Origin of the sequence: Agromyces seonyuensis, assembly GCF_009789225.1 — a bacterium.
Taxonomy (GTDB): Bacteria; Actinomycetota; Actinomycetes; order Actinomycetales; family Microbacteriaceae; genus Agromyces; species Agromyces seonyuensis.
In genome coordinates this window covers 1-51,968 of sequence record NZ_WSTA01000020.1, presented here as the reverse complement: position 1 = coordinate 51,968, position 51,968 = coordinate 1, and the positions used below count along the sequence as shown (strand labels likewise).

The window sequence follows — 51,968 nt, the reverse complement described above, 5'->3', positions numbered from 1 at the left end:
CCGCGGCGTCCGTCGCCGCGGCCCTCGCGCTCGTCGGCACGGCCGGGTACGGCGTCGGCGCCGCGTCCGGCGGCGGCTCCTCGACCGGCCAACTGGCGGCCGACTCGGGCCGGTCGACCGAGGAACTGGCCATCGAGCCGGGCATCGCGGCCGACGCCGGCGCCGGCGCGAACGGCGCGGCCCTGGACTCCCGGAGCAGCCTCGTCTACCCCGGCGGCAGCGGCCGCAACGCCTTCCACGCGAGCGGGCTCTCGACCGAGACCGGCAGCGCGGTCGCGTACGGGTACGACGCCCGCTCGGCCGCGACGGCCGAGAACGTCGCCGCGCTCGCCGCGGCGCTCGGCATGTCGGGCACGCCGACGCTCGAGAACGGCTCGTGGATGCTCGGCTCCTACGACGGCACGGCGCCCGTGCTGAGCGTGAGCCTCGACGGCACGACCTCGTTCTCGTACACCGACCCGGCCCTCAACCCGTGGTGCGCGACCGTCGACGCCTCGGGCGTCTGCACGCAGGAGGCCGCGGGTGACTTGCCCGCCGAGGACACGGCGATCGCCGCGATGCGCGACGTGATCGCGGCGAGCGGGCAGGACGCCGACGCCTTCGAGTACACCTCGACGGTCTACGACGGCGCCGTCTCTCGCTCCGTGCAGGCGTGGCCGCTCCTCGACGGCGAGCGGCTCCAGCAGGCCTGGTACCTCGAGTACGCGACGGGCGGCGTCTACAGCGTCAACGGCTCGCTCGCCCCGCTCGTCGGCCTCGGCGACTACCCGATCGTCAGCGAGCAGGCGGCGTTCGAACGGCTCTCCGACCCCCGCTTCGGCGCCTCGATGTCGATCATGCCCGCCGACGGCCCGGTCGCCCTCGACATGGGCGTCGCCGAGCGGGAGGCCGCCTCCTCCGAGATCTGGACGCCCCCGACCGAGGCGCCTGCGACCCCCGAGGCGGGCAGCGCCCTCTCGTGGGCGGTGAACGACGTCGAGATCGTGTCGGCGCGGCTCGGTCTCGGTTCCCAGTGGCAGAGCGACGGCTCGGTGCTCGTCGTGCCGACCTATTACTTCACCGACGCGGCGGGCGCCGAGTGGTCGATGATCGCGGTCGCCGACTCCCAGCTCGACTTCGCGGGCTGAGCCGACGGACGCACGAGGGCCGGGGTGCAGTGCGCCCCGGCCCTCGTCGTCGCGGCGTCAGGCCGCCAGGTCGCTCGACGGCGAGAAGGATGCCTCGTCGCGCAGGCGCGGCTCGGTGCGGGCCTCGGGGCGCAAGCCCGACTTGTCGGCGTAGAACGCGCGAATGCGGTCCATGTCGGCCGGCACGTCGCCCGAGAGCTCGAACGTCGGGCCGAGGCCGGTCGTCATCGTGGTGCGGTCGACGAAGCCGAGGGTGACGGGCAGGCCGGTCTCCTGCGCGATGCGGTAGAAACCAGACTTCCAGAACGTCGAGTTGCGGGTGCCGTCGGGGGTGACGACGAGGCCGAAGACCTCGCCCGCCCTGATGCGGTCGACGACCTCGTCGACGACGCGGGCGGCGTCGGAGCGGTCGACCGGGATGCCTCCGAGCTTGCGCATGATCGGGCCGCGCCAGCCCGCGAAGAGCGAGGCTTTGCCGAGCCAGCGGACGTCGATGCCGTAGTGCCAGGCGATGCCGAGCATGAGCACGAAGTCCCAGTTGGAGGTGTGCGGGGCGCCGATGAGCACCGATGGGCGACCGGGGGCGCCCTCGCCGGCAAGCTTCCATCGGCTGCCGGCCCAGAAAACCCGGGCGAACATTCGTCTGAGCATCCGCCAACCATATGCAGGGGGGTATGGCGTTGCCTGCATACGTGCCGGGGGATGCCCGTGAGCGCGGATGCGGCGAGTCGTCCGCGGGTTCCCCGTCGGAGGGAGCCCGGCTCGCTACGGTGCCGGAATGGATGCCGTGCTCGGGGCCAACCTGTGGTGGTTGGCCGGATTCCTCCTGGACCTCGCGATCAAGATCACCGCGCTCATCGTGATCCCGAAGGGTCGCAAGCCGACCGCCGCGATGGCGTGGCTGCTCGCGATCTACATCATCCCGTTCGCGGGCATCCTGTTCTTCCTGCTGATCGGCAGCTACCACCTGCCGAAGAAGCGGCGCGACGAGCAGGCGCGCATCGACCAGGTCATCGCGACGCAGGCGGCGGGCTACGACGAGCCGGCGTCGGCGGGGGAGTGGCCGCGCTGGTTCGAGCGCGTCGTCGTGCAGAACCGCGAGCTCACCGCATTGCCCGCCGTCGACGGCAACGCCGCGACGCTCATCGGCGATTACCAGGGCTCGATCGACGCCATGGCCGCCGACATCGACCGGGCGACCTCGTTCGTGCACGTCGAGTTCTACATCGTCTCCTGGGATGACACGACGCGCGGATTCTTCGCGGCGATGGAGGGCGCCGTCGCCCGCGGCGTCGACGTGCGCCTGCTCGCGGACTACATCTCCTCGCGCCGGGTGGCGAACTGGAAGGAGACGTTCGCGGAGCTCGACCGCATCGGCGTGCGCTGGGAGTGGATGCTCCCCGTCAAGCCGCTCGAGGGCAAGTACCAGCGCCCCGACCTGCGCAACCACCGCAAGATCGTGGTCGTCGACGGCCGGGTCGCGTTCCTCGGCTCGCAGAACCTCATCGACCGCTCCTACAACTCCCCGAAGAACCTCAAGCGCGGCTTGCAGTGGCAGGAACTCGTGACCCGGCTGACCGGCCCGGCCGTCACCGAGGCCGACGCGGTGTTCTGCTCCGACTGGCTCATCGAGACCGGCGAGGCGCTCGAGCCCGTGCCGGCCCGGGCGATCGCGCCGACGGGCGATCTCACATGCCAGGTGGTGCCGAGCGGCCCCGGGTACGACACCGAGAACAACCTGCGGCTCTTCCTCTCGCTCATCTACGGCGCGACCGAGAAGGTCATCCTGACGAGCCCGTACTTCGTGCCCGACGAGGCGATGGTCTACGCGATCACCACGGCCTGCCAGCGCGGCCTCGAGGTGCAGCTCTTCGTCTCGGAGCTCGGCGATCAGGGGCTGGTCTATCACGCGCAGCGCTCGTACTACGAGACGCTGCTGCGCGCGGGCGTGCGGATCTTCCTCTACCCGGGGCCGTACATCCTGCACGCGAAGCACTTCACGATCGACGACGAGTACGCGGTCATCGGCTCGAGCAACATGGACATCCGCTCGTTCAGCCTGAACATGGAGGTCTCGCTGCTCGTGCGCGGCGCTTCGTTCGTCGCGGACATGCGCGAGGTCGAGCAGGGCTATCGGGATGCCGGCCGCGAACTGACGCTCGAGGAGTGGCTCGACGAGCCGGCCGGATCGACGTTCCTCGACGGGCTCGCGCGTCTCACGTCGGCGCTGAACTGACGCGCAGCGAGGTCGACGCCGCCGTTGAGGCGTCGGGCGCCCGCCCGCCGGGCATCCAGCCTCGGTTCACACAAACGAAACGGAACGTACCGTAATGTAACCGGCATGACCCGCCCCGCGAACGAACCGCTCGGCCGCCCGACCGACGCCGAGCTCACCGCGCGCATCCTCGCCGCGACCGGCGAACTGCTCATCGAGCGCGGCTACGCGGGGCTGAAGATCGAGCAGATCGCGAAGCGGGTCGGCTGCGGCAAGACCGCCATCTACCGGCGCTGGCCCGACAAGGCCGCGCTCACTGCGGCGTCCGTGCTCGAGCACACCGAGGTCGGCGAGGAGCCCGACACGGGCGACGTCGTGATCGACCTCGTGCTCCACGCGACCCAGAACCAGACCAACCAGGCCCGCGGCACCGCCGCCGCGGCCCAGGTGGAGGGCTACTCGCCGTGGCGGGTGGTCTTCGAACCCGAGGTGTTCCCGCTCATCTGGTCGGCGCTCTTCGAGCAGCGCCGCGACCAGGGCGTCCACCTCATCGAGCGCGGCATCGAGCGCGGCCAACTCCCGGCCGACACCGACGCCGAACTCATCCTCGACACGATCGCCGGGCTCACCCTGTACCGGCAATCCGTCAAGGGCACGGTCATCACCCCCGACCAGTACCGCGTCATCGCCGCTTCCCTCGTCGCCGACCCGCCCCGGGCGGGAAGCGCGGCACGGGGCTGAAGCCCGCCCGACCCCGCCCGAACCGCGGCGACCCCGCACCGCTCCGCTCCGACGTCCGTCCCGTCCGCCGTCCCCGGCCGACCGTCCCCGAAAGCCCGCACATGTCTGCATCCACCCCCGCGCCCGCCGCGGCGGCCCCGCCCATCGCCAAGGCCGGCGCGATCGTCGGCTTCCTGATCTTCTGCGAACTGGCCAGCGGGTTCGTGCAGGGCTACTACACGCCCCTGCTCCCGCGCATCGCCGACCACCTCGCGGTGAGCGACGCCGACATCACCTGGTTCATGACCGTGCAGACCCTCGCGGCCGCGGTCTCGGTGCCGTTGCTCTCGAAGCTCGGCGACATCTTCGGCCACCGACGGATGCTCCGCATCGCGGTCGTCGCCGTGCTCATCGGCACGCTGCTCGTCGCCCTCGCGCCGAACCTCGCGCTCGTGCTCGTCGGCCGCGCCCTCATCGGCCCCCTGGCCGTGTGGCTGCCGCTCGAGATCGCCCTCGTGCACAACCGCATCTCGGGCGAGACCGCCCGGCGCTCGATCGGCCTGCTCGTCTCCACCCTCACCTTCGGCGCCGTGCTCGGCACGGTCGCGGCGGGCATCGTCGGCGAGTTCCCCATCCCGCTCGCGGTCGTGCTGCTCGTGCCTGCGCTGTTCGTCGTGGTCTCGGCCTTCGCCGTGTATTTCAAGGTGCCCGAGTCGACGACCCGTACCGGCGCGAAGATCGACGTGCTCGGCTTCGTGCTGCTCGGCGTCGCCATGATCGCTCTGCTCTGGGGCCTGCGCATGGCCGCGGAGGTCGGCTTCGCCGACCCGGGCGCGTTCCTCCCGCTCGCGGCGGCCGTCGTCGTCTTCGCCGTGTTCGTGTGGTGGGAGCTGCGCGTCGACGCCCCCGCGATCGACATCCGCCTCGTCACGAGCCGTTCGCTCGGCCCGGTCTACATCGCCGGCTTCAGCTTCGGCCTCGTCATGTTCGGCGCGACCGCCCCGCTCACGACCTTCCTCGGCTCCGACCCCGCCGAGGTCGGCTACGGCTTCGCGGTGTCCTCCGGCGGGCTCTCCGCGATCACGGCCGCCGTGACGCTGCTCGCGACGCTCGGCGCGGCGTTCTTCGCCCCGATCGCCAAGCGCATCGGCATCCGCACGGTGCTGCTCATCGGCGCGGGCGCGGCCGGCCTCGGCTCGCTCGTGCAGGTCTGCTTCCATGACGAGCTCTGGCAGATCTGGGTCGGCGCCGTCATCTGCGGCATCGGCTACGGCCTCCTGCTCGGCGCACTGCCGGCACTCGTGGCCGAGCTCGCGCCGTCGAACTCGACGGGCATCGCCGCGGGCGTCTACAACTCGCTCCGCACCCTCGGCGGCGCGGTCGCCGGCGCGGTCTTCGCGCTGCTGCTCACCGCGACGGCCGACGCGGCGGGCATCCCCGCCGTCGGCGGCTACGTGCTCGTGTGGGCGACCTGCACGCTCGCCTTCGTCGTCGCGTTCATCGCGATCTGCTGCATCCGCATCCCCGCGCGGGTCGAGACCGGCGAGCCGGCCCCGACCGCCGTCGCCGCCTGACCCGAACGATCGAGGATGCCGCCCGGTGCGGCATCCGGAACAGGAACACGCTCATGACCATCGAACTCCAGCCCGCTTCCGAGACCGACGCCGTCGTCGGCACCCCCGACTTCGTCGCCGCCGGCGCCGCGATCCTGGACGAGCTCGTCGCCCTGCGCCGCGACATCCACGCCGAGCCGGAGATCGGGCTCGACCTGCCGAACACGCAGGCCAAGGTGCTCGCCGCGCTCCAGGGGCTCGACCTCGAGATCACGACCGGCGAGGCGCTCACCTCCGTCGTCGCGGTCCTCCGCGGCGGCAAGCCCGGCCCGAGCGTGCTGCTGCGCGGCGACATGGATGCCCTGCCCGTCGTCGAGCAGACCGGCCTCGAGTACGCGTCGACGAACGGCGCCATGCACGCGTGCGGCCACGACCTGCACACGTCGAGCCTCGTCGGCGCCGCCAAGCTGCTCGCCGCGCACCAGGGCGACCTGCCCGGCGACGTGATCTTCATGTTCCAGCCCGGCGAGGAGGGCCAGGGCGGCGCGAAGATCATGCTCGACGAGGGACTGCTCGACGTCGCCGGCGAGCGGCCCGTCGCCGCGTTCGCCGCGCACGTCGCCCCGGCGCCGCACGGCTTCATGGGCACCCGCCCCGGCCCCGTGATGGCGGGCTCGAACCACCTCACCGTCACGGTGCACGGCCGCGGCGGCCACGGCTCGCAGCCGCATCAGACGATCGACCCGGTGCCCGTCGCCGCCGAGATCGTGCTCGCGCTGCAGACGTTCGTGACGCGCCGCTTCGACGCCTTCGACCCGATCGTGCTCTCGGTCACCGGGCTCCAGGCCGGCGGCACCGCGTTCAACGTGATCCCCGAGCACGCCGAGCTCCACGCGACGGTGCGCACGATGTCGGCCGCCTCGCTCGAGCGCCTGCAGGCCGAGCTGCCCCGCCTCGCCGAAGGCATCGCGTCGGCCCACGGCTGCACCGCCGACGTGCTGTTCGAGGTCATGTACCCGGTGACGGTCAACGACCCGGCCGAGACCGCCGCCGCTGTCGCGACGCTCGAGGAGACCTTCGGCCCGCACCGCTTGATGCCGCTGCCGACCCCGCAGATGGGCTCGGAGGACTTCTCGTTCGTGCTCGACGAGGTGCCCGGCACGTTCGTCATGTTCGGTGCCGCGCCGGTCGGCCAGGACCTCCGCACGGCCGAGTTCAACCACTCGCCGCGCGTGATCTTCGACGACGCCGTGCTCGGCGACGAGGCGGCGGCCCTCGCCGCGCTCGCCTGGGCGCGCCTCGCGCGCGGCTGAGCACCGGCTGCAGCGCGCGGCACTCTCGCTGCGCGCGGCACTCTCGCTGCGCGCGGCACTCTCGCTGCGCACGGCACCCCCGCTGCGCGCGGCACCCTCGCTGCGCGCGGTCATCCTGTTCGTCGAACGGTCGCGAATCGTCGCTTCGGGCCTCCGAAGACGACGATGTGCGACCGTTCGATGCTGTGGGGTGGGGAGGCGTGGGTGCGCGGGCGGGCGGGGCGAGCGGGCGGGATGCTGGCGGCGCCCGCGGCGCGCTGGCAGGATCGCGGCATGCTCCACGGCGATCCGGCGCTCGCGCTCGTCTTCCGCGACGACGACGGGCGCTGGCGCGTGCAGCTCGAGGATGCCGACGGCGACCCGCTCTGGAGCGAGGACCTGCCGCGCGAGGTGCAGGACGACGAGACCGCCGTCGCCGCGGCTGCCGCGCTCCTCGCCGAGCAGGGCCACGCGCTCGTGTTCGAGCCGCACCCGCACCTGCCCGCCGCCTGGGCGGCCGTGGTCACCGACGTCGACGCGGACGGGCGCTGAGGCGACCGGCCCAGACCAGGCCCGCCCCCTAGGCTGCGATCCATGCGGGCGGAGCGGATGATCGAGTACGTGCGGGCGCAGGGCTGGGGCGTGCTGTCCACGGTCGGTCCGGAGGGGTCGCCGCACTCCGCGTTCCTCGAACTGACGGCGACCGACGCCGGGGAGCTCGTGTGCAACGCGCGGAGCGGTTCGCGCAAGATCGCCGACCTCGGGCGCGACGACCGCGTCTCGGTCGTGATCGGCGGCCTCGACGGCACGACGCTCCAGGTCGAGGGCGTCGCGGACTCGCCGGCGGGCGGGGACCAGGAGCGCTGCACCGCGGCCTACCTCGCCGCGTTCCCGCAGTACGCGGCGTCCTTCGACGACCCGGGCGTCGTGCTCGTCCGCGTCATCCCGAACTGGGCGCGCCACGGCGACTACCGCGAGCGGCCTGCGGCGATCGAGTCGGTCGACCTCGGCTGAGCCGATCAGACTCGCGGAGCCCTGCCGGCGTCGTCGAGCGCGTCGGCGATGAGGCGGACGCCCTCCGGGATCCGGTCGCGGCTCACGTTGCCGAACCCGAGCACGAGGGCGGGCGGACTCGGCACGGACGCGTCTCCCCGCTCGGCGGTCGGCGCCGTCGACGGGACCCGGTAGTCGCCGACCCCGTTGACGCGGACGCCTCGGGCGGCCGCCCCCGCGACGACGGCGTCCTCGTCGGCGCCGTCCGGCAGCCGGAGGAGTGCGTGGCACCCCGCCGCCAGCCCCTGCAGACGACCCGGGCCGAACGCCCGCTCGACCTCGACGGCGAGGACGTCGCGGCGCACCCGGTAGCGGTCCCGCATGCGACGCAGGTGCCGGTCGAACCGACCGGACTCGATCAGCAGGGCCAACGCCTCCTGATCGAGGCCGGGCACCCCGCGGCTGCTGAGCCGTCGTTCCTCCATGATCTCCGGCACGAACCGCGGCGGCGCCAGCACCCAGCCCAGTCGGATGGCCGGCGCGAGGGTCTTGCTGACCGATCCCAGCGCGATCACGCGGTGCGGGGCGAGCCCCTGGAGCGACCCGACCGGCTGGCGGTCGTAGCGGAATTCGGCGTCGTAGTCGTCCTCGAGGATGACGCCGTCGACCTCGTCCGCCCACGCGACGAGCGCGCGGCGTCGTGCCGGGGCGAGCGCGACGCCGGTCGGGCACTGGTGGGCGGGCGTCACGACGACGGCGCGCGCGCCGCTCGCGCGCAGCCGCTCGACGTCGATCCCGTCGTCGTCGACCGGCACCGCCACCGCGTCCAGGCCGGCACGCCGGGCGATGCGGTCGTGGTCGCGCGGGCCGGGATCTTCGAGGGCGACCCGGCGGATGCCGTGACGGGCCAGCACCGCCAGCGAGAACGCCAGCCCCTGACGGAAGCCGGAGACGATGACGGCGTCGTCGGCGACCGCGACGCCGGAGCGGACCCGTCGGTGGTAGGCCGTGACGACCTCGCGGAGGTGCCGCGAGCCGCCCGCGGTCTCGTCGCCGAGTTCCGCGGTCGGGAGGGTGCGCGTCGCTTCGGCGACCGCGCGGCTCCAGTCGAGCAGCGGCACCGAGCGGAGGTCGGGGACGCCGTACTCGAAGTCGATCCCGACCGGCCGGGGGAGCGGGGCGGCGGATGCCGCGGCGACGCGGTGCGGGGGACCGGCCGGTCCGTCGGCCGCTGCGGCCACCCGGGTGCCCGCGCCCACGGTCGCCTCGAGGTAGCCCTCGGACACCAGTTGCTCGTACGCGTCGACCACCGTGCCCCGCGAGACGCCGAGCAGCGCCGCGAGGCGCCGGCTGGCCGGCAGCGGGTCGCTCGCGGTGAGCCGTCGCTCCCGGATCGCCGCACGCAGCTGGTCCTGGATCTGCACGCCGAGGGGGCCGGCCTCCCGGTCCAGGCTCAGCGGGAGATCGGGACCGCCTCGCGCCCACTCCATCGCCGCACCCCCACCCTCGCGAATGGTCCACCGGCGAGGTCGCCGATTGGCTCTCCAGGCTAGACCGCATCGCCCGTATCTTCGAGGCCGTGAACCTCGGAATCCTGCTGGGCCTCGCGTCGGCCGTCGCCTACGGCGCCTCGGACTTCGTCGGCGGCGTCGGTGCGCGACGCGCGTCCTCGTTGCAGATCGCGCTCGTGGGGCAGACCGCCGGCGCCCTCGCGCTGCTCGCGTACGCGGCGGTGCTGCCCGGCAGTCCGATCCCGTCGGATTTCGGCTGGGCCGCGTTGGCCGGTGTCGGCTCCGCGAGCGGCAGCATCTTCCTGCTGCGCGGGTTCGCGCGCGGTCGGATGGGCGTCGTCGCGCCGGTCTCCGCCGTCGGCGCGGCCGCGCTGCCGGTGCTGGCGGGCACCGCCCTTGGCGACCGGCCCGGGTGGATCTCCTGGACCGGCATGCTCGTGGCGCTGCCGGGGATCTGGCTGGTGTCCCGCGAGACGAGCAGCCCGGCGACGTCGGGCTCGCGCGGAGCGTTCGTCGACGGAGCCCTCGCCGGTGCGGGCTTCGGGCTGCTCTTCATCGCGCTCGCCCAGCTCTCGGACGACGCGGGACCGCTGCCGCTCGCCGCCGACCAGGCGATCGGCGCGCTGCTGACCGCGGCGACCGGCCTGGCGCTCCGGCAGCCGTGGCGCCCGGGGCGGCGCGCGATCGGCTGGGGCAGCGCCTCCGGGGTGCTCGGAGCCGGCGGTACCCTCGCATTCGCCCTCGCCGCGGGTGCGTCCGAACTCGGGATCGTCGCCGTCCTGGCATCCCTCTACCCGGCGGTGACGGTGCTGCTCGCCGCGGCGCTGCTCGGCGAGCGGATCCGCCTCGCGCAGCGCATCGGCATCGGCATCTGCACGCTCGCCGTGGCGACGCTCGCGCTCGGCTGAGCAGACGGGCGAGCCGGGCACGACGGCACGGGCTCGGCTCGTTTCGCGCTCGGCTCGTTCGCGCTCGGCTCGACTGCGGTCGACCGGATGCCCGCGCGGACGTCGCTCAGCGCACGACGGCCGCGATCGCCGAGACCTCGACGAGCGCGCCCGGCACGGCGAGCCCCGCGACGAACGCCGCGACGACGAGCGGCGGCTCCTCGGCCGCGAGCTTGCCCGCGATCGCGCCGTACCCCGCGGCGACGTCGGCGCCCGCGGCGAAGAGCACCGTCCACTGCACGACGTCGGCGAGGCCCGCCCCCGCCGCCGCGAGCGCGACCTCGGCGTTCTCGACCGCACGGATCGACTGGGCGGCCACGTCGTCGCCGCCGACGAGCGCGCCGTCGGCGTCGATCGCGTCCTGGCCGCCGACGTAGATCGTCGTCGCGCCGGGCGGCACCACCGCGACGTGGCTGAAGGCGGGGCTGCGGACGAGCCCCTCGGGGCGCAGCAACTGGATACCGGACATTCCCTCACGTTCGCACGCACCCCGGACAGCGCGGCCCGGGCGCGGACGAGCGGGTCGGTTCAGTCCTCGAGCACCACGGCGTCGCCGACGCGGGCGATGCCGCCGCCGGCGACGAAGCACAGCACCATGAGCCGGTTGTCGCGCTGCTTCGCGATGGTGCGCAGCACGAGGTTCGACTCCGGCAGGTCCTCGTGGGCGGCGTTCACCATGATGCAGCGCTCGCACGCGTGGTCGACGGCGATGCGCACGCCCTGCTCGCCGATCCGCAACGTCCGGCCCGCCCACGTCTCCTCGACGAACGGCGGCGTGCCCGGGGGCGTGCGCACCAGGAAGTTCGGGCGGAACCGGCGCTCGTCGGTGGCGACCTCGGGCAGCGCCTCGCGCATCCACTCGAGCGTCGCCGTCGAGAGGATGCTCACGGGCGCCGAGTCGAGGTGCTGGACGGCGTCCTCGCGTTCGAGGGCGACGTCGCGCCCCGTCGTCGCCCGGAGGAACGCGTCGACGTCGTCGACGACCCGACCTTCGGAGTCGAGGAGCGTCGGCACGCCGCCCGGGTTCGTGCGCCCGGCGAGATCGCGCAGCTCGGGCATCCGCCGGAACCGCTTGCCGTTCTTGCCGGAGCCGAGCTTGCCGTCGGACTCGCGCACCGCCCAGAGCCGGTCGCCGACGAGTCCGCGCGCCTCGACCTCGACCGAGTCGAGCAGTTCGCCGCCCGTCGACTTGATGGGATACCGCCAGATGCGCTCGATGGTGCCGGCCGTGGTCATCCGACGAGGCTAGCGGAGGCCGCCGAGCGGCTAGTGTCGTGCCGTGCACCGCCCGAACCCGCGCCCGATCCTCCGATGATCCGCGTCGCCCAGGCGCCCCGCCCCGACTGGCGCGCGGGCTTCGACCGCATCGGCTTCACGTTCCACGACCTGCCCTCCGAGGGCGGCCGCCCGTACTGGCAGGAGGAGGCCGCCTACGGATTCGCCTCCGCCGAGATCGACGCGATCGAGGCGGCGACCGCCGAGCTCTTCGCGCGCTGCATGGACGCCGTCGAGCACGTCGTGCGGCACCGCCGCTTCGCCGAGTTCGCGATCCCGACCCCGCTGCACGACCTCGTCGAGCGCTCGTGGGACGAGGACGACCCGACGCTCTACGGGCGCTTCGACCTCGCGCTCGACGGCCCGGCCCGGCCCGACGGGTCCGTCGAGGTCCGAGACATCCGGATGCTCGAGTTCAACGCCGACACCCCGACCTCGCTCGTCGAGTCGTCCGCCGCCCAGTGGCAGTGGCTGCGGGAGTCGCGCGGGGCGGAGTCCGACCAGTTCAACCTCCTCCACGAGCTGCTGGTCGAGCAGTGGGCGCACGTGCGGGCCGAACGGTTCGGGGTCGCGCCCGGCGCCCGCCTGCACCTCGCCTCGCTGCACGACGGCGGCGACGGCCGGCTCATCGTCGAGGACTTCGACACCGTCGCCTACCTCGCCGAGACGGCCCGCGAGGCCGGGTTCGACCCGAAGCAGATCTTCGTCGAGCAGCTCGCCTTCGACGCCGACGCGCGGGCGTTCGTGGATGCCGACGGGGAGCGGGTCGAGCGCATCTTCAAGCTCTACCCGTGGGAGTGGATGGCGATCGAGCAGTTCGCCGCGCTCCTGCCCGAGACGCGCGGAGCGACCGCGTGGATCGAGCCGGCCTGGAAACTGCTCCTCTCCAACAAGCAGCTCCTCGTCGTGCTGCACGAGCTCTTCCCCGGGCACCCGAACCTGCTGCCGGCGTTCCGCAGCCCCGCGCCGCTCGCCGACGTCGACCGCGTCATGAAGCCGCTGCTCGGCCGCGAGGGCGGCAACGTCACCCTCATCCGCGCCGACGGCACGATCGAGGCGGAGCAGCCGGGCGACTACGGCGCCGAGGGCTTCGTCTTCCAGCAGCGCGCGGGCTTCGCCCGTTTCGACGGTCGCACCCCGGTCGTGGGCTCGTGGGTCGTGGGGGAGACCCCCGCCGGCATCGGCATCCGCGAGACCAGCGGCCCGATCACGGGCGACCTCGCCGAGTTCGTGCCGCACTTCATCACCGACCCGCGCCCCGCCGGTCGCCCTGCCGACCCCGACCACGCCGAGGAATCCGCATGAGCCGACCCGACGCCGACGGCGACCCGAGCGCCGTCGCGACCGCCGCATCCTCGCCGACGGGCGCCGCCCGTCGACGGAGCACGGGCGTGCCGCTCGACGCGCTGGCCGCCCGGCGCCCCGCCGCACGGGTCGGGCTCGCGATCGGCGTCGCCGGCGCCCTGTTCCTGCTCGCGGGCTGCACGAGCATCCCCGAGGACGGCGAGGTCGTGCTCGGCGCCGACGGCGAGAAGTACGTGCTGCCCGACGGCGTCGAGCGCCCCGTCTACGAGTCGGAGGCCGACTGCCTCGCCGACGTGCGGGAGCGGATCGCCGCGCTCGAGGCCGACGGCCAGCAGGTCGAGGGCACCCCGGAGGAACTCTGCGAGAGCACCGACGCCTACCACGGCCACTACGGCGGCGGCCTCTGGCTCGGACCGCTGCTCTTCGCGGGGTCCCGTTGGGACTCGTCCCGGGCGAGCTCGTGGTCGAGCGTCACGAGCGGCGGCTTCGCCGCTTCGGGCGCGGCCGCGCAGCCCGATGTCGTCTCCAAGGCGGCTCCGGATGCGACGCTCGGCTCGCGTGCGCCCCTCACCGGCGGCTTCGGCAACTCGGGCAAGACCGGCTTCGGCACCTCGGCGAAGTCGGCCGGCGGCTTCTCGGTGGGCGGCTGAACGGACGCGCCGGCGCGCGCGGGTAGGCTTCCCGGGTGGAACCCGGCCTGATCTTCGCGCTCGTCTGGGCCGTGCTCGCCCTCTTCGTCGGCGGCCTGCTCGTCGTCCGGCGCAACTGGCTCGCGGCGACCATCAAGGCCGAGCGCGAGGCGCCGGGCATGCGGCCCGGGCTGCGCAGCCCGAAGGCGGGGATGTTCCTCGCGATCGGACTCGTGTTCCTCGCGATGGGCGTGTTCATCTTCGTCTGGCTGCTCGTCGCCGCGTTCTGAGCGCCGGGTGCGGGCGGCCCGGATGGCCGCGGGAAGCGCGATCGGACCGACGCGCCGAGCGCGGGTGACACGTGTTGTCCGGGGTGCCGGGTAACGTCGTGATCTTCGGCCGAGGCCGGAGTTCCGAAAGGATCCGACATGGGACCCGAGACCCGAGCCGATTCCGCCGCACCGATCGACCCCATCCTCGCGGCCGTCCGGGAGACGCCCGTCCGCCGCCCGGTCGGGTCGGCTCAGCACGCCGACGCGCTCGTCGCCGACCTGTCCCTCCTCGACCTGCGGCTGTCCGTGCTGCTCGGCCGCTTCGAGCACTTCACGCGTCGCCCGGAGCCCGCGCACCGGGCGTGGGTCGACGACACGCGCCGTCGGATGCACTCCCTCACGGTGCGCGCACGCGCCCTCCGCTCGACGGGGCGGCTGGGCGAGCGCGACGCCGACCGCGCCCGTACCGCGCTCGGCCTGCTCGAGCACCACATCGGGCGCCTCGAGGGCGAGCGCGCCGCGCCCGCCGGACGCCGGACGGCCCCCGTCGCGCCGAAGCGCGCCGAGGGCCGTCAGTAGTGCGGGTCGGCCGGAACCGCGGTTCCGGCCGGCGGCTCAGTGCCGCGGCTTGCGGTACGGGCGCTCGCCCGAGTCCTCGCGCGGGCCGCGGTCGTCGCGGTCGTAGCCGCGCCCGCCCCGGTCGTCGCGCGAGCCGCGGTCGTTGCCGTAGCGGTCGCCGCCGCCGCGTCCGCCGCGGTCGTAGCCGCCGCGTCCGCCCCGGTCATTGCCGTAGCGGTCGCCGCCGCGTCCGCCGCGGTCGCCGCCGCGCGAGGGGCCGCCGCGGTCCGGGCGCAGGTCGATGAGCTGGCCCGAGATGCGGGTGCCGGCGAGGCGGTCGAAGACGTCGCCGGGCAGGTCGCTCGGCAGCTCGACGAGCGAGAAGTCCTGGCGGATGTCGATCTGGCCGAAGTCGTCGCGGCCGAGGCCGCCCTCGTTCGCGAGCGCTCCCACGATCTGGCCCGGCTGCACGCGCTGGCGACGGCCCACGGCGATGCGGTAGGTCGTCATGCCCTCGCGGCGCGGCTTGCCGCGGCCGCCCGAGCGGTCGTCCTGGCCCCGGTCGTCGCGCTGCTGGCGGTCGCCGCGGTCGCGGTCGAAACGGTCCTGCCGACGCTCGGCCTCGGGGTCGAGCAGCAGCGGCTCCTCGCCCTGCGCGAGCACGGCGAGGGCGGCGGCGACATCCGTCTCGGGCACGTCGTGGTGCGAGACGTAGTGGGCGATGATGTCGCGGAACCGGCTGATGCGGTCGGTCTGCTCGAGCGCCGCCGTGATGCCGTCGTCGAAGCGCGTGAGGCGCGTGGCGTTGACCTCGTCGACGCTCGGCAGCTGCATCTGCGTGAGCGGCTGACGGGTGGCCTTCTCGATCGCGTTGAGCAGGCGGCGCTCGCGGGGCGTGACGAAGCTGATCGCGTCGCCCGTGCGGCCGGCGCGGCCCGTGCGGCCGATGCGGTGCACGTACGACTCGGTGTCGATCGGGATGTCGTAGTTGACGACGTGGCTGATGCGGTCGACGTCGAGGCCGCGGGCGGCCACGTCGGTGGCGACGAGGATGTCGAGCTTGCCGTTCTTCAGCGACTCGACGGTGCGCTCGCGCTGCGCCTGGGCGACGTCGCCCGAGATGGCGGCCGCGGAGTAGCCGCGGGCGCGCAGCTTCTCGGCGAGCGATTCGGTCTCGCTCTTGGTGCGGACGAAGACGATCATCGCCTCGAACGTCTCGACCTCGAAGATGCGGGTCAGGGCGTCGACCTTTTGCGCGTACGAGGTGATGAGGTAGCGCTGCGAGATGTTCGCCGAGGTCGTGGTCTTCGCCTTGACCGAGATCTGCTCGGGGTCGGTGAGGTACTGGCCGGCGAGGCGCCGGATGGTCGAGGGCATAGTCGCCGAGAAGAGCGCGACCTGCTTGTCGTCGGGGGTGTCGGCGAGGATCGTCTCGACGTCCTCGGCGAAGCCCATCTTCAGCATCTCGTCGGCCTCGTCGAGCACGAGGAAGCGCAGCGACGAGAGGTCGAGCACGCCCTTGTCGAGGTGGTCGATGACGCGGCCGGGGGTGCCCACGACGATGTCGACGCCGCGGCGGAGCGCCGCGAGCTGGGGGCCGTAGCCGGTGCCGCCGTAGACGGGCAGCACGTGCACGTCGGGCAGGTGCGCCGCGTAGCGCTCGAACGCCTCGCAGACCTGGAGCGCGAGCTCGCGGGTCGGGGCGAGCACGAGGGCCTGCGGGGTGCGGCCGCGCTCGCCGGAGAGGTCGAGGCGCGAGAGGATCGGCAGCGCGAACGCGGCCGTCTTGCCGGTGCCGGTCTGCGCCGTGCCGAGCACGTCGCGGCCGGCCAGCAGCGGCGGGATGGTGGCGGCCTGGATGGCCGAGGGGGTTTCGTACCCGACGTCCTGCAGTGCGCGGAGCACGGCGTCGTCGAGCCCGAGGTCTGCGAATGCGGGGGTGCCTGCCGGTTCGCTCGGCAGATCAGGGGCGTTTTCTTCGACGTTGCTCACCCGCCAACGTTACCGGTCCTGCCTGTACGACCGCCTTACGGGGTTTCGGACGTCCCCTGCTCGGCGAGGGGGACGAACTCGTGGCCCATCGTCTCGGAGAGCGCGACGAAGATCCGCATGGCCGCGGTGCGGCACGGCAGGTCCGCGTCGTTCTCGAGCGGAGCCCCGATCTCGGTGCAGTCGCCGGTGCCGAGATCGGTGTTCGTCTGCACGGCCACGGTCGTGTCGGTCGTCGTGTCGTAGTAGACGCTCGTGCTGTAGCCGGCGATACTGCCGTCGGCGCCGATCCAGCCGTCCATGCAGGTCAGGCCGAGCGCCTGCGCGTCGCCGTCGGGGAAGGCCAGGCGCGCGATCGCGTGGTCGCGGTCGAGCACTCCCTGCCCGGTGCCCGCGGCGCGACCCCAGTCGAGCAGATCGCCGATCTCGCCCACCAGCGCACCGGACGCGAACGCCCACGACGGATTCCAGCTCGTGGCGTCGCTCGGCGACTCGGGGGTCGCCGCGTCGCCCTGCCACGTCGCCCCGGACGCGTCGGGGGCGGGGAGCTCCGGCGAGTCGCCGGGCCAGCTCGTCTGCTCGAGGCCGAGGGGCCCGAGGATGCCCGTGCCGTACAGCGTGCCGACGTCGGTGCCGGTGGCGGCCTCGAGCACGACGCCCAGCAGGACGGCGTCGGTCGGGGAGCCGGTGGCCTCCGCGCCCGGTGCGGCGACGCTCGGCTCGGCGAAGGCGGCGTCGAGGAGCTGCTGCGGCGTGAAGACCGTCCGAGGGTCGGCGTCGCGGGCCGCGGCGAGGTCGGTGCCGCGCGAGTAGTCCGCAAGGCCGGAGGTGCCGTCGGCGAGCTGCCGCAGGGTGATCGACTCGCCGTTCGGGACTCCCGGGACGTACGTACTCACCGGGTCGTCGAGCGCGAGCACGCCCTGCTGCTCGAGCTGCAGGAGGAGGGTCGTCGTGAAGGCCGTCGTCACCGAGCCGAGGCGGGTGTGCGTGCCGACCGTCATGGGGATGCCGAACGCGGGGTCCGCGAGCCCGAACGCGGCGGTCCAGGTGCCGTCGGGGGTGCGCACCCCGACGACCGCCCCGTCCGCGGCGGTGTCGGCGAGGGCGTCCTGCACGGTGCCGTCGAGCTGCGCGGCGATGCCCGTGTCGAGGGGATTCAGGGTCGCGGGGCCGACGGGTCGATCGGCGACCGCGACGGGGTCCTCGACGCACGGCTCGGGCGTCTCGACGGCGGTCTCGGTCGCAGGCGGCTCGCTCGGTGCGGGCTCGACGGGGGTGCTGCAGCCCGCGAGCCCGCTCGCGAGCCCGCAGGCGAGGACGAGCGCGAGGATGCCCGACGGCGACGTGGACCGCGTTCGATCCGCGTTCGCGTCGTCGCGAGCCATCGTGGCCGCCTTCCCGGGTGTCCGTGCTCGGGGCGCGTGCGCGCCGCCGGGACCATCTTGGCCCCGAGGCCGCCGATGGCCCAAGCGGCGGGCCGTCGGAGCGGCCCGCGACGTCGGTTGCACGATGCAACAGTGAGGTTTACAGTTGCAGAATGCAACGGGAAGGCGAGCACGCCGAAATCGCACGGGAGACCGACGCGCGGAGCATCCTGCACTCGCTCATCGTCGTGTCCCGGCGCGGCGTCGCCGACGCACGGCGGGTCCGGTCCTCGCTGAGCGTCGTCGACCAGTCCCTCCTCACCCACCTCGTCGACCACCCCGGCACCCGCGCCGTCGACCTCGCCGCCGCCTTCCGGCTGAACCGCTCCACCGTCAGCCGCCAGGTCGGCGGACTCGTGGCGCTCGGGCTCGTGCGCGAGGCCGACGCCGAGGGCCGCGGCCGTCCGCTCGAGCTCACCCCGGCCGGCCGGCGCGAGTACGACGCCGCCATCGCGCTGCTCCAGGCCGACGTGGCCGCCCAGCTCGACGGCTGGACCGACGAGGAGGTCGCGCGCTTCGCCGCCGACCTCGATCGCTTCGAGGCCGCCGGCCGGCCGCCCGCAGAACCGCTCGGCGAACCCGAGTGACCGTTCGCCGGGCCCGACCCGAGCCCGGCGTCATCCGCAGAGAAAGACAGAACATGTCGCAGTTCCACCAGATCACCGTGCTCGGCACGGGCGTCCTCGGCTCGCAGATCGCCTTCCAGACCGCCTACTCCGGGTTCCCCGTCGTCGCCTACGACATCAGCGACGAGGCGCTCGAAGCCGCGACGGCCAGGTTCGCCAAGCTCGCCGACATCTACCGGGCCCAGGTCCCCGGTGCGGCCGACGGCGCGGCCGATGCCGCGATCGCCCGCATCCGCCTGAGCGCCGACCTCGCCGACGCCGTCCGGGACGCCGACCTCGTCATCGAGGCCGTGCCCGAGTCGCTCGAGGTCAAGCGCGCGACGTACGCGAAGCTCGCCGACGTCGCACCGGCGAAAACCGTCTTCGCCACCAACTCCTCGACCCTGCTGCCGTCCGCGATCGCCGACTGGACGGGCCGGCCCGAGCAGTTCCTCGCCCTGCACTTCGCCAACGAGATCTGGATCCACAACACGGGCGAGATCATGGGCCACCCGGGCACCGACCCGGCCGTGTTCGCCGCGGTCTCGGCGTTCGCCGCCGAGATCGGCATGGTCCCCATCGAGATCCGCAAGGAGCAGCCGGGCTACCTGCTGAACTCCCTCCTCGTGCCGCTCCTCGACGCGGCGGGGCAGCTCTACGCCGACGGCATCGCGGAGCCCGAGGCCGTCGACGCCGCCTGGCGCATCGGCACCGGCGCCCCGGCCGGCCCGTTCCAGATCTTCGACGTCGTCGGGCTCACGACCGCCTACAACGTGTCGATCGCGAACCCGAATCCGAAGGCGCAGGCGTTCGCGAAGCTGCTGAAGGAGCGCTTCATCGACCAGGGCAAGCTCGGCGTCGCCACGGGCGAGGGCTTCTACTCCTACGCGGCCTGATCGACCCGATCCGCACGCCCCGGCGCCGCCCCGACCTGCTCGGGGCGGCGCCGCGCAGTTCCGCCTCCGATTCCCGACGGTGTCGGCCGTCGGTGCCAGGATGCCCGTGAGCCCAAGCACGGGGGAGGCGCGCATGCCCGAACTGCCCGAGGTCGCCGCGCTCGCCGAGTACCTCGGCGAGCGCGCGAGCGGCCGCGTGATCGAGCGGGTCGACGTCGCGGAGATCGCCGCCCTCAAGACCTACGACCCGCCCGTCGGCGCGCTCGTCGGCCGCACCGTCGTCGGCGCCGGGCGCCGCGGCAAGTTCCTCGGCCTCGACCTCTCGACCCCCGGGGATCCGCTGCACCTCGTCGTGCACCTGGCGCGAGCAGGCTGGCTGCGCTGGGCCGAAACCCAGCCGACCGCTCCGGTCCGTCCCGGCCGCTCGCCGATCGCGCTCCGCGTGCGCCTCGACGACGGCAGCGGCTTCGACCTCGTCGAGTACGGCTCGAAGAAGTCGCTCGGCGTGTGGGTCGTGCGCCGCCTCGAAGACGTGCCGCGCATCGCCGAGCTCGGTCCCGACCCGTCCGCGCCGGAGTTCGGCGAGGCAGAGTTCGCGGGCATCCTGTCGGGGCGGCGGCACCGCATCAAGGGCGTGCTCCGTGATCAGCGCGTGCTCGCCGGCATCGGCAACGCCTACTCCGACGAGATCCTCCACGCCGCGCGGATGTCGCCGGACGCGATCGCGGGCGACCTCGCGCCGGAGGACGTCGCCCGGCTCTACGCCGCCATGCGCGAGACCCTCGAGTCCGCTCGGCGCGAGGCATCCGGCAAGCCCGCCGCCGAACTCAAGGACGCCAAGCGGCGCGGGATGCGCGTGCACGGCCGCACGGGCGAGGCCTGCCCGGTGTGCGGCGACGAAGTGCGCCGCGTCGTCTTCGCCGATTCCGAGTTCCAGTACTGCCCGACCTGCCAGACCGGCGGCACGGTGCTCGCCGACCGATTGCGCTCGCGCCTCGTGAAATGACGGGATGGGCGTCACGAACGGAGTCGGATTTCGGATTCCGCGACATCGGTTCGCGGATGCGGCGGAACGTTTGTACTATGTGGCAAATCCTTCCCCCCTCGGGGGGTTCCCGAGAAGGATTCGGCGGTGCTGCTCCTGCATGGCGCCCCCGGGTCGCCATGGAGTGAACGATGGGGCGCCACAGCTCGAATCCGGCCGCGCGGTCGATGCCGAAGATCGTCATGCCGCTCGTCGCGTCGGCGGCAGCCATCGCGCTCATCGCCGGCGGCGGCGCGTTCGTGGTCAAGTCCGGCGTCTTCGCCGCGATCGGCGAGCAGGCCGCTGTGGGCGGCGGCGGCGAATGCGCCGACGGCCGCACCGAGCTCTCGGTGATCGCCGCGCCCTCCATCGCCGGCGTGCTCGACGACATCGCGTCCGCCTACGACGAGGCCGGGTGCACCGACACCGAGGTCACCGCGCAGGGCTCCGCCGACACCGCGGCGGTCTTCGCCGCCGGCGGCGAGGTCCCGGCCGACGTCTGGGTGCCCGACGGCAGCGTCTGGGTCGACCGCATGAACTCCATCGCCACGTCGCTCGGTCGCGACGCCGTCGCCGTCGAGGTCGGATCCCCGGTCGCCTCCTCGCCGGTGGTGTTCGCGGCGCCGGCCGCCCGCGCGGGCGACTTCGGCGACGTCTCCCTCTCCTGGGCCTCGGTGCTCGGCGCCGATCTCCCCGCGCTCCTGCCCGACCCGGAGTCGTCCGCGGCGAGCCTCGCCGGCCTCACCGCACTCTCGGCGCACACCGACCAGAGCGACCCGCGACCCTTCAACGCCGCGATGATCGCGCTCGGCAAGTCGATCCCGGCCTCGCCCGAGGCCGCATTCGGCAGCGTCTTCGCCGCCGCCGAGCCCACCGTCGCCATCGCGAGCGAACAGGAAGTCGTCGAGTTCAACGGCGACGAGAACACCGACCAGCTCGTCGCCGTGTTCCCGACCGACGGCACCGTGTCGGTGTCCTACCCGTTCGTCCGCGTCGGCGACGTCGCCGCCGACGGCGACCGTGCCGCGGCCGTCAGCGGTCTCGAGCAGGCGCTGCGCGGAGCGGCCGATCGGCTCACCGAAGCCGGCTTCCGCGACGGCGAGGGCAACGGCGTCGTCTCCGCCCCCGGCGTCCTTGCCACCTCGAAGCCCGCTCCCGCCGTCGAGGACGGCGCCGCGCAGCTCGGCATCCTGCGCGCCTGGGGCGTGCTGACACTGCGCTCCCGCCTCCTCGCCGTCATCGACGTGTCCGGCTCGATGGAGGAGCCCGCCTCAAACGGCTTGCGCCGCATCGACGTGTTCCAGCAGGCCGCCATGGGGGCCGTGTCGAAGTTCTCGGGCGAGGTCGAGCTCGGCGTGTGGCTCTTCTCCACGGGCCGCAACGGCGACCTCGACTACGAAGACGTCGTGCCGATCGCGCCGCTCGCCGACTCGGCGCACACCCAGCAGATCGGCGCCCTCGTGCAGTCGCTGCCCAGCCGGCTCGGCGGCGGCACCGGGCTCTACGACACGACCTACGCCGCCGTGCAGCGGGTGCGCGAGAGCTACGACCCGACCAAGATCAACGCCGTGCTGCTCATCACCGACGGCAAGAACGAAGACGACACCGACGGGCTCTCCCTCGAGCAGCTCCTCGCCGACCTCCAGCAGTTGCAGGCCGACGACCCCACCAAACAGGTGCCCGTCATCATGATCGGGTTCGGCCCCGACACCGACATGGACGCCATGACGCAGATCGCCAAGTCGACCGGCGGCGCCGCCTACCTCGCCGAGCAGCCCGAAGACCTCGGCACCGTGCTCGTCGACGCACTCTCGCAGCGGACCTGCCGGCCCGACTGCGGATAGACCGCCGCCCCGGCGCGGGCGGCACCGAGCCCGTACGGGGACCGAGCGACAACGGCGTCGCTCGGCCCCCGTACGGTTTTGTCTACGCGGAAGGCGGGCTCCGCCCGCCCCGCGTTCGGGCGCGCCGCGGGCGCGACCGGATTCGTGGCGCGGCCCGTCGGGAGGGTCGGAACGAAGCCGCCGGTCGCGTCGCGGCGGAGCAGAACCGCTGGTCGAGTAGCGGCGGAGCCGCGTCTCGAGACCTCGCGACCCGCTGACCGCTGGTCGGGTAGCGGCGGAGCCGCGTATCGAGACCCCGCGACCCGCTGACCGCTGGTCGAGTAGCGGCGGAGCCGCGTCTCGAGACCTCGCGACCCGCTGACCGCTGGTCGAGTAGCGGCGGAGCCGCGCATCGAGACCTCGCGACTCCCGCCGATCAGTGGCCGCCGTGGAAGCCCTCCGGGGCGTCCGCCGGCTTGCGCACGAAGAACGCTCCGGCGACCGCGCCGAGGGAGATGATCGCGCCGATGAGGAACGCCGCCTGGACGCCCGCGGCGACGTCCGCGGCATCCGCGACCGACGCCGACCCCATCGAGGCCGCCTGGGCGGTCGCCGCGATCGTCACGAACAGCGCCGTTCCCGCCGCACCCGCCACCTGCTGCACGGTGCCGACCGTCGCCGACGCGTGCGAGTAGAGCGGCGGGGCGACCGAGCCGAGGGCCGAGGTGAACAGCGGGGTGAACGACAGCGCGAGACCGGCGCTCAGCACGAGATGCGCGCCGAGGATCACCCAGACCGGCGTGGCCGGCCCGACGAGCGTGAGCCCCCACAGGGTGGCGCTCACGAGCGCGGTGCCGGGCACGAGCAGCGGCGCGGCGCCGACGCGGTCGTAGAGGCGGCCGACGACCGGCGCGATGAGGCCCATGAGCAGGCCGCCGGGCAGCAGCAGCAGTCCGGTCGCGAGCGGGTCGAGCCCGAGCACTTGCTGCAGGTAGACCGGCAGCAGGATGATCGTGCCGAACAGCGCCATCATCATGATCGCCATCACGACGAGCGACACGGCGAAGTTGCCCGAACGGAACGTGCGGAGGTCGAGCAGCGCGCGCTCCGAGCGCTGCAGTCGCAGCTGGCGCCACACGAAGGTGCCGAGCGCGAGCACGCCCACGGTGAGCGAGATGATCAGCATCGACGGATCGTGCGAGGCGGCTTCGCCGATGAGGGTGAGGCCGAAGACGAGCCCGCCGAACCCGAACGCCGCGAGCACGACCGACAACGGGTCGATCGGGGTCGGCTTGGGGTCGTTGACGTTCTCGACCTTGCGGATGCCGATGACGAGCATCGCGAGCGCGATCGGCAGCACGAACCAGAACATGAACCGCCACGACAGGAAGTTCAGGATGAGGCCGGAGAGCGTCGGCCCGATCGCGGGGGCGACCGAGATGACGGTCGAGACGCGTCCCATGAAGCGGCCGCGCTCGGCGGGCGGCACGAGCTCCATGAGGGTCGTCATGAGCAGCGGCATCATGATCGCTGTGCCGCTGGCCTGCACGACGCGTGCGGCGAGCAGCACCTCGAAGCCGGGCGCGAGGGCCGCGAGCAGCGTGCCCGCCGAGAACAGGGACATCGCCGCGATGAAGATCGGACGCGTCGGGAAGCGCTGCAGCAGGTAGCCGGTGATCGGGATGACGATGGCCATCGTCAGCATGAAGCCGGTCGTCAGCCATTGCGCGGCGGCGAGGTCGATGCCGAGGTCGATCTGGAGGTGCGGGATCGCGACGCCCATGATCGTCTCGTTGAGGATGACGACGAAGGCGGCTGCGAGCAGCAGCCAGATCACGCGTCGTTCGGCAGGGCCGACGGTCCGGGTCGCGGGCAGCGATCCGGTGTCTGGGCGGAGGTCGGCGGCGGATTCGGTCACGTGTCGTCCCGTCGGTTCGGAGTCGGAAATGCAGCGGCCGCCGGCTCCGGCGACTCCTCCCGCAACCCATCGGTCCGGAGCGCTATTCCCCAAGCGTCCGGAACCGGTGCGATTCGTTTGTATCCTGATGCACGACCTTCCCCCGTCCGGGGGTTCCCGAGAAGGTTCGACGGCGCGGTCCCGTGCGCCGTCGGTCCGCCATGGAGTTGAGCGAGCGTGGGGCGTCACAGCGTCAAGCCCGCGGCGAAGCCGCGTCCGAAGTTCCTCGTCCCCGTCGTCGCCATCGTCGTGGCGTTCGGGCTGATCGCCGGCGGCGGCTACGTCGTCGCGACATCCGGCATCCTCGATGCGACCGCGTCCACCGCGCAGGAGCCCGGCTGCGCCGATCCCGTCGCGATCGACGTCGTCGCCTCCGCGTCGATCGCGGACGTGGTCGAGAGCATCGCCGCCGACTTCGATGAGACCGGCTGCACCGAGACGAGCGTCGCGTCGCAGAGCCCGGCCGACACGGCCGCGGTGCTCGCCTCGGGCGGCCAGATCGCCGCCGACGTCTGGATCCCGGACGGCGAGGTCTGGGTCGACCGCATGTACTCGGTCAGCTCCTCGCTCGGCCGAGCCGCCCCTCGCGTCGACGTCGACAAGCCCGTCGCCTCGACGCCCGTCATCTTCGCGACGCCGGCGGCGCGCGCGGGCGACTTCGGCGACTCGCTGTCCTGGACGAGCATCCTCGACGCCGGCGTCGCGGCCGTGCTGCCCGACCCCGAGGGCTCATCGGCGAGCCTCGCCGGGCTCGCGGCGCTCTCGGATGCCGACGGCGGCGACCAGCGCCGGCTCAACGCCGCCCTCATCGAGCTCGGCAAAGCGATCCCCGCCTCGACGGAAGCCGCGTTCGGCTCGATCGTCGCGGCCCCCAAGCCGACGGTCGCGATCGCGAGCGAGCACGACGTCGTCGAGTTCAACCGCGCCGAGACCGGCGACCAGCTCGCGGCCGTCTTCCCCAAGGACGGCACGGTCTCGGTCGGCTACCCGTTCGTGCGCGTCGGCAACCTGTCCGCGGAGGACGGCCTGACCGACGCCGTCAACGCGTTCGAGGCGGCGCTGCGCGATGCCGCCGACGTGTTCACCGAGGCGGGCTTCCGCGACGGCAAGGGCGAGGGCGTCGTCACGGCGCCCGGCATCGTCGCGACCGCGAGTCCCGCTCCGTCCGCCGACGACGCGCAGAACCAGCTCAAACTCCTGCGCACGTGGGGCGTCTTGACGCTCCGCACCCGCCTCCTCGCCGTCATCGACGTGTCCGGCTCGATGGAGGAACCCGCCTCGAACGGCCTGCGCCGCATCGACGTGTTCCAGCAGGCGGCCATGGGCGCCGTGTCGAAGTTCTCCGGCGAGATGGAGCTGGGCGTGTGGATCTTCTCGTCGGGCCGCAACGGCGACCTCGACTACGAGGACCTGCTGCCGATCGAGCCGCTCGCGGACGCCGCCCACACCCAGCAGATCGCGGGCGTCATCCAGTCGCTGCCCGGCCGTCTCGGCGGCGGAACGGCCCTCTACGACTCCACCTTCGCCGCCGTCAAGCGCGTCCGCGAGACGTACGACGCCGACAAGATCAACGCCGTGCTCCTCATCACGGACGGCAAGAACGAGGACGACACCGAGGGGCTCTCGCTCGACCAGCTCCTCGCGAACCTCGAGCAGCTCCAGCAGGAGGCGCCCGAGCAGCAGGTGCCGGTCATCATGATCGGCTTCGGTCCCGACACCGACCTGGACGCGATGACGAAGATCGCGAAGGTCACCGGTGGTGCCGCGTACTCGGCGGAGAAGCCGGAAGACCTCGGCACCGTGCTGGTGGACGCGCTGACGCAGCGCACCTGCCGACCGGACTGCGAGGGCTGAGCCCGAATGCGAACGGGCCGGTCTCCCTCGGGAGACCGGCCCGTTCGCGTCTCGGCGCGTCCTCGTGCTCAGGGTGCGGGCGCGGGGCCGTCGGTGCGTTGGCCCTCGGGCAGCCAGTTCCCGGCCCTCCGGTCGGTCTCGGCCGCTTCGCGTTCGGCTTCGCGGTCGCCGAGCTCGTCGGCGGTCGACTCGTCTTCGAAATCCTGCTCGTCGCTCATTTCGTCACGATACCGCCGACGGCCGCGACGGCGTCGAGCATTGCGGACGCCGCCGCCGCGAGCTCCTCGGCGTTCGCGGTGCGGCCGAAGGCGAAGCGCACGGCGGTCTGGGCGAGCGGGGCATCCACGCCCATGGCGGTGAGCACGTGGCTCGGCTCGTCGCGCCCGGCCGCGCAGGCCGAGCCGCTCGAGGCGATGACGCCGCGTCGCTCCAGCTCGAGCAGCACGGATTCGCCGGAGACGCCCGCGAGCGTGAACGAGGCGAGGTTCGGCAGTCGGTCGACGGGGTCGCCGGTGAGGCGGGCGTCGGGCAGGCCGGCGAGGATGCGACGGACGAAGCCGTCGCGCAGTGCGGCGATGCGCTCGACGAGGCCCGCCCGCTCCTCCTCGGCGAGGCGGAGCGCGGTCGCGAGGGCGACGGCGCCCGCGACGTTCTCGGTGCCGGAGCGCCGCCCGCGCTCCTGACCGCCGCCGTGCAGGACGGGCTCGAGGGGGAGCCGGCCGCGCACGGCGAGCACGCCCATGCCCTTCGGCGCGCCGACCTTGTGGCCGGAGAGGCTGAGGGCGTCCACGCCGAGCGAATCGAGGCCGAGCGGCAGCCAGCCGGCGGCCTGCACGGCGTCGGTGTGCACGAGCGCGCCGGCCTCGTGGGCGAGTCGGGCGAGGTCGGCGATCGGCTGCACCGTGCCGACCTCGTTGTTGGCGTAGTGGAGGCTCACGAGCGCGGTGTCGGGGCGCAGCGCAGCGGCGAGGGCGTCGGGCGCGACGCGGCCGAATCCGTCGACCACGGCCTCCGAGACGGCGAACCCGTGGAGCCGTGCGAGCGCGTCGGCCGACTCCAGCACGGCCTCGTGCTCGATCGGGGAGACCACGACGTGCCGTCCGCGCGGGGTGCCGAGCGCGAGGCCCTTCACCGCGAGGTTGTCGGCCTCCGTGCCGCCGGAGGTGAAGACCACGTCGCCCGGCCGCACGCCGAGGACCTCGGCGACCGAGGCGCGGGCGTCGGCGAGGGCGTGGGCCGCCCGGTCGCCGATGCCGTGCACGCTCGACGGGTTGCCGAACTCGCCCGTGAGGTACGGCCACATCGCCTCGATCGCCTCCCGGCGGACGGGGGACGTGGCGGCGTGGTCGAGGTAGATCATCGCGCCGGGGCATCCAGTTCGAGGTCGAGCCCGAGATCGAGCGCTCGTGCCGAGTGGGTGAGCGCGCCGACCGAGACGACGTCGACGCCGGACGCGGCGATCGCGGCGACGGTGTCGAGGTTCACGCCGCCCGAGGCCTCGACGACGGCGCGCCCGGCGATGAGCTCGACGCCGGCCGCGAGCTCGGCCGTGGTGAAGTTGTCGAGCATGATCGTGCCGACGACGCCCGAGTCGAGCACGGCCGGCAGTTGGTCGAGACGGTCGACCTCGACCTCGAGGTGCGCGGTGTGGGGCATCCGGTCGCGGAGCGCGCGCAGGGCGTCGGCGAGGTCGAGTCCGCCGGCCGTGAGCACGGCGAGGTGGTTGTCCTTCGCCATGACCGCGTCGGAGAGCGAGCGGCGGTGGTTGCGGCCGCCGCCGTCGCGCACGGCCTGCCGTTCGAGCGAGCGGAGTCCGGGCGTCGTCTTGCGGGTGTCGACGATGCGCGCGCGCGTGCCGGCCGCGGCGTCGACGTAGCGCCGGGTGAGCGTCGCGATGCCGCTCATGCGCTGCACGAGGTTCAGGGCGACGCGCTCGCCCGTCAGGATGCCTCGCGCCGGCCCCCGCACGACCGCGAGCGTCTGCCCGGCGTCGAACGCGTCGCTGTCCGCGATGAGCGCCTCGACCTCGATGCGCGGGTCGGTGAGGCGGAACGCCGTCGCGAACACGTCGGCGCCCGAGTAGACGCCCGCCTCACGGGCGACGAGGGCGGCCTCGGCGCGCGCGTCCGCGGGGATGAGCAGTTCGGCGGTGAGGTCGCCCCAGGGCGCGTCCTCGTCGAGGAAGGTCCCGACGAGACGGTCGAGTTCGCGCTGGGACGGGTTCATGCGGCCTCCTCGACCGGTTGGAGTGCCGCGGCGTGCTCGTCGTCGCTGCGGTAATGCGCGCCGACCGATTCGGTGCGGGCGAGGGCGGCCCGCACGGTCGCGAGGCCGAGTTCGAGCAGGTTGCGGTCCTCGAACCCCTCTCGCGAGTGGGTAGGCATCGCGGGTCGGGAGGGCGTGGCACCCGCAGGAACTACCCACTCGGAGGGGAGGTCGGCGCTCCACGCCTCGAGCTGCGCGAGTGCGGCCGTCAGACCGTCGGCGTCGCGGACGAGGCCGACGTGCTCGTGCATGAGCGCCTGCAGCGCGCTCCGCGAGAAGGGTCGGTCGAGTAGGCCAGCCCCCCGTCGGTCGAGTAGACCCGCCCCCCGTCGGTCGAGTAGGCCCGCCAGGGCCGTATCGAGACCTCGTGCGTCGGTCTCGAGACGCGGCTCCGCCGCTCGTCGACCAGCGGAGGTCGCCCCACGTCGGTCGAGTAGGCCCGCCAGGGCCGTATCGAGACCTGGTGCGTCGGTCTCGATACGCGGCTGCGCCGCTCCTCGACCAGCGTGGGCGAGACCCGGGGCGTCGAGCCCCTCCACCGCCCGAGCGGCGAAGACCGCGGCCTCCAGCAGCGAGTTCGACGCGAGGCGGTTGGCGCCGTGCACGCCGGTGCGGGCGACCTCGCCGACCGCCGAGAGCCCCGGGATGCCCGTTCGGGCGAGGTCGTCGACGACGACGCCGCCCATGGCGTAGTGCGCGGCCGGGGCGGCGGGGATCGGCGAGGCCGCCCAGTCGAATCCGTGCTCGCGCACGATGCGGTCGATGCCCGGGAAGCGGCGTGCGAGGAACTCGGCGCCGAGCGCGGTGGCGTCCAGCAGCACGGGACGGCCGCCTTGGCGGAGCATGGCACGGTGCACGCCGCGCGCGACGACGTCGCGGGGTGCGAGCTCGCCGCGCGGGTCGTCGTCGAGCAGGAACCGGTGCCCGGACTCGTCGACGAGGATCGCGCCCTCGCCGCGCACGGCCTCGCTGATGAGCGGCGCGCCCTCGACGGCGAGCGCCGTCGGGTGGAACTGCGTGAACTCGAGGTCGGCCACGGCCGCGCCCGCGCGCAGCGCGGCGGCGACGCCGTCGCCCGTGGCGACCGCGGGGCTCGTCGTTCGGCCGTAGAGCTGCCCCCAGCCGCCCGTGGCGAGCACCACCGCGTCGGCGTCGAGGTCGACGAGGTCGTCGTCGATCAGCATCCGCGCCCCCACGGCCCGGCCGCCCGCGAGGCGCAGGTCGACGAGCATCGCCCGCTCGACCACTTCGATGCCGCGCGAGCGCACGGCGGCGAGCAGCGCATCCTCGACGGCGCGGCCGGTCGAGTCGCCGCCGGCGTGCAGGATGCGCGGCCGCGAGTGCGCGGCCTCGAGCCCCCGGGCCATGCCCGAGGCGTCCCGGTCGAACGGTACGCCGTGGCGGATGAGCTCGCGGACGGCTGCCGGCCCCTCCTCGCACAGCACCCGCACGGCGTGGGCGTCGGAGAGCCCCGCGCCCGCGGCCAGGGTGTCGTCGATGTGGCGCTGCACCGAGTCGCCGGGGAAGACGGCCGCGGCGATGCCGCCCTGGGCGAGGGCGGTCGAACCGGCGTCCGCGGCGGCCTTCGTCACGACGCGCACGTCGTGGCCGGCGTCGTGCGCGCCGATCGCGGTCGCGAGCCCGGCGAGGCCCGAGCCGATCACGAGCACCCGCATGTCAGGCTCCGATGAGCGGCACCGGCGCGCCCGCGGGGGCGGCCGGCGGCTTGGCGGCGAGCATCCGCTCGAGGGCGACCTTCGCGTGCTCGGTCGTCGCGTCATCCACCTGGATGCGGTTGACGACGCGGCCCGCGACGAGCTCCTCGAGCACCCACGCGAGGTAGCCGGGGTGGATGCGGTACATCGTCGAGCACGGGCACACCACCGGGTCGAGGCAGAAGATCGTGTGCTCCGGGTGCTCGGCGGCCAGGCGCTGCACGAGGTTGATCTCGGTGCCGATCGCGAAGGTCGTGCCTGCGGGCGCGGCCGCGATCGCCTTGACGATGTAGTCGGTCGACCCGGCCCCGTCGGCCGCGTCGACGACGGGCATCGGGCACTCGGGGTGCACGATGACGCGCACGCCGGGGTGCTCGGCGCGGGCGCGCTCGATCTGGTCGACGGTGAAGCGCTTGTGCACCGAGCAGAAGCCGTGCCAGAGGATGACGCGGGCGTCGACGAGCCCGTCGGCGTCGTTGCCGCCGAGGGGCTTGCGCGGGTTCCACATCGGCATCAGGTCGAGGGGCACGCCCATGGCCTTCGCGGTGTTGCGGCCGAGGTGCTGGTCGGGGAAGAACAGCACGCGCTGGCCGCGCTCGAACGCCCACTCGAGCACGGTCTGCGCGTTCGAGGAGGTGCAGACGATGCCGCCGTGCCGTCCGCAGAACGCCTTGAGGGCCGCCGACGAGTTCATGTACGTCACCGGGATGACCGGGACGCGGCCGTCCGCGTCGGGCTCGGTGCCGTAGAGGGCTTCGAGCTGCTCCCAGCACTCCTCGACCGAGTCGAGGTCGGCCATGTCGGCCATCGAGCAGCCGGCGGCGAGGTTCGGGAGGATGACCGCCTGGTCGGCGCCCGAGAGCATGTCGGCCGTCTCGGCCATGAAGTGCACGCCGCAGAAGACGATCGCCTCGGCCTGCGGGTTCGCCTTGGCCGCGTTCGCGAGCTGGAACGAGTCGCCGACGTAGTCGGCGTGGGCCACGACCTCGTCGCGCTGGTAGAAGTGGCCCATCACGACGACGCGGTCGCCGAGGGTCGCCTTGGCGGCACGGATGCGCTCGTGCAGGTCGTCGTCGGATGCTGTGCGGTACGCCTCGGGGAGCGCGCCCTGGCGGGGCGAGCCGACCGGGATGACGTCGCCCATCGACGAGCCCGGGCCGTAGCCGGGCGCGCCGGCGTCGAAGTCCCACGGGCCGGCAGCGAGGTCGGGCGTGCAGGTCTCGCCGGACGCCTTGCCGGTCGTGATGAGCCGGATGCTGCGGTCGACGCTCGCGGCGAGGCGCACGTCGGTGTCGGTGATGGTCATGGGGACTCCTCGGAGATGGGACAGAGGTTCGCGTCGGAGCGGTTCAGGACCGGCGCAGGTGCGGTGCGATGGGCACGCGGACGAACCCGCCCGGCCCGGCGTCGGCCGGGTGGACGGGACGGTAGAGCTTCGGCGGGCGGTGCGGGGTGCCGGTGCGCAGCTCGCCGGTGTCGACGACGGCGCCCGAGCTCTCCACGGCGCGGCGGAAGTTGGCGGGATCGAGGGGGCGCTGCAGCACGATCTCGTAGACCTCGCGGAGTTCGGCGAGGGTGAACGTGGGCTCGAGGAAGGCGTGCGCGATCTGCGAGTAGCCGAGCTTCGTGCGCAGGCGCCCGAGGGCGTACTCGATGATCGTGTCGTGGTCGAAGGCGAGGCCGCGCGTGCGGTCCGGGTCGAACCAGCGCACGTTCGGGTCGTCGATCGCGTCGCTCGTCTCCTCGGGGCGCACGAGCGCCCAGTACACGACCGACACGACGCGCTCGTCGGGGGAGCGGCCGGGATCGCCGAAGGTGAAGAGCTGCTCGAGGTAGGCGGGGCGCACGCCCGTCGTCTCCTCCAGCGTGCGGGCGGCGGCGGCCTCGAGCGACTCCTCGGGGTCGAGCCAGCCGCCGGGGAGCGCCCAGCGGCCCTCGCCGGGTTCGCGGAGGCGTCGCACGAGCGGCATCCAGAGCGTGCGGCCGAGGCTGCTGCTCTCGCCGGTCGAGTAGGCGCGGAGCGCCGTATCCAGACCCCCCGCCCAGAACTCCTCCGGGCTCACGCCGGGCTCGAGCGCGAAGATCACGGTGGACACCGCGACGCGGATCCCGCGTGGATCGCCGCCTGCGTTCATGCCCCCGCCCCTTCGTTCGCGGTTCACGGACCGGACTTCAAGTCAGTCCGACACTAAGCCGGGCCGAGCTTACAGTCAACCTGACCCGAACGCGAACCGAGGCCGGATGCCCGTACCCTTGCGGCATGCCCGCACCGGTCCGCGCCGTCCCGAAGCGCCGAGCACGCTCCCGTCGCGTCGACGCCGCGCCGCTCGTCGGCCTCGCCGTGTTCGCGGTCGCGCTCGCCGCGGGCATCCTCGCCTTCGGCGTGCCGGGGTGGGTCGCCGCGGTCATGGCCGCGCTGAGCATCCTGGCGTTCGCGGTCTACTGGTTCGACAAGCGCGCCGCGATCGCCGGGCGGCGTCGCGTCCCCGAGGTGCGCCTGCACGTGCTCGGCGTGCTCGGCGGCTGGCCGGGCGCGATCCTCGCCCAGCAGCTGTTCCGGCACAAGACCCGCAAGGCCGAGTTCGTCGCCGTGTTCCGCCTCACGGTCGTCCTGAACCTGCTCGTCGTCGTCGCGATCGCGCTCCCGCAGGTGCGCGAGTGGTTCGGCGACCTCGTCGCCGCGGCAGCGGGCTTCTGATCAGACGTCGCGGCCTCAGTCGCGGAAGTCGGGCGGCGCGATGGTGATGAACGCGTGGGCCAAGTCGTCGACGCTGCGCCCGCCGTCGTCGGCGAGCCACCAGGCGAGCACGGCGATCACGCCGCCGGCGACGTAGCGCGCGGTGACCTCGGGGTCGGCATGGAGGGCTGGGCGCGTGGCGAGCGTCTCGAGGCTCGAGGCGATGATGCCCTCGCTCAGCGCCCGGGTGAACTCACCGCCGGCGATGAGCAGCACGCCGAAGGTCGAACGGCGCGCGGCGAGGAAGCCTGCGAGGTCGGCGTAGACCCCCTCGTTGACGGCGGTCTTCGATGCGCCCGCAGCGATGGCGTCGCGTGCGAGGTCGACGATCTCCCCGGTGTGCGCGGCGAGGGCGGTCGCCGCGAGGGCGTCGACGCCGGTGAAGTGCGCGTAGAACGACGACCGCGTGACTCCGGCGGCCTCGACGACGGCCGTGACAGTGATCTCGGCGATCGGCCGCTCGTCCAGGAGCCGGCCGAAGGCGGCGACGAGCTTCTCGCGGGTGCGCAGCACCCGGGTGTCGGTGCTGTCGACGCGGCGTGTGCGCAGGGAGTCCTGCTTCGACTCGGCATCGGTCACGGCAGTTCCTCCGAAGTGCTGCGGCGAGGCGGGATCGCCCCGCCGCAGCATCCTGTCAGGCCGGGCGGTACCCGGGGCGCAGCGACGGCACGACGACGCCCTCCGGGATCGGCTTGTCGTACGGGGTGACGGCGACGGTCGACTCGAACTCGGCGCGCGCCTCGGCGAGCAGGTCCGCGTCCGTGAAGAGGTCGAGTGCCGTGGCCGCCATGACCTTCGCGCCGTGGATCATGCCCTTGTGCGCCGCGGGGGTCTTGCCCTGCGCGACGTTCTGCCACGAGTGGCCCGGGGTGCCGATGATCGCGGTGCAGGCGGCCACCTGCACGGTCGGCGTGCTCCAGCTCACGTCGCCGACGTCGGTCGAGCCGGTCATCTGCGGACGGAAGGCCTTCGGCGGCAACGGGAGCACGCCCGTGAGGTACGGCTCGCCCTCGGCGGGCAGGCCGAGCATCGCTCGCTGACCGGCCGCAGCGCCGTCCGGCAGGCCGGCGGAGAGGATGCGGCCGTAGGCCTGGTCGGCGTCGTCGAACGGGACCCCGCCGAGCTCCTCGAGGTGCGAGTGCATCCTCGCCTCGAGGACGAAGTTCGGCAGCACCTCGGCGCACGCACCGTCGAACTCGACCTCGAGCTCGGTCTCGGTCATGAGCGCGGCGCCCTCGGCGATCTTGACGACGCGCTCGTAGAGGGCGCGCATCTTCGCCACGGTGGGGGAGCGCACGATGTAGTACAGCTCGGCGTTCGACTGCACGACGTTCGCTGAGGGGCCGCCGGCGTCGGTGAAGGCGTAGTGCACGCGGTCGGTGTCCTCGATGTGCTCGCGCAGGAAGTTGACGCCGACGTTCATGAGTTCGGCGGCGTCGAGCGCGCTGCGGCCGTGGTGCGGGTCGGCGCCGGCGTGCGCGGCGATGCCGCGGAAGCGGAAGTACGCCTGCGTGTAGGCGAGGGTCTTCCACTGCGAGGCGGAGGACAGCGAGGCCGGGTGGTTGGTGACGGCCGCGTCGACATCGGCGAACGCGCCGCCGGCGACCATGAAGGTCTTGCCGGCCGCGCCCTCCTCGGCAGGGCAGCCGTAGTAGCGCACGGTGCCGGGCAGGCCGGCCGACTCGAGGGCCTGCGCGGTCGAGACGGCGGCGAGCAGCGAACCCGAGCCGAGCAGGTTGTGGTGGCATCCGTGGCCGGCACCGCCGGTGTTGCCGGGGTCGGGCTCGCGCACGGTCGAGCCGGCGGCCTGGCTGAGCCCGTCGAGCGCGTCGTACTCGCCGAGGAAGGCGATGACGGGGGAGCCGGAGCCCCACTCGGCGGAGAAGGCGGTGGGCACGCCTCCGGAGTCGCGGACGATGCGCCCGCCGAACTCCTCGGCGGCGGCGATCTGCTTGGCCATGGAGGCGTGCTCCTCCCAGCGGAGCTCCGGTTCGGCCCAGATCTCGTCGCTGAGGCGGGTGAATCGGGGGGCGATCCCGTCGACGATCGGGGTGACCGTGGCGATCGGCGTCGCCGTCTGCGTGCTGCTCATCTCGCTTCTCTCGTTCGGACGCGCCCGGCGTCGTCGGGAGACGGTCGCGGTGCGGCCGTCGGCGGGACGGGCGGAGTCGGTGCCTCCATGATGGACACTGTCCGATTTCGACGAAAGGCACGGTCCATTACGGACGCGTAACGCTTCGGCGACTCGGTCCACGGGCCACGGCGGGCCGGTCGAGGGTGCGGATCCCGACTGCAGCGCTCGGGACGGTCTCGGCCCGGGTCGACGCCTTCGTCGCGGCGCATCCGCTCGAGGAGGGCGCGGTCGCGCGATCCTCTCCGGCCGCCCTCGGGTAGGCTGGGCCTCCACAACCGCATATCGGGCCACCGACGCGTCGCGGGAGAGCCGGCTGCCATGTGCATCCGGCACCGAAGGAGCAAGCCTCCCCGCCAATCTCTCAGGTTCTGTACCGCGATGACGAGGCCGTCTCTGAAAAGCGCCCCGGCGCATCCTCGATCTCGATTCGCGACGACTCCGTCGCCGCACTCGACCAGCGGATGCGGCGGAGCCGCCGAAGGTGAAAGCACCGCACTCCGGGTGGAGGGCGGCGCGAAACTCTCAGGCCGATGACAGAGGGGGAGTTCCCAGCGAGGCCGTCGCCTCGCGGATTCCTTCGCGATCCCTGGAGAACTCGTGTCCCAACGTGTCAGTCCCCTCGAGCCCGTGCACCGCGCCCTCGGCGCCTCCTTCACCGACTTCGGCGGCTGGGAGATGCCCGTCCGCTACGGCAGCGACCTCGCCGAGCACCAGGCCGTGCGCGAGCGCGCCGGCATCTTCGACATCTCGCACATGGCCGAGTTCGCCGTCGGCGGCCTCGACGCCGGGGCGTTCCTCGACTACGCCCTCGCGGGCAAGGTCTCGACGCTGCCGTTGTCGAAGGCGAAGTACTCGATGATCCTCGCCGCGGACGGCGGCATCCTCGACGACCTCATCGTCTACAAGAACCACCCGGCGGAGTTCCTCGTCGTCGCCAACGCGGGCAACCGCGACGTCGTCGCGGCCGCCCTCGCGGAGCGCGCCGCCGGCTTCGACGTGCACGTGACCGACCGCACCGACGAGATCGCGCTCATCGCGGTGCAGGGGCCGCGCGCCCTCGAGATCCTCGAGTCCACCGAGGGACTGCACGCGGACGAGCTGCTCGCGATGGGCCACACGCTCGAGTCCCTGCCGTACTACGCGTGCATGGGCATGCTCTACGAGGGCGCCGCGATCCTCGTCGCCCGCACCGGCTACACCGGCGAGGACGGCTTCGAGCTCTACGTCGACCGCCGCGACGCCGTGAACCTCTGGAACGCCCTCACCGCCGCCGGCGAAGCGTTCGGGCTCGCCCCGGCGGGCCTCGCCGCCCGCGACACGCTCCGCCTCGAGGCGGGGATGCCGCTCTACGGGCACGAGCTCGGCACGGGCATCCTGCCGGTGCAGGCCGGTCTCGGCCGCATCGTCCCGCTCGCGACGAAGGGCGACTTCGTCGGCCGCGCGGGCATCGAGGCCGGTCCGGCCGAGGGGGCGCGCGTGCTCGTCGGCCTCGCCGCCGAGGGCCGCCGCGCCGCCCGCGCCGGTTATGCCGTCTTCGCCGAGGGCGCCGCGGCCGACGCCGAGCCCGTCGGCGAGGTGACCTCGGGCGCGCTCTCGCCGACCCTCGGCCACCCGATCGCGATGGCGTTCGTGGCGCCCGAGTCGGCCGAGCCGGGCACCGCGCTCGAGCTCGACGTGCGCGGCACCCGCATCCCGGCGCACGTCGTCGCCCTCCCGTTCTACTCCCGCGCCAAGTGACGCAGCACCCCACCGACATCCGCCCCGAAACCGATCTCCCAACGGACAACCGAAAGGCCACCGACATGACCGTTCCCGCCGACCGCCAGTACACGACCGACCACGAGTGGGTCCTCGTCGAGGGCGACATCGCCACCGTCGGCATCACCGACTTCGCCCAGGACGCGCTCGGCGACGTCGTCTTCGTCGAGCTGCCCGCCGTGGGCGCGACCCTCGCCGCGGGCGAGCAGGTCGGCGAGGTCGAGTCGACGAAGTCCGTCGGCGAGCTCTTCGCGCCGATCGACGGCGAGGTCGTCGAGATCAACGACGCCGTCGTCGAGCAGCCCGAGCTCGTCAACTCCGACCCGTACGGCGCCGGCTGGCTCGTGAAGGTGCGCTTCGCCGCCCTGCCCGAGGGCCTGCTCGACCCCGCCGCGTACGAGGCGACGCTCTCCTGATGACGCTGGAGCTGCCCGTGTCACTCGACCTGCCCGTCGACGCCGACCGCGTCGCCGCACCGTTCGCCGAACGCCACATCGGCACGGACGCCACCGCCCAGGAGCGGATGCTCGCCGACCTCGGCTACGACTCGGTCGAGGCCCTCCTCTCGGCGGCCGTGCCGACCGCGATCCGCATGCAGGAGGTCGTCGACTCGACGATCCCCGCCGCCGCGACCGAGCGGGAGGCCCTCGCCGAGCTGCGCGCCCTCGCCGCGAAGAACGCGGTGAACACGGCGATGATCGGCCTCGGCTACTACGGCACCGAGACGCCCGCCGTCATCCGTCGCAACGTGCTCGAGAACCCGAGCTGGTACACGGCCTACACGCCCTACCAGCCCGAGATCAGCCAGGGCCGACTCGAGGCGCTCATCAACTTCCAGACGATGGTGACGGACCTCACCGGCCTGCACACGGCGAACGCGTCGATGCTCGACGAGGGCACCGCCGTCGTCGAGGGCATGCTGCTCGCGCGCCGGGCATCCAAGTCGAAGTCGAACCGCTTCATCGCGGACGCCGACCTGTTCCCGCAGACGCTCGCCCTGCTCGAGCACCGCGCCGAGGCCGTCGGAATCGAGCTCGTCGTCGCGCCGCTCGGCCCCGAGACGGATGCCGCGGAGCTCGGCGACGCGTTCGGCATCGCCGTCCAGTACCCCGGCGCTTCGGGTCGCGTGTGGAACCCCGCCGCCCTCGTCGCGGGCGTCCAGGCGCAGGGCGGCCTCGCCGTCGTCGCCGCCGACCTGCTCGCCCTCGCGCTCATCACGAGCCCGGGCGAGTTCGGCGCCGACATCGCCGTGGGCACCACGCAGCGCTTCGGCGTGCCGATGGGCTTCGGCGGCCCGCACGCCGGCTACCTCGCCGTGCGCGCCGGCCTCGAGCGCCAGATGCCCGGCCGACTCGTCGGCGTCTCGGTGGATGCCGTGGGCGCGCCCGCCTACCGGCTCACCCTCCAGACGCGCGAGCAGCACATCCGTCGCGAGAAGGCCACGTCGAACATCTGCACCGCCCAGGTGCTGCTGGCCGTCATGGCGTCGATGTACGCCGTGTACCACGGCCCGACGGGCATCCGCGCGATCGCCGCCGCCGTGCACCGCACGACGGTGAACGCCGCCGCCCGCCTCCGCGCGAGCGGCCTGACGAGCGTGCACGAGTCCTACTTCGACACGCTGCTCGTCTCGGTGCCCGGTCGCGCGGCCGAGGTCGCCGAGGCCGCGCACGCCGCCGGCGTGCTCTACGGCGCCGTCGACGCGGACACCGTACGCCTCGCATTCGACGAGACGATCGCGGGCGACGCGGACCTGCTCGACCGCATCCTCGCGCCGCTCGGCGTCGCGCCCCTCGCGGGCCACGAGGTCGGCGTGTGGCGTCCGGCGTCGCCGCTGGCCGGCGACCTCGTACGCACGAGCCCGTACCTCACGCACGCCGTGTTCAACTCGCACCACAGCGAGACCGCGATGATGCGCTACCTGAAGACGCTCGCCGACCGCGACTACGCGCTCGACCGCGGCATGATCCCGCTCGGCTCGTGCACGATGAAGCTCAACGCGGCGACCGAGATGGAGGCCGTCACCTGGCCCGAGTTCGCCAACCTGCACCCCTTCGCCCCGCACGAGGACGTCGCCGGTTCGCTCGAGCTCATCGGCCAGCTCGAGACCTGGCTCGCCGAGGTCACCGGCTACGACACGGTCTCGCTCCAGCCCAACGCCGGCTCGCAGGGCGAGCTCGCGGGCCTCATGGCGATCCGCGGCTACCACCGCTCCCGCGGCGACGCGCACCGCGACGTCTGCCTCATCCCGGCGAGCGCCCACGGCACGAACGCGGCCTCCGCGGTACTCGCGGGCATGCGCGTCGTCGTCGTGGCGACCGATCTGCAGGGCAACGTCGACCTCACCGACCTGCACGAGAAGATCGCGGCGAACGCCGAGCACCTCGCCGCGCTCATGATCACGTACCCGTCGACGCACGGCGTCTACGAGCACGAGGTGCGCACGGTCACCGACGCGGTGCACGCCGCGGGCGGCCAGGTCTACATCGACGGCGCGAACCTCAACGCGCTGCTCGGCTACGCCCGCTTCGGCGACTTCGGCGGCGACGTCTCGCACCTGAACCTGCACAAGACGTTCTGCATCCCGCACGGCGGCGGCGGCCCCGGCGTCGGCCCGGTCGCGGCCAAGGCGCACCTCTCGCCCTTCCTGCCCGGCCACCCGATGGCCCAGTCGAACGCGCACGTGGGCTTCGCGCACGAGGCCGGCCCGATCTCGGCGGCGCCGTTCGGCAGCCCCTCGATCCTGCCGATCTCGTGGGCGTACGTGCGGATGATGGGCGCCGAGGGCCTCAAGCAGGCCACCGCCTCCGCGGTGCTCGCGGCGAACTGGGTCGCGCTCAAGCTGAAGGATGCCTTCCCGGTGCTGTACACGGGCGACCACCACCTCGTGGCGCACGAGTGCATCATCGACATCCGGCCGCTCCAGCACGACACGGGCGTCACCAACGACGACGTCGCCAAGCGCCTCGTCGACTACGGCTTCCACGCCCCGACCATGTCGTTCCCCGTCGCGGGCACGCTCATGATCGAGCCGACCGAGTCGGAGGACCTGCCGGAGCTCGAGCGCTTCGTCGAGGCCATGCTCTCGATCCGCGCCGAGGCCGAGCTCGTCGGCGCCGGCGAGTGGCCGGCCGATGACAACCCGCTGCGCAACGCCCCGCACACGGCCGAGTCCGTCGTCGTGGGGGAGTGGACGCACCCCTACGCCCGCGAGACGGCGGTCTACCCGGTGCGCTCGCTCATCCGGAACAAGTACTGGGCACCGGTGCGCCGCATCGACCAGGCGTACGGCGACCGCAACCTCGTGTGCGCGTGCCCGCCGCCGGAGGCGTTCGAGTAAGTCGCAGCCACGGGGTCTCGATACGCGTCGCGCTGGTCGAGTAGGCGCGCAGCGCCGTATCGAGACCCTGGGGGACGCCGCTCGGGGTCTCGATACGCTCCGCTACTCGACCGGCGGGGATCGCTTCGCTGGTCGAGTCGGCGCGCAGCGCCGTATCGAGACCCTGGGGGACGCCGCTCGGGGTCTCGATACGCTCCGCTACTCGACCAACGGGACCCCGGCCTCAGGCCGGCGCCGCGAAGATCCCCGGCCACCAGGCCACCGCGAGCGGGTAGCCCACGAACGAGACGATGTCGAGGATCCAGTGGGCGATCACGAGCGGCATCGTGCGTCCCCAGCGCACGTACGCCCAGCCGAAGATCACGCCCATGGCGGCATTGCCGATGAACGGCCCGAAGCCCTGGTACAGGTGGTATGTGCCGCGCAGCAGCGCGCTCGAGACGATGATCGTCCACGTGCCCCAGCCGAGCTGCCGTAGCCGCGTGAAGAGGTAGCCGATCATGATGACCTCCTCCTGCAGCGCGGCCTTGAGGGCGGCGAGCACGAGCAGGGGGATCGTGTACCAGGCCGCGTCGAGCGGTGCGGGCACGACCGCGACCGTGATGCCGAGGGCGCGGCCGGCCGCGTAGAGCGCGAGCCCGGGGATGCCGATGACCGCGACGAGCCCGACGCCGGTGCCGAGATCCCGCCAGGGCCGGCGGAAGTCGAGCCCGATGCGTGCGAACGGGCTGCGCCCGGGTTCCCAGAGCAGGAACAGCACGAGGGCGACGGCGAAGAGCGGGAAGAGGATGCCGAGCAGCTGCGCCGTGATGTCGAGCCAGCCGCGTTCGGACTGCGTCTGGTTGATGGAGGCCGATTGGTCGCCGAGGGGGGTCGGCGCGGTCAGGCGCGCGATGAGGTTGACGATCGAGTAGACCGCGGATGCCCCGAGCGAGAGCCCCAGGACGATGACGATCTCGAAGCCGAGCCGGCGGCGGTCGACGGGGGCGACGGCCGCGGCGACGGGGGAGGTGCTCATCCGAGCATCCTGTCATGGGCGTCCGAACGGCGGTCGGCGGCCGGATCGGGCGTCGGGCGGCGTCGGCGCCGGGCCTGCCGACACGCTCGATCCGCATGCTGGCGCGGATCGAGGTCGACGGTATCGGAGTCGGGACGGCGTCGGGATCGTGACGCGCGCGCGTCGCCAGCCTGAGCGGCACCTGTGCGGAATGTCCCGTGAAGATAACGGTTCGCTCCAGGGTTTGCGCCGCGTTCGGGGGCTACTTACCCTCGTATCCATCCCATGCCGATTGTCCCCCTGGCATCGGCATGTCCTTTTCACCTGGAGGAACATTGCAGATCAAGAAGTTCGGTCTCGCAGCGACGGCACTCGCCGCCGCCGGCGTGCTCGTGCTCGCCGGTTGCTCGAGCAGCCCCGAGAGCGACACGTCGTCCGCGTCGGCCACCGCGATCATCTCGACCAACGGTTCGGAGCCGCAGAACCCGCTCATCCCGACGAACACCAACGAGGTGGGCGGCGGCAAGATCCTCGACTCCATCTTCGCCGGCCTCGTCTACTACGCAGCCGACGGCTCCGTGCACAACGACATGGCCGAGTCCATCGACACCGAGGACTCGCAGCACTACACGGTCAAGCTCAAGGCCGACCAGACGTTCTCGAACGGCGACCCGGTCGACGCCGAGTCGTTCGTCAAGGCCTGGAACTACGGCGCCGCGCTCGACAACGCGCAGCTCAGCTCGTACTTCTTCGAGTCCATCGAGGGCTTCTCGTGGGACGAGAACGTCGAGGAGATGTCGGGCCTCAAGGTCGTCGACGACCTGACGTTCACGATCGACCTCGTCTCGCCGCAGTCGGACTTCGCCCTCTCGCTCGGCTACTCGGCGTTCTACCCGCTCCCCGCCTCGGCGTGGGACGACATCGACGCCTTCGGCCAGGCCCCCATCGGCAACGGCCCGTACAAGCTCGCTTCGGACGACGCCTGGCAGCACAACGAGAAGATCTCGCTCGTCGTGAACGACACCTACCAGGGTGACCGTCAGCCGAAGAACGGCGGCCTCGACATCATCTTCTACGCCACCCAGGACGCGTCCTACGCCGACCTGCAGGGTGACAACGTCGACGTCGTCGACCAGATCCCGGGCTCCGCGCTCGCGTCCTACCAGGACGAGTTCGACGGCCGTTCGGTCAACCAGGCCGTCGCGGTCTTCCAGTCCTTCACCATCCCCGCTCGCCTCGAGCACTTCGGTGGCGAGGAAGGCGAGCTCCGCCGCGCCGCCATCTCGCACGCGATCAACCGCGAAGAGATCACCGACGTGATCTTCTCCGGCACGCGCACCCCGGCGCACGACTTCACGTCGCCCGTCATCGACGGCTACTCCGAGGACGTCGAGGGCAGCGATGTCCTCGACTTCGACGAGGCGAAGGCCCAGGAGCTGTGGGCCGAGGCCGACGCGATCTCGCCGTGGACCGGCGAGTTCAAGATCGCCTACAACGCCGACGGCGGACACGCCGAGTGGGTCGACGCCGTCACCAACTCGATCAAGAACGTGCTCGGCATCGAGGCCTCGGGCGACCCGTACCCGACCTTCGCCGAGGCGCGCACGAAGATCACCGACCGCACCATCCAGACGGCGTTCCGCACCGGCTGGCAGGGCGACTACCCGTCGCTCTACAACTTCCTCGGCCCGATCTACGGCACGGGTGCCGGCTCGAACGACGGCGACTACTCGAACCCCGAGTTCGACGCGCTGCTCGCCGAGGGCCGCTCGCTGAGCGACCTCGACGCCGCCAACGAGAAGTTCCAGGAGGCGCAGACCATCCTCTTCACGGACCTGCCCGCCATCCCGCTCTGGTACTCCACCGTCAACGGCGCGTGGGGCACCAAGGTCTCGAACGTCGAGTTCGGCTGGAACTCGGTCCCGCTCTACTACGAGATCGAGAAGAGCGAGTAAGAACGGTTCGATTCCGTTACTCGGTGATTGAGGGGTAGACTCCTCAAGATCATCTTGGTGGGGGTGGTGGCTTCGGCCACCGCCCCCACTCCGATGCTGACACCTCTCGCGCTCATCTGCGCAGCCTCCCATGCAGTGCATCCCCTCTGCAGAGGTGTCCGCACTACGAAACACAAGCGAGGTCCCACTCCCATGCCAAGCAGCACCCTGGAACGCGGGGTCTGACGGATGACCGGCTATATCCTCCGCCGTGTCCTGCAGGCGATTCCCGTCTTCTTCGGAACGACGTTCCTGATCTACTTCATGGTGTTCGCCCTTCCAGGCGACCCGATCCTGGCGCTCTTCGGCGACAAGACCCCGAACCCGGCGGTGCTCGAGCAGCTTCGCGCCCAGTACAACCTGGACAAGCCGTTCATCGTGCAGTACCTCCTGTACATCGGCGGCATCTTCCGCGGCGACTTCGGCGTCTCCTTCTCGGGCCAGCCGGTCAGCGAGATCCTCGCGCGCACGTTCCCGGTGACTCTGCGGCTCGCGCTGATCGCCCTCGTCATCGAGATGGTCGTCGGCATCGCGGTGGGCCTCGTCTCCGGCCTCCGCAAGGGCAAGCTCTTCGACTCGAGCGCCCTCGTCGTCAGCCTCATCTTCATCTCGCTGCCGATCTTCGTCATCGCGTTCGTCTTCCAGTACGTGTTCGCGATCCAACTCGGCTGGGCGAGACCGACCGTGGGCAGCGGCGCTCCATGGTCCGACCTGATCCTCCCGGGCATCGTGCTCGCGACGATCAGCTTCGCGCAGATCCAGCGACTGACGCGTTCGAGCGTCATCGAGTCGAGCGGCCTCGACTTCGTCCGCACTGCGGCGAGCAAGGGCCTCTCGCGCCGACGCATCGTCCCCGTGCACATCCTGCGCAACTCCCTCATCCCGGTGGTGACGTTCCTCGCGGTCGACTTCGGCACGCTGATGGTCGGCGCCACCGTCACGGAGGGCATCTTCAACGTCCCTGGCGTCGGCAACACGCTGTACCAGGCGATCATCCGCGGTGAAGGCCCGACCGTCGTCTCCTTCGTCACGGTGATGGTCCTCATCTACCTCGTGGTGAACCTCGTGGTGGACCTGTTCTACGCCGTGCTCGACCCGAGGATCCGCTATGTCAAGTAACACCCGCTCCAACGCCGCGCACTACGTCGCGCCGATCGAGGAGACCCCGCTCGTCGCGGTCGACTCGGTCAAGGCCTCCGGCCGCGTGTCCAACCTCTGGACGGACGCCTGGGCCGACCTCCGCAAGCGCCCGATGTTCTGGATCAGCTCCGTGCTGATCGTGCTCATCACCTTCGTCGCGCTGTTCCCCGGCCTCTTCACGAGCGAGCCGCCGAGCAGCGGGTGCTACCTCGAGAACAGCAACGGCGGCCCCGAGGCGGGCCACCCGCTCGGCTTCACCAAGCAGGGCTGCGACGTCTTCTCGCGCATCGTGCACGGCGCCGCCACGTCGCTCTCGGTCGGCATCATCGTGACGATCCTGATCCTCGTCCTCGGCATCACCTTCGGCGCCCTGGCCGGCTTCTACGGCGGCTGGGTCGACTCGGTGCTCTCGCGCGTCGGCGACATCTTCTTCTCGATCCCCTACATCCTCGCGGCCGTCGTCGTGATGTCGGTGCTCTCGCAGTACCGCAACGTGTTCGTGATCGCCCTCGCGATCGGATTGTTCGCGTGGCCGTCGACATCGCGCGTGCTCCGAGCCGAGATCCTCCGGGTCAAGAACTCGGACTACGTGATGTCGGCCACCGCCATCGGCGTCTCGCGGTTCAAGATCCTGCTCCGCCACGTGCTGCCGAACTCCATCGCACCCGTGATCGTGGTGACGACGATCGGCCTCGCCGGTGCGATCGTCGCCGAGGCGACCCTGTCGTTCCTCGGCGTCGGCCTGCCGAACACGATCATGTCCTGGGGCAACGACATCTCGGCCGCGCAGCGCGATCTGCGCAACAACCCGATGACGCTGATCTACCCCTCCATCGCGCTGTCGCTGACCGTGCTGAGCTTCATCATGCTCGGCGAGGTCCTCCGCGATGCGCTCGACCCGAAGGCGCGGGCGACCCGATGACCGACACGAACACCACCACGGCATCGGCGGCCGAGTCCGGGGCCGAGCGCCCCATCCTCGAGATCAAGGACCTCCAGGTCGGCTTCCAGACCCAGAACGGCATGGTCACCGCGGTCGACGGCGTGAACCTGACGCTCTACCGCGGCCAGTCGCTCGCGATCGTGGGCGAGTCGGGCTCCGGCAAGTCGACGACCGCCCACGCGATCATCAACCTGCTGCCCGGCACCGGCCGCATCACCCGCGGTCAGATCCTCCTCGACGGCAAGGACCTCACCAAGGTCTCCAAGCGCGAGATGGAGTCCATCCGCGGCCGTCAGGTCGGCTTCGTGCCCCAGGACCCGATGTCGAACCTGAACCCCGTGTGGTCGGTCGGCTTCCAGGTCGAGGAGGCCATCCGGGCCAACGGCGTCGCCAAGGGCAAGCAGGCCGTGCGCGAGCGCGCGATCCAGGTGCTCAAGCAGGCCGGCCTCCAGGACGCGGAGCGCCGCCTCAAGCAGTACCCGCATCAGTTCTCCGGCGGCATGCGCCAGCGCGTGCTCATCGGCATCGGCCTCTCGGCCGACCCGCAGCTGCTCATCGCAGACGAGCCGACCTCGGCCCTCGACGTCACCGTGCAGCGGGTCATCCTCGATCACCTCGAGACGCTCACCCGCGACCTCGGCACGACGCTCGTCTTCATCACGCACGACCTCGGCCTCGCCGCCGAACGCGCCGAGCAGCTCGTCGTCATGTACAAGGGCCGCATCGTCGAGTCGGGCCCGTCGGTCGAGATCCTGCAGAACCCGCAGCACCCGTACACGAAGCGCCTCGTCGCGGCGGCCCCGAGCCTCGCGTCGCGCCGCATCGAGGCGTCGGCCTCGCTCGACCAGGCCGAGACCGACCTGACGGGCGACGTGGCCGGCGACTCGCTCGATCTCGTGGCGACCCTCGAGGCGCGCCACGACACCGACTCGGTCGCCGCGGCGAAGGAGTCGGCGATCATCGTCGAGGATCTCACCAAGGTCTACAAGATCCGCGGTTCGGGCGACTTCACCGCCGTCGACAAGGTGTCCTTCCAGATCCCGCGCGGCACGACCATGGCCCTCGTGGGCGAGTCGGGCTCGGGCAAGTCGACGGTCGCGAAGATGCTGCTCAAGCTCGAAGAGCCCACGAGCGGCGAGATCACGATCGACGGCAAGCGCCTGAACGGCCTCAGCAGCAAGGACGCGTTCGCGCTCCGCAGCCGCATGCAGCCGGTGTTCCAGGACCCGTACGGCTCCCTGAACCCGCTCATGAACATCGGCAACCTCATCGCGGAGCCGATGAAGGTGCACAAGTTCGGCGACCGGGACTCCCGTCGTGCGCGCGTGCACGAGCTCCTCGACCAGGTGTCGCTGCCCACGAGCCTCGTGACGCGCTACCCGAACGAGCTCTCGGGCGGCCAGCGCCAGCGCATCGCGATCGCGCGTGCGCTCGCGCTCAAGCCCGACATCGTCGTGCTCGACGAGGCCGTCTCGGCGCTCGACGTGCTCGTGCAGGCCCAGATCCTGCGCCTGCTCGCCGACCTGCAGGCGGAGCTCGACCTCACGTACCTCTTCATCACGCACGACCTCGCGGTCGTGCGCGTGATCGCCGACAACGTCGCGGTCATGCAGAAGGGCCGCATCGTCGAGACGGCGACGACCGACGAGGTCTTCGGCAACCCGACGCAGCAGTACACCCGCGACCTGCTCGCGGCGATCCCGGGCGCGAACATCCCGCTCGGGCTGTAGCAGCGACCGCGCCGACGGGCGGCGCCCCCTGCCGGGGGCGCCGCCCGTCGTGCGTTTCGCAAGCGGTTTCCCGTCGAAATTGCTGAGCTTAACTCAGCTGCAAGAACAGCCCGAGAGGCACTGTTCGTTGCGCGAGCACTGAACTTATTGACGATTCATTGCGAAAGTGTGTGGATCGGCGACAGAGTATTTCGCCAAGGTAAAGAGTTGATATCGGGTTTGGTTTCGAGCCCGCTGGATCAATACGTTTCTCCTGACCGGCATGACCCCCGAATGCGTGTCGGCATCGTTCCCACCAGGAGGAAACCCTTGAAGATCGCACGATACGGCGCTGCAATCGCCGCACTCGGCGCGGGTGCACTCGTCCTGTCCGGCTGCTCGGCGCCCGCCGCCGAGTCCGGTCTCGACGAAGGCACGTCCGTGACCGTCGCCTGGAACCAGGCGTTCTTTTCGGCCAACGGCAACACGTCCTACGGCAACGCGACGGCCAACAACAACATCAACTACCTGACCCAGGCCGGGTTCTGGTACTACGACAACACCCCCGAGCTGCAGTGGGACGAGTCGTTCGGCACCGTCGAGCTCGAGTCGGAAGACCCGCTCACGGTGAAGTACACCCTCGCCGATACGGCGAAGTGGTCCGACGGCGAGCCCGTCGACGCGGCCGACCTCCTCCTCAGCTGGGCCGCCCTCTCGAAGTCGCTCGACACTCCCGACTTCGACGCGACGGCGTTCACCGACCAGGAGACCGGCGAGTTCACCGACGAATTCCCGACCGACGTCGTCTACTTCGACTCCGGCGCGACCCCCGACTCCGGCCTCGGCCTCGTCCACGACACCCCCGAGGTCTCGGACGACGGCAAGTCGGTCACGATGGTCTACTCGCAGCCCTACGTCGACTGGCAGCTCGCCCTCAACGGCCCGCTTCCCGCGCACATCATCGCCAAGCACGCCCTCGGCATCGAGGACGGCGACGAGGCGAAGGCCGCCGTCATCGACGCGATCGAGAACGACGACGCCGAGGCGCTCGCCAAGCTCTCCGCCGACTGGAACTCGGGCTTCAACTACACCTCGATGCCCGAGGACGAGGACCGCCTCGTCTCGAGCGGCCCGTACCTCATCACCGACTTCGCGGCCGACGAGTACATCACCCTGAAGGCCAACGAGGCGTACGAGGGCAAGTTCGCCCCGCACATCGAAGAGGTCACCGTCCGCTTCATCCCCGACCCCCTCGCGGCCGCCCAGGCGCTCGCGAACGGCGAGGTCGACGTGATCCAGCCCCAGGCGACGGCCGACCTGGTCGAGCAGCTCGAGGACATCGAGGACATCACGATCAACACGGGCGTCGGCGGCACCTACGAGCACGTCGACCTCCAGATCGACCAGTCGAAGAACGGCACCTTCGCCGACCCGCTCGTGCGCGAGGCCTTCCTCAAGGTCGTCCCGCGTCAGGAGATCCTCGACAAGCTCATCGCCCCCATCACGGGCGACGGCGCCGAGCTCCGCGGCTCGTTCAACTTCGTGCCGGGCGCCGAGGGCTATGACGAGTCCCTCGAGACCAGCGGCATCGCCGACTACGCCGAGGTCGACGTCGAGGGCGCCAAGGCGCTGCTCGCCGAGGCCGGCGTGACCAGCCCCGAGGTCTGCCTCCTCTACGCGTCGAACAACCCCCGCCGCGTCAACGAGTTCGCCCTCATCCAGGCCTCGGCCGCCCAGGCCGGCTTCAACGTCACCGACTGCGGCTCCGAGGAGTGGGGCGGCCTGCTCGGCACGCCCGGCGCCTACGACGCGTCGCTCTTCGGCTGGCAGTCCACGAGCCTCGGCGTCTCGAGCGTCGGCCCGAACTACGAGACCGGCGGCATCAACAACATGTCGTTCTACTCGAACCCCGAGGTCGACGCGCTCGTCCAGGAGCTGAACACCTCCTTCGACCACGACCGTCAGATCGAGATCCAGGTGGAGCTCGACAAGCTGCTGCTCGACGACGCCTTCGGCATCACGATCTTCCAGCACCCCGAGGTCACGGCGTTCTCGAACACCCTGTCGGGCGTCTCCAGCTCCCCGCTGGCCCCGACGGTCTTCTGGAACATCTGGGACTGGGAGGTCGTCGAGGCCGAGTAATCGGCCCACGACCGCCCCGTCTGCGGGTGCCGGGCCATCGGCCCGGCACCCGCTTCGGAACCGACCGGCGCTCCGGCCGAGCCCGCCCGAAACGGGCCGGCCGGGGCGCCGCTCCCGATCGACAGGCAGCCGAACCACCCATGGCATCATTCATCCTCCGACGCCTGTTCGCCGCAGCGCTCGTCCTCTTCGCCGCGACGTTCATCATGTATCTGCTGGTCGCCTACTCCGGTGATCCGCTGAAAGAGCTCTACGAGAGCCAGGCTCCCAACAAAGAGGCGCTCATCGAGGCGCGGAGCGATCTCCTCAACCTCGACGTCCCCCCGATCCTCCGCTACTTCCTGTGGCTCGGAGGCGTCGTCCACGGCGACTTCGGCTACACGGTCCAGGGACTCTCGGTCAACGAAGTCCTCGCCAACGCCGCAGCTTCGACCATCCAGCTCGTCACCGCCGCCGAGATCATCGCGATCGTCATCGGCCTCATCGTCGGCATCGCGACCGCCCTGCGCCAGTACAGCGGGTTCGACTACTCGATCACCTTCCTCGCGTTCCTCTTCTTCTCGCTCCCGGTCTTCTGGGTCGCGGTGCTCCTCAAGCAGTACGGCGCGATCGCGTTCAACGACTGGCTCGCCGAACCCACCATCTCCGTCCCCGTGACGATCGGCTTGGCGCTGCTCTCGGGCTTCCTCTGGATGTCGATCCTCGGCGGGCCTCCGAAGCGACGGTGGCTCACGTTCGGCGTCGCGACCGCCGCGACCGCCGCGATCCTCGTGTTCTTCGACCTCACCCAGTGGTTCGCGACACCGTCGATCGGCATCGTCGGGGTCGCCGCGACGGCCGTCGGCGCGGCGTTCCTCGTGACCGCCGTCTCCACGGGGCTCCGCCAGCGGCGCACGCTGTACGGCGCGCTCATCACCGCGGGCATCGGCGTCGCCCTGTACTACCCGATGCTCACGCTCGTCTTCCCGATGATGAGCTGGCCGCTCCTCATCGCCCTCGCGATCCTGGCGGTCGTCGTCGGCGGCCTCGTGGGCTGGTTCATCGGCGGGAACCACCGGGCCGCCTCGGCTCGCACGAGCGCCATCACGGCGTTCCTCGTGGCCGGCGTCCTCGCCCTCGAGGGCTACCTCGTCTGGTGGAGCGCGTACGCGAACGCGAGCCGCATCGGCGGCCGTCCGATCGCCACCGTCGGCTCGCAGACGCCGAGCCTCGGCGGCAACTTCTGGATCCAGGGCATCGACACGTTCACGCACCTGCTGCTGCCGACGATCGCGATCGTGCTCATCTCGATCGCGAGCCTCAGCCGGTACGCCCGGGCGAGCATGCTCGAGGTCCTCGGCCAGGACTACATCCGCACGGCGAAGGCCAAGGGCCTCTCCGGTCGCACCGTCGTCGTCCGGCACGGGCTGCGCAACGCGCTCATCCCCGTCATGACGATCATCGCGATGGACATCGGCGCCCTCATCGGCGGCGCCGTCATCACCGAGCAGGTCTTCGGTTGGAAGGGCATGGGGCAGCTGTTCGTGCAGGGCGTGCGCTCGGTCGACCCGAACCCCGTCATGGCGTTCTTCCTCGTGACCGGCATCCTCGCGGTGCTCTTCAACCTCATCGCCGACCTGCTGTACGCGTCGCTCGACCCGAGAATCCGAGTCTCCTGATGTCCCTGAACTCCTCGATCATCGAACCCATCCCCGGCGAGCCCACGCCCGACATCGACGGGACCCCGGTCGAAGACCGCGGGCCCATCGACGGGCGCGACACCAAGGGCCTCAGCCAGGGCCAGATCGTCCGCAAGCGCTTCTTCCGCCATCGTGCGGCCGTCATCTCGCTCGCGGTGCTCGTCTTCGTCATCGTGCTGTCCTACAGCTCGGTGGGACTCCACGTCGGCGGGCTGCACCTGGCCGGCTGGTGGCCCTGGCACTGGACCACGCCGCTGCCGGTCGTCGACCGGGGCCACCCGACGCTCAACCTCGTCCCCGGGCCGGACTTCGGCATCGGCCCGCACCCGTTCGGCCAGGACGAGATCGGCCGCGACGTCTTCGCGATCGTCATGCGCGGGGCGCAGCAGTCGATCATGATCATGGTCATCGTCGGCATCGTCTCGACGTTCATCGGCATCGTCTTCGGCGCACTCTCCGGGTACTACCGGGGCTGGGTCGACTCGGTGCTGATGCGCTTCACCGACGTCATCATCACGATCCCGTTCCTCGTCGTCGGCGCGGTCATCGGCAACATGATCGGCAACCTCGGCGCCGCGCTGCTCGCGGTCGGCCTCGGCCTCTTCAGCTGGACGAGCCTCGCGCGCATCATCCGGGGCGAGTTCCTCTCGCTGCGGGAGCGCGAGTTCGTCGACGCCGCTCGGCTGTCGGGCGCGAGCGACCGGCGGATCATCTTCAAGCACATCCTGCCGAACTCGATCGGCGTCATCACGGTGTCGGCGACGCTCGCGATGGCGGCGGCCATCCTCGGCGAGACGGCGCTCAGCTACATCGGCTTCGGCGTCAAGCCGCCGGACACGTCGCTCGGCACGATCATCAGCGAGAACCAGGCGGCGTTCAACACGCGGCCCTGGATCTTCTGGTGGCCCGGCGTCTTCATCGTGTCGATCGCCCTGTGCGTCAACTTCATCGGCGACGGCCTGCGCGACGCGTTCGACCCGCGGCAGAAGAAGATGCCGTCGGCGCGCGCATTCGCCCGGGCCGCAAGCCGTCAGGCGCTCCGCGATCACCGCGCGGCGACCAAGTCGGCGAAGGCCGCGAACGGCGCGAAGGTCTGAGGATGCGCTCCTCCCGCACGACCCGGATCGGGGCGGCCGCACAGCCGTCCCGTCCGGTGCGCGGCTCAGCCGAGCGGTGCGACCGTCGCCACGACGCACGCCGTGACGAGCACGGCGAGCACGGCGATCGTCGCCACGTGCCAGGTGCGGCGAACCGAACCGGGCTCGGCACCGGCCTCCAGCAGACCCTCGTCGCGCAGTTGCTCCCAGCGGCGGCGCACGAGGTTCGCCGCGTCGCCGGAGGGCGTGCCGACGGCCTCGCCCGGGCGCACCGCCCCGGCCGCGCGCTGCGCGGTCTCGGGCAGGTGCTGCACCCGGTCGCGGCTGATCGAGCCCGCCCCGCGCAGGC

44 protein-coding genes, 1 pseudogene and 1 riboswitch are annotated in these 51,968 nt (G+C 72.0%); of the genes and pseudogenes, 28 read left to right on the top strand and 17 right to left on the bottom strand.

The genetic code is table 11. The features are described 5' to 3' along the window. Positions 1 to 1,127: hypothetical protein (locus GB864_RS06400; protein ID WP_160423514.1), on the top strand; the 1,127-nt coding region annotated here is incomplete at its 5' end. A gap of 57 nt (positions 1,128 to 1,184) precedes the next feature. Here GB864_RS06400 and GB864_RS06395 read toward each other — a convergent pair. Next, entirely contained in the window at positions 1,185 to 1,778 is a 594-nt protein-coding gene (locus tag GB864_RS06395) for a 1-acyl-sn-glycerol-3-phosphate acyltransferase (protein ID WP_160423513.1), read from the bottom strand. A 127-nt stretch (positions 1,779 to 1,905) separates the two neighbouring features. Between GB864_RS06395 and cls the strand changes: the two genes are divergently transcribed. The 6 genes from cls (at position 1,906) to GB864_RS06365 (ending at position 7,921) form a co-directional block, all read left to right on the top strand. Continuing rightward, positions 1,906 to 3,363 (top strand): cardiolipin synthase, encoded by a 1,458-nt coding sequence (cls, locus tag GB864_RS06390; protein ID WP_160423512.1) that lies wholly within the window; start codon positions 1,906 to 1,908, stop codon positions 3,361 to 3,363. Between the two features lie 105 nt (positions 3,364 to 3,468). Continuing rightward, positions 3,469 to 4,083 (top strand): TetR/AcrR family transcriptional regulator, encoded by a 615-nt coding sequence (locus GB864_RS06385; RefSeq protein WP_160423511.1) that lies wholly within the window; start codon positions 3,469 to 3,471, stop codon positions 4,081 to 4,083. A gap of 101 nt (positions 4,084 to 4,184) precedes the next feature. Beyond that, positions 4,185 to 5,636, top strand: coding sequence for an MFS transporter (locus GB864_RS06380; protein WP_160423510.1), 1,452 nt, complete (start codon positions 4,185 to 4,187; stop codon positions 5,634 to 5,636). Positions 5,637 to 5,689: 53 nt separating this feature from the next. Next, on the top strand, positions 5,690 to 6,928 hold the full coding sequence (locus GB864_RS06375; RefSeq protein WP_160423509.1) for a M20 metallopeptidase family protein: 1,239 nt from the start codon (positions 5,690 to 5,692) through the stop codon (positions 6,926 to 6,928). A gap of 273 nt (positions 6,929 to 7,201) precedes the next feature. Then, the gene (locus GB864_RS06370; protein ID WP_160423508.1) at positions 7,202 to 7,459 is read left to right on the top strand and encodes a hypothetical protein; all 258 of its coding nucleotides are present in this window, start codon (positions 7,202 to 7,204) and stop codon (positions 7,457 to 7,459) included. 42 nt (positions 7,460 to 7,501) lie between these two features. Then, a complete protein-coding gene (locus GB864_RS06365) occupies positions 7,502 to 7,921 on the top strand; it encodes a pyridoxamine 5'-phosphate oxidase family protein (protein ID WP_160423507.1) in 420 nt (139 codons plus the stop codon). Between the two features lie 5 nt (positions 7,922 to 7,926). Here the strand turns inward: GB864_RS06365 and pdxR are convergent, their stop codons facing one another. Further along, on the bottom strand, positions 7,927 to 9,390 hold the full coding sequence (pdxR, locus tag GB864_RS06360) for a MocR-like pyridoxine biosynthesis transcription factor PdxR (RefSeq protein WP_160423506.1): 1,464 nt from the start codon (positions 9,388 to 9,390) through the stop codon (positions 7,927 to 7,929). Positions 9,391 to 9,479: 89 nt separating this feature from the next. Between pdxR and GB864_RS06355 the strand changes: the two genes are divergently transcribed. Continuing rightward, positions 9,480 to 10,319 (top strand): EamA family transporter, encoded by an 840-nt coding sequence (locus GB864_RS06355; protein WP_160423505.1) that lies wholly within the window; start codon positions 9,480 to 9,482, stop codon positions 10,317 to 10,319. A 106-nt stretch (positions 10,320 to 10,425) separates the two neighbouring features. Here GB864_RS06355 and GB864_RS06350 read toward each other — a convergent pair whose 3' ends face one another. Next, on the bottom strand, positions 10,426 to 10,827 hold the full coding sequence (locus GB864_RS06350) for a RidA family protein (RefSeq protein ID WP_160423504.1): 402 nt from the start codon (positions 10,825 to 10,827) through the stop codon (positions 10,426 to 10,428). A gap of 59 nt (positions 10,828 to 10,886) precedes the next feature. Further along, complete coding sequence (locus tag GB864_RS06345) at positions 10,887 to 11,594, bottom strand: MOSC domain-containing protein (RefSeq protein WP_160423503.1); 708 nt, start codon at positions 11,592 to 11,594, stop codon at positions 10,887 to 10,889. 75 nt (positions 11,595 to 11,669) lie between these two features. On the opposite strand from GB864_RS06345, the gene GB864_RS06340 reads away from it, so the two are divergent. The 4 genes from GB864_RS06340 to GB864_RS06325 all read left to right on the top strand — a co-directional run bounded on the left by GB864_RS06340 (position 11,670) and on the right by GB864_RS06325 (position 14,418). After that, the gene (locus GB864_RS06340; protein ID WP_160423502.1) at positions 11,670 to 12,938 is read left to right on the top strand and encodes a glutathionylspermidine synthase family protein; all 1,269 of its coding nucleotides are present in this window, start codon (positions 11,670 to 11,672) and stop codon (positions 12,936 to 12,938) included. Next, positions 12,935 to 13,588, top strand: a complete 654-nt coding sequence (locus tag GB864_RS06335) for a hypothetical protein (protein WP_160423501.1) — start codon at positions 12,935 to 12,937, stop codon at positions 13,586 to 13,588. Before GB864_RS06340 ends, GB864_RS06335 begins: the two co-directional genes overlap by 4 nt. A gap of 35 nt (positions 13,589 to 13,623) precedes the next feature. Beyond that, positions 13,624 to 13,857: a hypothetical protein gene (locus GB864_RS06330; RefSeq protein WP_160423500.1), complete on the top strand. Its 234-nt coding sequence runs from the start codon at positions 13,624 to 13,626 to the stop codon at positions 13,855 to 13,857. Between the two features lie 138 nt (positions 13,858 to 13,995). Then, entirely contained in the window at positions 13,996 to 14,418 is a 423-nt protein-coding gene (locus GB864_RS06325) for a hypothetical protein (RefSeq protein ID WP_160423499.1), read from the top strand. Between the two features lie 36 nt (positions 14,419 to 14,454). On the opposite strand, the gene GB864_RS06320 is transcribed toward GB864_RS06325, so the two are convergent. Next, positions 14,455 to 16,389 carry a DEAD/DEAH box helicase gene (locus GB864_RS06320; RefSeq protein WP_160423498.1) on the bottom strand — a complete coding sequence of 645 codons (1,935 nt, stop codon included), beginning with the start codon at positions 16,387 to 16,389 and terminating at the stop codon, positions 14,455 to 14,457. Positions 16,390 to 16,424: 35 nt separating this feature from the next. Further along, positions 16,425 to 17,771 carry a serine hydrolase domain-containing protein gene (locus GB864_RS06315; protein WP_160423497.1) on the bottom strand — a complete coding sequence of 449 codons (1,347 nt, stop codon included), beginning with the start codon at positions 17,769 to 17,771 and terminating at the stop codon, positions 16,425 to 16,427. A 152-nt stretch (positions 17,772 to 17,923) separates the two neighbouring features. On the opposite strand from GB864_RS06315, the gene GB864_RS06310 reads away from it, so the two are divergent. The 4 genes from GB864_RS06310 (at position 17,924) to GB864_RS06295 (ending at position 22,179) form a co-directional block, all read left to right on the top strand. Next, a complete protein-coding gene (locus GB864_RS06310) occupies positions 17,924 to 18,397 on the top strand; it encodes a MarR family winged helix-turn-helix transcriptional regulator (protein ID WP_160423496.1) in 474 nt (157 codons plus the stop codon). A gap of 53 nt (positions 18,398 to 18,450) precedes the next feature. Continuing rightward, the gene (locus GB864_RS06305) at positions 18,451 to 19,311 is read left to right on the top strand and encodes a 3-hydroxyacyl-CoA dehydrogenase (protein ID WP_160423495.1); all 861 of its coding nucleotides are present in this window, start codon (positions 18,451 to 18,453) and stop codon (positions 19,309 to 19,311) included. A gap of 133 nt (positions 19,312 to 19,444) precedes the next feature. Beyond that, entirely contained in the window at positions 19,445 to 20,317 is an 873-nt protein-coding gene (locus tag GB864_RS06300; RefSeq protein ID WP_160423494.1) for an Fpg/Nei family DNA glycosylase, read from the top strand. A 170-nt stretch (positions 20,318 to 20,487) separates the two neighbouring features. Then, positions 20,488 to 22,179, top strand: coding sequence for a substrate-binding domain-containing protein (locus GB864_RS06295; RefSeq protein WP_160423493.1), 1,692 nt, complete (start codon positions 20,488 to 20,490; stop codon positions 22,177 to 22,179). 415 nt (positions 22,180 to 22,594) lie between these two features. Here the strand turns inward: GB864_RS06295 and GB864_RS06290 are convergent, their stop codons facing one another. After that, a complete protein-coding gene (locus GB864_RS06290; RefSeq protein ID WP_160423492.1) occupies positions 22,595 to 24,076 on the bottom strand; it encodes a DHA2 family efflux MFS transporter permease subunit in 1,482 nt (493 codons plus the stop codon). A 216-nt stretch (positions 24,077 to 24,292) separates the two neighbouring features. Here GB864_RS06290 and GB864_RS06285 point away from each other — a divergent pair, with 216 nt between their 5' ends. Next, positions 24,293 to 25,969: a substrate-binding domain-containing protein gene (locus tag GB864_RS06285; RefSeq protein ID WP_160423491.1), complete on the top strand. Its 1,677-nt coding sequence runs from the start codon at positions 24,293 to 24,295 to the stop codon at positions 25,967 to 25,969. Positions 25,970 to 26,037: 68 nt separating this feature from the next. Here the strand turns inward: GB864_RS06285 and GB864_RS06280 are convergent, their stop codons facing one another. Genes GB864_RS06280 through GB864_RS06255 form a run of 6 tightly spaced genes read right to left on the bottom strand, consistent with a single transcriptional unit; the run spans position 26,038 to position 32,084 of the window. Then, on the bottom strand, positions 26,038 to 26,187 hold the full coding sequence (locus GB864_RS06280; RefSeq protein ID WP_160423490.1) for a hypothetical protein: 150 nt from the start codon (positions 26,185 to 26,187) through the stop codon (positions 26,038 to 26,040). Then, complete coding sequence (locus GB864_RS06275; protein WP_160423489.1) at positions 26,184 to 27,329, bottom strand: cysteine desulfurase family protein; 1,146 nt, start codon at positions 27,327 to 27,329, stop codon at positions 26,184 to 26,186. The genes GB864_RS06280 and GB864_RS06275 overlap by 4 nt, the downstream gene beginning before the upstream one ends. Continuing rightward, positions 27,326 to 28,195, bottom strand: a complete 870-nt coding sequence (gene nadC, locus GB864_RS06270; RefSeq protein ID WP_160423488.1) for a carboxylating nicotinate-nucleotide diphosphorylase — start codon at positions 28,193 to 28,195, stop codon at positions 27,326 to 27,328. Before nadC ends, GB864_RS06275 begins: the two co-directional genes overlap by 4 nt. After that, complete coding sequence (nadB, locus tag GB864_RS06265) at positions 28,192 to 29,910, bottom strand: L-aspartate oxidase (RefSeq protein WP_160423487.1); 1,719 nt, start codon at positions 29,908 to 29,910, stop codon at positions 28,192 to 28,194. Before nadB ends, nadC begins: the two co-directional genes overlap by 4 nt. 1 nt (position 29,911) lies before the next feature. Then, positions 29,912 to 31,255: a quinolinate synthase NadA gene (nadA, locus tag GB864_RS06260; protein ID WP_160423486.1), complete on the bottom strand. Its 1,344-nt coding sequence runs from the start codon at positions 31,253 to 31,255 to the stop codon at positions 29,912 to 29,914. Positions 31,256 to 31,298: 43 nt separating this feature from the next. Continuing rightward, a complete protein-coding gene (locus GB864_RS06255) occupies positions 31,299 to 32,084 on the bottom strand; it encodes an NUDIX hydrolase (protein WP_160423485.1) in 786 nt (261 codons plus the stop codon). 125 nt (positions 32,085 to 32,209) lie between these two features. Between GB864_RS06255 and GB864_RS06250 the strand changes: the two genes are divergently transcribed. Further along, positions 32,210 to 32,647, top strand: a complete 438-nt coding sequence (locus GB864_RS06250; protein WP_160423484.1) for a DUF1294 domain-containing protein — start codon at positions 32,210 to 32,212, stop codon at positions 32,645 to 32,647. Between the two features lie 15 nt (positions 32,648 to 32,662). On the opposite strand, the gene GB864_RS06245 is transcribed toward GB864_RS06250, so the two are convergent. Beyond that, a complete protein-coding gene (locus GB864_RS06245; RefSeq protein WP_160423483.1) occupies positions 32,663 to 33,265 on the bottom strand; it encodes a TetR family transcriptional regulator in 603 nt (200 codons plus the stop codon). 55 nt (positions 33,266 to 33,320) lie between these two features. Then, positions 33,321 to 34,778 carry an amidohydrolase gene (locus GB864_RS06240; RefSeq protein WP_160423482.1) on the bottom strand — a complete coding sequence of 486 codons (1,458 nt, stop codon included), beginning with the start codon at positions 34,776 to 34,778 and terminating at the stop codon, positions 33,321 to 33,323. A gap of 333 nt (positions 34,779 to 35,111) precedes the next feature. Continuing rightward, positions 35,112 to 35,206: riboswitch (glycine riboswitch) on the top strand. A 196-nt stretch (positions 35,207 to 35,402) separates the two neighbouring features. Between GB864_RS06240 and gcvT the strand changes: the two genes are divergently transcribed. The 3 genes from gcvT to gcvP all read left to right on the top strand — a co-directional run bounded on the left by gcvT (position 35,403) and on the right by gcvP (position 39,918). Beyond that, positions 35,403 to 36,557, top strand: coding sequence for a glycine cleavage system aminomethyltransferase GcvT (gene gcvT, locus GB864_RS06235; protein WP_160423517.1), 1,155 nt, complete (start codon positions 35,403 to 35,405; stop codon positions 36,555 to 36,557). A 65-nt stretch (positions 36,558 to 36,622) separates the two neighbouring features. Then, positions 36,623 to 36,994, top strand: a complete 372-nt coding sequence (gene gcvH / locus GB864_RS06230) for a glycine cleavage system protein GcvH (protein WP_160423481.1) — start codon at positions 36,623 to 36,625, stop codon at positions 36,992 to 36,994. Between the two features lie 107 nt (positions 36,995 to 37,101). Continuing rightward, positions 37,102 to 39,918 (top strand): aminomethyl-transferring glycine dehydrogenase, encoded by a 2,817-nt coding sequence (gene gcvP, locus GB864_RS06225; protein ID WP_236778928.1) that lies wholly within the window; start codon positions 37,102 to 37,104, stop codon positions 39,916 to 39,918. Positions 39,919 to 40,141: 223 nt separating this feature from the next. On the opposite strand, the gene GB864_RS06220 is transcribed toward gcvP, so the two are convergent. Next, the gene (locus tag GB864_RS06220; RefSeq protein ID WP_160423479.1) at positions 40,142 to 40,936 is read right to left on the bottom strand and encodes a CPBP family intramembrane glutamic endopeptidase; all 795 of its coding nucleotides are present in this window, start codon (positions 40,934 to 40,936) and stop codon (positions 40,142 to 40,144) included. 290 nt (positions 40,937 to 41,226) lie between these two features. On the opposite strand from GB864_RS06220, the gene GB864_RS06215 reads away from it, so the two are divergent. The 7 genes from GB864_RS06215 to GB864_RS06185 all read left to right on the top strand — a co-directional run bounded on the left by GB864_RS06215 (position 41,227) and on the right by GB864_RS06185 (position 51,619). Then, positions 41,227 to 42,870: a peptide ABC transporter substrate-binding protein gene (locus GB864_RS06215; protein ID WP_236778926.1), complete on the top strand. Its 1,644-nt coding sequence runs from the start codon at positions 41,227 to 41,229 to the stop codon at positions 42,868 to 42,870. A 228-nt stretch (positions 42,871 to 43,098) separates the two neighbouring features. After that, complete coding sequence (locus GB864_RS06210) at positions 43,099 to 44,028, top strand: ABC transporter permease (RefSeq protein WP_160423478.1); 930 nt, start codon at positions 43,099 to 43,101, stop codon at positions 44,026 to 44,028. Continuing rightward, on the top strand, positions 44,018 to 44,971 hold the full coding sequence (locus tag GB864_RS06205) for an ABC transporter permease (RefSeq protein ID WP_160423477.1): 954 nt from the start codon (positions 44,018 to 44,020) through the stop codon (positions 44,969 to 44,971). The genes GB864_RS06210 and GB864_RS06205 overlap by 11 nt, the downstream gene beginning before the upstream one ends. Continuing rightward, positions 44,968 to 46,722 carry a dipeptide ABC transporter ATP-binding protein gene (locus GB864_RS06200; protein ID WP_160423476.1) on the top strand — a complete coding sequence of 585 codons (1,755 nt, stop codon included), beginning with the start codon at positions 44,968 to 44,970 and terminating at the stop codon, positions 46,720 to 46,722. The genes GB864_RS06205 and GB864_RS06200 overlap by 4 nt, the downstream gene beginning before the upstream one ends. A 309-nt stretch (positions 46,723 to 47,031) precedes the next feature. Next, positions 47,032 to 48,843 carry an ABC transporter family substrate-binding protein gene (locus tag GB864_RS06195; protein ID WP_236778925.1) on the top strand — a complete coding sequence of 604 codons (1,812 nt, stop codon included), beginning with the start codon at positions 47,032 to 47,034 and terminating at the stop codon, positions 48,841 to 48,843. 140 nt (positions 48,844 to 48,983) lie between these two features. After that, positions 48,984 to 50,501 carry an ABC transporter permease gene (locus GB864_RS06190; protein ID WP_160423475.1) on the top strand — a complete coding sequence of 506 codons (1,518 nt, stop codon included), beginning with the start codon at positions 48,984 to 48,986 and terminating at the stop codon, positions 50,499 to 50,501. Next, positions 50,501 to 51,619: an ABC transporter permease gene (locus GB864_RS06185; RefSeq protein ID WP_160423474.1), complete on the top strand. Its 1,119-nt coding sequence runs from the start codon at positions 50,501 to 50,503 to the stop codon at positions 51,617 to 51,619. The genes GB864_RS06190 and GB864_RS06185 overlap by 1 nt, the downstream gene beginning before the upstream one ends. A gap of 65 nt (positions 51,620 to 51,684) precedes the next feature. On the opposite strand, the pseudogene GB864_RS06180 reads toward GB864_RS06185, so the two are convergent. Beyond that, positions 51,685 to 51,968 (bottom strand): annotated as a pseudogene (locus tag GB864_RS06180) (hypothetical protein); the annotation flags it as partial.

What these genes read in the sequence shown, in the direction of transcription:
- GB864_RS06395 (WP_160423513.1), bottom strand. Translation starts at nt 1,778, where the DNA reads ATGCTCAGACGAATGTTCGCCCGGGTTTTCTGGGCCGGCAGCCGATGG.
- cls (WP_160423512.1), top strand. Translation starts at nt 1,906, where the DNA reads ATGGATGCCGTGCTCGGGGCCAACCTGTGGTGGTTGGCCGGATTCCTC.
- GB864_RS06385 (WP_160423511.1), top strand. Translation starts at nt 3,469, where the DNA reads ATGACCCGCCCCGCGAACGAACCGCTCGGCCGCCCGACCGACGCCGAG.
- GB864_RS06380 (WP_160423510.1), top strand. Translation starts at nt 4,185, where the DNA reads ATGTCTGCATCCACCCCCGCGCCCGCCGCGGCGGCCCCGCCCATCGCC.
- GB864_RS06375 (WP_160423509.1), top strand. Translation starts at nt 5,690, where the DNA reads ATGACCATCGAACTCCAGCCCGCTTCCGAGACCGACGCCGTCGTCGGC.
- GB864_RS06370 (WP_160423508.1), top strand. Translation starts at nt 7,202, where the DNA reads ATGCTCCACGGCGATCCGGCGCTCGCGCTCGTCTTCCGCGACGACGAC.
- GB864_RS06365 (WP_160423507.1), top strand. Translation starts at nt 7,502, where the DNA reads ATGCGGGCGGAGCGGATGATCGAGTACGTGCGGGCGCAGGGCTGGGGC.
- pdxR (WP_160423506.1), bottom strand. Translation starts at nt 9,390, where the DNA reads ATGGAGTGGGCGCGAGGCGGTCCCGATCTCCCGCTGAGCCTGGACCGG.
- GB864_RS06350 (WP_160423504.1), bottom strand. Translation starts at nt 10,827, where the DNA reads ATGTCCGGTATCCAGTTGCTGCGCCCCGAGGGGCTCGTCCGCAGCCCC.
- GB864_RS06345 (WP_160423503.1), bottom strand. Translation starts at nt 11,594, where the DNA reads ATGACCACGGCCGGCACCATCGAGCGCATCTGGCGGTATCCCATCAAG.
- GB864_RS06340 (WP_160423502.1), top strand. Translation starts at nt 11,670, where the DNA reads ATGATCCGCGTCGCCCAGGCGCCCCGCCCCGACTGGCGCGCGGGCTTC.
- GB864_RS06335 (WP_160423501.1), top strand. Translation starts at nt 12,935, where the DNA reads ATGAGCCGACCCGACGCCGACGGCGACCCGAGCGCCGTCGCGACCGCC.
- GB864_RS06325 (WP_160423499.1), top strand. Translation starts at nt 13,996, where the DNA reads ATGGGACCCGAGACCCGAGCCGATTCCGCCGCACCGATCGACCCCATC.
- GB864_RS06315 (WP_160423497.1), bottom strand. Translation starts at nt 17,771, where the DNA reads ATGGCTCGCGACGACGCGAACGCGGATCGAACGCGGTCCACGTCGCCG.
- GB864_RS06310 (WP_160423496.1), top strand. Translation starts at nt 17,924, where the DNA reads ATGCAACGGGAAGGCGAGCACGCCGAAATCGCACGGGAGACCGACGCG.
- GB864_RS06305 (WP_160423495.1), top strand. Translation starts at nt 18,451, where the DNA reads ATGTCGCAGTTCCACCAGATCACCGTGCTCGGCACGGGCGTCCTCGGC.
- GB864_RS06300 (WP_160423494.1), top strand. Translation starts at nt 19,445, where the DNA reads ATGCCCGAACTGCCCGAGGTCGCCGCGCTCGCCGAGTACCTCGGCGAG.
- GB864_RS06295 (WP_160423493.1), top strand. Translation starts at nt 20,488, where the DNA reads ATGGGGCGCCACAGCTCGAATCCGGCCGCGCGGTCGATGCCGAAGATC.
- GB864_RS06280 (WP_160423490.1), bottom strand. Translation starts at nt 26,187, where the DNA reads ATGAGCGACGAGCAGGATTTCGAAGACGAGTCGACCGCCGACGAGCTC.
- GB864_RS06275 (WP_160423489.1), bottom strand. Translation starts at nt 27,329, where the DNA reads ATGATCTACCTCGACCACGCCGCCACGTCCCCCGTCCGCCGGGAGGCG.
- nadC (WP_160423488.1), bottom strand. Translation starts at nt 28,195, where the DNA reads ATGAACCCGTCCCAGCGCGAACTCGACCGTCTCGTCGGGACCTTCCTC.
- nadB (WP_160423487.1), bottom strand. Translation starts at nt 29,910, where the DNA reads ATGCGGGTGCTCGTGATCGGCTCGGGCCTCGCCGGGCTCGCGACCGCG.
- nadA (WP_160423486.1), bottom strand. Translation starts at nt 31,255, where the DNA reads ATGACCATCACCGACACCGACGTGCGCCTCGCCGCGAGCGTCGACCGC.
- GB864_RS06255 (WP_160423485.1), bottom strand. Translation starts at nt 32,084, where the DNA reads ATGAACGCAGGCGGCGATCCACGCGGGATCCGCGTCGCGGTGTCCACC.
- GB864_RS06250 (WP_160423484.1), top strand. Translation starts at nt 32,210, where the DNA reads ATGCCCGCACCGGTCCGCGCCGTCCCGAAGCGCCGAGCACGCTCCCGT.
- GB864_RS06240 (WP_160423482.1), bottom strand. Translation starts at nt 34,778, where the DNA reads ATGAGCAGCACGCAGACGGCGACGCCGATCGCCACGGTCACCCCGATC.
- gcvH (WP_160423481.1), top strand. Translation starts at nt 36,623, where the DNA reads ATGACCGTTCCCGCCGACCGCCAGTACACGACCGACCACGAGTGGGTC.
- gcvP (WP_236778928.1), top strand. Translation starts at nt 37,102, where the DNA reads ATGCTCGCCGACCTCGGCTACGACTCGGTCGAGGCCCTCCTCTCGGCG.
- GB864_RS06220 (WP_160423479.1), bottom strand. Translation starts at nt 40,936, where the DNA reads ATGAGCACCTCCCCCGTCGCCGCGGCCGTCGCCCCCGTCGACCGCCGC.
- GB864_RS06215 (WP_236778926.1), top strand. Translation starts at nt 41,227, where the DNA reads ATGTCCTTTTCACCTGGAGGAACATTGCAGATCAAGAAGTTCGGTCTC.
- GB864_RS06210 (WP_160423478.1), top strand. Translation starts at nt 43,099, where the DNA reads ATGACCGGCTATATCCTCCGCCGTGTCCTGCAGGCGATTCCCGTCTTC.
- GB864_RS06205 (WP_160423477.1), top strand. Translation starts at nt 44,018, where the DNA reads ATGTCAAGTAACACCCGCTCCAACGCCGCGCACTACGTCGCGCCGATC.
- GB864_RS06200 (WP_160423476.1), top strand. Translation starts at nt 44,968, where the DNA reads ATGACCGACACGAACACCACCACGGCATCGGCGGCCGAGTCCGGGGCC.
- GB864_RS06190 (WP_160423475.1), top strand. Translation starts at nt 48,984, where the DNA reads ATGGCATCATTCATCCTCCGACGCCTGTTCGCCGCAGCGCTCGTCCTC.
- GB864_RS06185 (WP_160423474.1), top strand. Translation starts at nt 50,501, where the DNA reads ATGTCCCTGAACTCCTCGATCATCGAACCCATCCCCGGCGAGCCCACG.